Origin of the sequence: Flavobacterium arabinosi, assembly GCF_048158725.1 — a bacterium.
In the GTDB taxonomy this organism is placed as follows: domain Bacteria; phylum Bacteroidota; class Bacteroidia; order Flavobacteriales; family Flavobacteriaceae; genus Flavobacterium; species Flavobacterium arabinosi.
On the sequence record NZ_JBLNKX010000008.1, the window covers coordinates 1 to 57,671 of the forward strand.

53 protein-coding genes and 1 tRNA gene (1 of these 54 running past the window's edge) are annotated in these 57,671 nt (G+C 34.1%); 22 read left to right on the forward strand and 32 right to left on the reverse strand.

The genetic code is table 11. The annotated features are described in order from the left end of the window. The 4 genes from ACM55K_RS14950 to ACM55K_RS14965 all read right to left on the reverse strand — a co-directional run. Positions 1-3,025 (reverse strand): FG-GAP-like repeat-containing protein (locus ACM55K_RS14950; RefSeq protein WP_416851071.1); only part of this gene is annotated, 3,025 nt, incomplete at its 3' end. Next, positions 3,022-3,441, reverse strand: coding sequence for a hypothetical protein (locus ACM55K_RS14955; RefSeq protein WP_416851072.1), 420 nt, complete (start codon positions 3,439-3,441; stop codon positions 3,022-3,024). The genes ACM55K_RS14955 and ACM55K_RS14950, both read right to left, overlap by 4 nt. A 278-nt stretch (positions 3,442-3,719) precedes the next feature. Next, positions 3,720-4,784 carry a helix-turn-helix domain-containing protein gene (locus ACM55K_RS14960; protein WP_416851073.1) on the reverse strand — a complete coding sequence of 355 codons (1,065 nt, stop codon included), beginning with the start codon at positions 4,782-4,784 and terminating at the stop codon, positions 3,720-3,722. A gap of 125 nt (positions 4,785-4,909) precedes the next feature. Next, positions 4,910-5,968, reverse strand: coding sequence for a helix-turn-helix domain-containing protein (locus tag ACM55K_RS14965; protein ID WP_416851074.1), 1,059 nt, complete (start codon positions 5,966-5,968; stop codon positions 4,910-4,912). A gap of 455 nt (positions 5,969-6,423) precedes the next feature. Here ACM55K_RS14965 and ACM55K_RS14970 point away from each other — a divergent pair, with 455 nt between their 5' ends. Both ACM55K_RS14970 and purE read left to right on the forward strand, forming a co-directional pair. Continuing rightward, the gene (locus ACM55K_RS14970; protein ID WP_416851075.1) at positions 6,424-7,590 is read left to right on the forward strand and encodes a 5-(carboxyamino)imidazole ribonucleotide synthase; all 1,167 of its coding nucleotides are present in this window, start codon (positions 6,424-6,426) and stop codon (positions 7,588-7,590) included. A gap of 93 nt (positions 7,591-7,683) precedes the next feature. Next, the gene (gene purE, locus ACM55K_RS14975) at positions 7,684-8,166 is read left to right on the forward strand and encodes a 5-(carboxyamino)imidazole ribonucleotide mutase (RefSeq protein WP_416851076.1); all 483 of its coding nucleotides are present in this window, start codon (positions 7,684-7,686) and stop codon (positions 8,164-8,166) included. 49 nt (positions 8,167-8,215) lie between these two features. Here purE and ACM55K_RS14980 read toward each other — a convergent pair whose 3' ends face one another. Beyond that, complete coding sequence (locus ACM55K_RS14980; RefSeq protein WP_416851077.1) at positions 8,216-8,881, reverse strand: hypothetical protein; 666 nt, start codon at positions 8,879-8,881, stop codon at positions 8,216-8,218. Positions 8,882-9,099: 218 nt separating this feature from the next. Here ACM55K_RS14980 and ACM55K_RS14985 point away from each other — a divergent pair, with 218 nt between their 5' ends. After that, positions 9,100-11,127 carry a M3 family metallopeptidase gene (locus ACM55K_RS14985; RefSeq protein ID WP_416851078.1) on the forward strand — a complete coding sequence of 676 codons (2,028 nt, stop codon included), beginning with the start codon at positions 9,100-9,102 and terminating at the stop codon, positions 11,125-11,127. Positions 11,128-11,265: 138 nt separating this feature from the next. On the opposite strand, the gene ACM55K_RS14990 is transcribed toward ACM55K_RS14985, so the two are convergent. Next, entirely contained in the window at positions 11,266-12,381 is a 1,116-nt protein-coding gene (locus ACM55K_RS14990) for an ATP-binding protein (protein ID WP_416851079.1), read from the reverse strand. Between the two features lie 126 nt (positions 12,382-12,507). Continuing rightward, positions 12,508-13,320, reverse strand: a complete 813-nt coding sequence (locus tag ACM55K_RS14995) for a UbiA prenyltransferase family protein (RefSeq protein ID WP_416851080.1) — start codon at positions 13,318-13,320, stop codon at positions 12,508-12,510. Between the two features lie 136 nt (positions 13,321-13,456). Between ACM55K_RS14995 and gcvP the strand changes: the two genes are divergently transcribed. From gcvP to ACM55K_RS15025, 6 genes are all read left to right on the forward strand, one after another. After that, a complete protein-coding gene (gene gcvP, locus ACM55K_RS15000) occupies positions 13,457-16,306 on the forward strand; it encodes an aminomethyl-transferring glycine dehydrogenase (protein WP_416851081.1) in 2,850 nt (949 codons plus the stop codon). A 290-nt stretch (positions 16,307-16,596) separates the two neighbouring features. Next, entirely contained in the window at positions 16,597-17,655 is a 1,059-nt protein-coding gene (locus ACM55K_RS15005) for a 3-oxoacyl-ACP synthase III family protein (protein WP_416851082.1), read from the forward strand. Positions 17,656-17,890: 235 nt separating this feature from the next. Next, a complete protein-coding gene (locus ACM55K_RS15010) occupies positions 17,891-18,415 on the forward strand; it encodes a methyltransferase domain-containing protein (RefSeq protein WP_416851083.1) in 525 nt (174 codons plus the stop codon). Further along, on the forward strand, positions 18,415-19,263 hold the full coding sequence (locus ACM55K_RS15015; protein WP_416851084.1) for a glycosyltransferase family 2 protein: 849 nt from the start codon (positions 18,415-18,417) through the stop codon (positions 19,261-19,263). The genes ACM55K_RS15010 and ACM55K_RS15015 overlap by 1 nt, the downstream gene beginning before the upstream one ends. A gap of 79 nt (positions 19,264-19,342) precedes the next feature. Continuing rightward, the gene (locus tag ACM55K_RS15020; RefSeq protein WP_416851085.1) at positions 19,343-20,092 is read left to right on the forward strand and encodes an MlaE family ABC transporter permease; all 750 of its coding nucleotides are present in this window, start codon (positions 19,343-19,345) and stop codon (positions 20,090-20,092) included. Further along, positions 20,089-20,850 (forward strand): ABC transporter ATP-binding protein, encoded by a 762-nt coding sequence (locus tag ACM55K_RS15025; protein WP_416851086.1) that lies wholly within the window; start codon positions 20,089-20,091, stop codon positions 20,848-20,850. Before ACM55K_RS15020 ends, ACM55K_RS15025 begins: the two co-directional genes overlap by 4 nt. A gap of 156 nt (positions 20,851-21,006) precedes the next feature. Here ACM55K_RS15025 and ACM55K_RS15030 read toward each other — a convergent pair whose 3' ends face one another. The 3 genes from ACM55K_RS15030 to ACM55K_RS15040 form a co-directional block, all read right to left on the reverse strand. Then, a complete protein-coding gene (locus ACM55K_RS15030; protein WP_416851087.1) occupies positions 21,007-21,690 on the reverse strand; it encodes an outer membrane beta-barrel protein in 684 nt (227 codons plus the stop codon). A 240-nt stretch (positions 21,691-21,930) separates the two neighbouring features. Further along, complete coding sequence (locus ACM55K_RS15035) at positions 21,931-22,533, reverse strand: SprT-like domain-containing protein (RefSeq protein ID WP_416851088.1); 603 nt, start codon at positions 22,531-22,533, stop codon at positions 21,931-21,933. Positions 22,534-22,552: 19 nt separating this feature from the next. Beyond that, the gene (locus tag ACM55K_RS15040) at positions 22,553-23,230 is read right to left on the reverse strand and encodes an SDR family NAD(P)-dependent oxidoreductase (RefSeq protein WP_416851089.1); all 678 of its coding nucleotides are present in this window, start codon (positions 23,228-23,230) and stop codon (positions 22,553-22,555) included. Between the two features lie 132 nt (positions 23,231-23,362). On the opposite strand from ACM55K_RS15040, the gene ACM55K_RS15045 reads away from it, so the two are divergent. Continuing rightward, on the forward strand, positions 23,363-23,932 hold the full coding sequence (locus ACM55K_RS15045) for a GNAT family acetyltransferase (RefSeq protein ID WP_416851090.1): 570 nt from the start codon (positions 23,363-23,365) through the stop codon (positions 23,930-23,932). A 5-nt stretch (positions 23,933-23,937) separates the two neighbouring features. Here ACM55K_RS15045 and ACM55K_RS15050 read toward each other — a convergent pair whose 3' ends face one another. From ACM55K_RS15050 to ACM55K_RS15085, 8 genes are all read right to left on the reverse strand, one after another. Further along, complete coding sequence (locus ACM55K_RS15050) at positions 23,938-24,915, reverse strand: M28 family peptidase (RefSeq protein ID WP_416851091.1); 978 nt, start codon at positions 24,913-24,915, stop codon at positions 23,938-23,940. A gap of 58 nt (positions 24,916-24,973) precedes the next feature. Continuing rightward, a complete protein-coding gene (locus ACM55K_RS15055) occupies positions 24,974-25,615 on the reverse strand; it encodes a LysE family transporter (RefSeq protein ID WP_416851092.1) in 642 nt (213 codons plus the stop codon). 4 nt (positions 25,616-25,619) lie between these two features. Continuing rightward, positions 25,620-26,654, reverse strand: a complete 1,035-nt coding sequence (locus tag ACM55K_RS15060) for an ATP-grasp domain-containing protein (RefSeq protein WP_416851093.1) — start codon at positions 26,652-26,654, stop codon at positions 25,620-25,622. Positions 26,655-26,665: 11 nt separating this feature from the next. Beyond that, entirely contained in the window at positions 26,666-27,376 is a 711-nt protein-coding gene (locus tag ACM55K_RS15065; RefSeq protein ID WP_416851094.1) for an NRDE family protein, read from the reverse strand. After that, positions 27,364-27,852 carry a DinB family protein gene (locus tag ACM55K_RS15070; protein WP_416851095.1) on the reverse strand — a complete coding sequence of 163 codons (489 nt, stop codon included), beginning with the start codon at positions 27,850-27,852 and terminating at the stop codon, positions 27,364-27,366. The genes ACM55K_RS15065 and ACM55K_RS15070 overlap by 13 nt, the downstream gene beginning before the upstream one ends. Position 27,853: 1 nt before the next feature. Then, positions 27,854-28,243: a DoxX family protein gene (locus tag ACM55K_RS15075; protein WP_416851096.1), complete on the reverse strand. Its 390-nt coding sequence runs from the start codon at positions 28,241-28,243 to the stop codon at positions 27,854-27,856. A 91-nt stretch (positions 28,244-28,334) separates the two neighbouring features. Continuing rightward, positions 28,335-28,544 carry a helix-turn-helix domain-containing protein gene (locus tag ACM55K_RS15080; RefSeq protein ID WP_416851208.1) on the reverse strand — a complete coding sequence of 70 codons (210 nt, stop codon included), beginning with the start codon at positions 28,542-28,544 and terminating at the stop codon, positions 28,335-28,337. Positions 28,545-28,618: 74 nt separating this feature from the next. Further along, positions 28,619-29,758: an acyl-CoA dehydrogenase family protein gene (locus ACM55K_RS15085; RefSeq protein WP_416851097.1), complete on the reverse strand. Its 1,140-nt coding sequence runs from the start codon at positions 29,756-29,758 to the stop codon at positions 28,619-28,621. 230 nt (positions 29,759-29,988) lie between these two features. Between ACM55K_RS15085 and ACM55K_RS15090 the strand changes: the two genes are divergently transcribed. From ACM55K_RS15090 to ACM55K_RS15100, 3 genes are all read left to right on the forward strand, one after another. Further along, the gene (locus tag ACM55K_RS15090) at positions 29,989-31,059 is read left to right on the forward strand and encodes an anhydro-N-acetylmuramic acid kinase (RefSeq protein WP_416851098.1); all 1,071 of its coding nucleotides are present in this window, start codon (positions 29,989-29,991) and stop codon (positions 31,057-31,059) included. A gap of 67 nt (positions 31,060-31,126) precedes the next feature. After that, entirely contained in the window at positions 31,127-32,353 is a 1,227-nt protein-coding gene (locus ACM55K_RS15095) for a Glu/Leu/Phe/Val dehydrogenase dimerization domain-containing protein (RefSeq protein ID WP_416851099.1), read from the forward strand. A gap of 193 nt (positions 32,354-32,546) precedes the next feature. Then, the gene (locus ACM55K_RS15100) at positions 32,547-33,446 is read left to right on the forward strand and encodes an energy transducer TonB family protein (RefSeq protein ID WP_416851100.1); all 900 of its coding nucleotides are present in this window, start codon (positions 32,547-32,549) and stop codon (positions 33,444-33,446) included. 120 nt (positions 33,447-33,566) lie between these two features. Here the strand turns inward: ACM55K_RS15100 and ACM55K_RS15105 are convergent, their stop codons facing one another. Continuing rightward, a complete protein-coding gene (locus tag ACM55K_RS15105; RefSeq protein WP_416851101.1) occupies positions 33,567-33,962 on the reverse strand; it encodes an ExbD/TolR family protein in 396 nt (131 codons plus the stop codon). A 1-nt stretch (position 33,963) separates the two neighbouring features. Further along, positions 33,964-34,659, reverse strand: a complete 696-nt coding sequence (locus ACM55K_RS15110) for a MotA/TolQ/ExbB proton channel family protein (protein WP_416846569.1) — start codon at positions 34,657-34,659, stop codon at positions 33,964-33,966. Between the two features lie 129 nt (positions 34,660-34,788). Between ACM55K_RS15110 and ACM55K_RS15115 the strand changes: the two genes are divergently transcribed. The 3 genes from ACM55K_RS15115 (at position 34,789) to ACM55K_RS15125 (ending at position 37,217) form a co-directional block, all read left to right on the forward strand. Then, entirely contained in the window at positions 34,789-36,024 is a 1,236-nt protein-coding gene (locus ACM55K_RS15115) for a bifunctional folylpolyglutamate synthase/dihydrofolate synthase (RefSeq protein WP_416851102.1), read from the forward strand. 117 nt (positions 36,025-36,141) lie between these two features. Continuing rightward, complete coding sequence (locus ACM55K_RS15120; RefSeq protein WP_416851103.1) at positions 36,142-36,936, forward strand: hypothetical protein; 795 nt, start codon at positions 36,142-36,144, stop codon at positions 36,934-36,936. A 206-nt stretch (positions 36,937-37,142) separates the two neighbouring features. Next, positions 37,143-37,217, forward strand: a tRNA-Val gene (locus tag ACM55K_RS15125). A gap of 324 nt (positions 37,218-37,541) precedes the next feature. Here ACM55K_RS15125 and ACM55K_RS15130 read toward each other — a convergent pair. Beyond that, complete coding sequence (locus tag ACM55K_RS15130; RefSeq protein WP_416851104.1) at positions 37,542-37,901, reverse strand: winged helix-turn-helix transcriptional regulator; 360 nt, start codon at positions 37,899-37,901, stop codon at positions 37,542-37,544. Between the two features lie 104 nt (positions 37,902-38,005). On the opposite strand from ACM55K_RS15130, the gene ACM55K_RS15135 reads away from it, so the two are divergent. The 5 genes from ACM55K_RS15135 (at position 38,006) to ACM55K_RS15155 (ending at position 41,788) form a co-directional block, all read left to right on the forward strand. Next, entirely contained in the window at positions 38,006-38,758 is a 753-nt protein-coding gene (locus tag ACM55K_RS15135; RefSeq protein ID WP_416851105.1) for an SDR family NAD(P)-dependent oxidoreductase, read from the forward strand. Between the two features lie 258 nt (positions 38,759-39,016). Next, a complete protein-coding gene (locus ACM55K_RS15140) occupies positions 39,017-39,595 on the forward strand; it encodes a TetR/AcrR family transcriptional regulator (protein WP_416851106.1) in 579 nt (192 codons plus the stop codon). Between the two features lie 186 nt (positions 39,596-39,781). After that, a complete protein-coding gene (locus tag ACM55K_RS15145) occupies positions 39,782-40,780 on the forward strand; it encodes a saccharopine dehydrogenase family protein (RefSeq protein WP_416851107.1) in 999 nt (332 codons plus the stop codon). A 115-nt stretch (positions 40,781-40,895) separates the two neighbouring features. Continuing rightward, positions 40,896-41,444 carry a DNA-3-methyladenine glycosylase I gene (locus ACM55K_RS15150; RefSeq protein WP_416851108.1) on the forward strand — a complete coding sequence of 183 codons (549 nt, stop codon included), beginning with the start codon at positions 40,896-40,898 and terminating at the stop codon, positions 41,442-41,444. A gap of 5 nt (positions 41,445-41,449) precedes the next feature. Continuing rightward, positions 41,450-41,788 carry a nuclear transport factor 2 family protein gene (locus tag ACM55K_RS15155; protein WP_416851109.1) on the forward strand — a complete coding sequence of 113 codons (339 nt, stop codon included), beginning with the start codon at positions 41,450-41,452 and terminating at the stop codon, positions 41,786-41,788. A 266-nt stretch (positions 41,789-42,054) separates the two neighbouring features. On the opposite strand, the gene ACM55K_RS15160 is transcribed toward ACM55K_RS15155, so the two are convergent. From ACM55K_RS15160 to ACM55K_RS15205, 10 genes are all read right to left on the reverse strand, one after another. Beyond that, positions 42,055-43,101 (reverse strand): GntR family transcriptional regulator, encoded by a 1,047-nt coding sequence (locus tag ACM55K_RS15160; RefSeq protein WP_416851110.1) that lies wholly within the window; start codon positions 43,099-43,101, stop codon positions 42,055-42,057. 79 nt (positions 43,102-43,180) lie between these two features. Next, the gene (locus ACM55K_RS15165) at positions 43,181-44,548 is read right to left on the reverse strand and encodes a glycoside hydrolase family 28 protein (RefSeq protein WP_416851111.1); all 1,368 of its coding nucleotides are present in this window, start codon (positions 44,546-44,548) and stop codon (positions 43,181-43,183) included. Positions 44,549-44,621: 73 nt separating this feature from the next. Continuing rightward, entirely contained in the window at positions 44,622-45,608 is a 987-nt protein-coding gene (locus tag ACM55K_RS15170) for a pectinesterase family protein (protein WP_416851112.1), read from the reverse strand. A 65-nt stretch (positions 45,609-45,673) separates the two neighbouring features. Beyond that, positions 45,674-46,420, reverse strand: coding sequence for a rhamnogalacturonan acetylesterase (locus ACM55K_RS15175; protein WP_416851113.1), 747 nt, complete (start codon positions 46,418-46,420; stop codon positions 45,674-45,676). Between the two features lie 39 nt (positions 46,421-46,459). Then, positions 46,460-48,505 carry a pectate lyase gene (gene pelA, locus ACM55K_RS15180; RefSeq protein WP_416851114.1) on the reverse strand — a complete coding sequence of 682 codons (2,046 nt, stop codon included), beginning with the start codon at positions 48,503-48,505 and terminating at the stop codon, positions 46,460-46,462. A gap of 10 nt (positions 48,506-48,515) precedes the next feature. Further along, on the reverse strand, positions 48,516-50,171 hold the full coding sequence (locus ACM55K_RS15185) for a glycoside hydrolase family 43 protein (protein WP_416851115.1): 1,656 nt from the start codon (positions 50,169-50,171) through the stop codon (positions 48,516-48,518). A 55-nt stretch (positions 50,172-50,226) separates the two neighbouring features. Next, positions 50,227-51,462, reverse strand: a complete 1,236-nt coding sequence (locus tag ACM55K_RS15190; RefSeq protein ID WP_416851116.1) for a glycoside hydrolase family 88/105 protein — start codon at positions 51,460-51,462, stop codon at positions 50,227-50,229. A 44-nt stretch (positions 51,463-51,506) separates the two neighbouring features. Then, entirely contained in the window at positions 51,507-52,901 is a 1,395-nt protein-coding gene (locus tag ACM55K_RS15195) for a glycoside hydrolase family 88/105 protein (protein ID WP_416851117.1), read from the reverse strand. Between the two features lie 5 nt (positions 52,902-52,906). Next, positions 52,907-53,872, reverse strand: coding sequence for a DUF4861 family protein (locus ACM55K_RS15200; protein WP_416851118.1), 966 nt, complete (start codon positions 53,870-53,872; stop codon positions 52,907-52,909). Between the two features lie 153 nt (positions 53,873-54,025). Beyond that, on the reverse strand, positions 54,026-55,462 hold the full coding sequence (locus ACM55K_RS15205) for a glycoside hydrolase family 28 protein (protein WP_416851119.1): 1,437 nt from the start codon (positions 55,460-55,462) through the stop codon (positions 54,026-54,028). A 320-nt stretch (positions 55,463-55,782) separates the two neighbouring features. On the opposite strand from ACM55K_RS15205, the gene ACM55K_RS15210 reads away from it, so the two are divergent. Continuing rightward, on the forward strand, positions 55,783-56,811 hold the full coding sequence (locus ACM55K_RS15210; RefSeq protein ID WP_416851120.1) for a LacI family DNA-binding transcriptional regulator: 1,029 nt from the start codon (positions 55,783-55,785) through the stop codon (positions 56,809-56,811). Between the two features lie 67 nt (positions 56,812-56,878). Here ACM55K_RS15210 and ACM55K_RS15215 read toward each other — a convergent pair whose 3' ends face one another. Further along, a protein-coding gene (locus ACM55K_RS15215) for a UxaA family hydrolase (RefSeq protein ID WP_416851121.1) crosses the window boundary here: on the reverse strand, positions 56,879-57,671 show its 3' end. The gene runs 824 nt beyond the window's last position; only the last 793 of its 1,617 coding nucleotides appear in the window; the start codon falls outside the window, past its right edge; it ends in the stop codon at positions 56,879-56,881.

Below are 57,671 nucleotides of genomic sequence, written 5' to 3' on the forward strand. Positions count from 1 at the left end.
AAGTAATCACAGGAAGTTGATTATCCCTTACGATAACGGTTTGGACAACTTCAACTGCTGCATTACTGTTAGCATCTGATACATTCCATTTAATCGTTGTGGTTCCCACCGGATAAACAGCACTCAATGCCAATGCATCGCTTCGAACGCCTTTTGCTGCGCCTACAGTACAATTATCTGTGGTAGATGCCGAAACAGCTACAGTTGCTCCGCAAACATTTAAATCAACATTCACATTTTTATCACCGTTAGAAGTAATTACTGGGATTTGATTATCTGTGACAGTAACAGTGAATGATTGTGCAGCATTTTCACATGGATTGCTAGCACTAATTGTAACTGTAGTTACACCTAAGTTCAATATACTCCCAGAACCTGTTCCTTGTCCATTTCCAGTAGTCGCACCAGAAAACGAATAAGTCACGTTTGGTGCAGGAGCACCCGTAACATTAGCAATATAAACTGCAGTTGCAGAGCAATTATTGCTATCAGTATTTATAACCATGTTAGAAGGTACAGTCAAAGCAGCAGCAACGCAGGTAATCTCAGCCGTTACACTAAAAGTAATTCTGGCATTATCACAATCATTACTGATTACAGTTACAGCAGCGTTATAACTAGTAATATTTAGAGCATTAAAAATTAAATCAAAATTTGCTGAGGAATTTGCTGCTATCGATGTTGGCGCACCAAATATACTAAAGTACTGATTATCATCTCCACTTATTAAAATTTGCGATACATCCAATGCATTAGCACCAGCATTACTTATTGTAAACGTCTTAACATTATTAGCATTCGGGAATACAGTACCGAAATCACTCGAACTCCTATTTGAAATTGGTGTAGCGCCTTCAGTTATTCCAATTTCAGGAGCTCCGTTTGAAACTACAATTGTTGAAGATTGAGCAGAACATCCGAACAAATCAATCACTCTGACACTATAATTACCAGTTGTAGTGGTAGTATAAATTTGCTGAGTAGCATTTGCTATATCTACCCCATCTTTCATCCATCGATAGGTAGATGATTGAGAAGCTGTCAAGTTTGCCGAACCACTGCATAAATAAACATTATTTCCTTCTAGTATATTAACAGTTGGGTTTTCATTAACCGTTACCACCGTAGGAAGTGAAGTTCCAGAACAGCCACCCGCATTTGTAACTTCTACAGTATAAGCACCTGTTTGTGTTGCTGTATAATTCTGACTGGCTGCTCCACTAATGGCAACGCTATTGTTATACCATTGATAAGAATCTCCTGGATTCGCTAAAAGAGGGATAATCTCACCTTGACAAACAGTGGTTTGGCCCGAAACAATAATTGCCGCAGGTTGCACATTTACTATTGCATTGGCCGTAGATTCATTCCCCGCATTATCTTTTACAGTAAGGATCACTGGGTTTTCACCAATATTCAAGCATGTAAAGGAAGTTTTAGAAAGTGTTATAGTATTAATTCCACAAGCATCAGAAGAGCCGTTATCCACTTGAGCTGCAGTAACAGTCACTGTTCCATCTGGAGCCAATGCTACAACCACATTTTGGGCAATTGCAGTTGGTGGTGTATTGTCTGTCTGTGAACTTGTGTTTCTATGAAACAAGATACGATTAGAACTTATTCCAGAAGTAGCGATATCTGGCACAAAATCACCATCTAAATCACCAACAACAATACCCGAAACTTCTGCTTGCGCGCTGGATGTATAATCAACTCTTGAGGCAAAAGTTGGAGCTCCTGGACCTGTAGTAGTATTCCTGTAAACTGAGAACACGTTCATTTGCAAAGATTTAGTCACAACATCAGCATATCCATCACCATCCACATCACCTACTCCAATTCTGTAGTTACCCTCTGGAGATGGTAGGTTGACAGTTGGTGCGAAAACGATATCACCGACAGTCGAAATATTTCTCCATAAGGCAACATTAGTTTGTCCGCTAAAATTACAAGATGTAAAATCTATTTTACCATCTTTATCAAAATCAGCAATCTGAGCTCTATAAGGAAATGTACCAAAACCATCCGCAGGATTAGAATCAGAAGCCCAGTATTCAGGTGCTTCAAAAGATGGGGTCGTACTTCCAACAGAAGTAGTATTTCTAATGGAAACAGCTCTGTTTGCATTACCTTGTGACGCGATAAAATCCGTTTTACCATCTCCATCAATATCTGCTACTTGAATACCGGTACAATTTGTTCCCACATAAGCACAAACTTGGGCAGGCCCGAATGAAATATTACCTGGCCCTGTACTTGTATTAAACGCAACAGTCACATTGGATCCATTTTCGCCAATGATATCAATTTTACCATCGTTGTTAAAATCACCTGCAGCAATTTGATAAGAACTCACACTTGGAATAGTTTGAGCAGGTGCCATCGACACATTACCTATTGTACTTGTGTTCCGATTGACATAGTTGGTAGAAAGTAAATCTTTATAGCCATCACCATCAAAGTCGGCAGCATAAATACTCGAACCTCCTCCCACAGCGATATTCAGAGCAATAAAGCTAAGCATACCTGGTGTAGACTTGTTAATAGCAATTGATAAACCGCCATTAGATGAAACCACTTCAGGTTTTCCATCAAGATCTAAATCCTGTGATAACATGTTATATGCTCCATAACCAACACTTAAATCGTAAGCTCTATTATTATAGGTTTGAATTTCCAACGGAGTTGGACAAAATATACCATTAAAAGAAACGCTAGAATAAGCCGTAAGATAACATTGGTTTGTAACTGATATTGGAGCAGTAGAGACTCCAACAGGTACAATAACTTCCAGCTTTCCAAATGTGGCACTAACAACAGTGGCTCTCGTAGATCCGAAATACACCACATTATTAGTGATCGTATTAGAATCAAAATTTGCACCAAAAATTGTAACTATACTTCCAATAAACCCAGTATTTGGCGAAAAACTATTGATTACAGGTGCGGTACACGATTGCGCATAAGATTGTGTGCTTACTCCCAAGCATACAATGATTAATAAGATTGAAATTATTTTTTTCATGATCCTGTATTATAAATGATCGAAATTTTCATTGTAGAAGCATCTATTCCCTCTGGCACATCAAACCTTAGATTGGCATGATTCTCTGAACTGCAGGACGCGATAAACATATCTCCGATTTTTGTTTTGAAAAGAGCAATTTCCACCTGAGCCTCATTGCCGGCTGCATCTTTCAAAGCAAGCTTAAATCCAACTTTTGGATAAGTCCCTCCTTCGTTAAAGGCGTTCATAATGACTATTGCTTTTGATGTTGGGCTGCACTTTACCACAGCATATGAAACATCAAAATAAAATTTCGCCTCTTCAAGTCGGGTCCAATTTTGGATATACTTTGGTTCTGTTTGATTTGACTGAGCATTGATTGTATTATAAAAAACACAAAAAAAGCTCATAATGAAGAGTAATTTTAATTTCATATTAGTTTATTTAAATTTATTTTGCAACAAAAATAGAAGAAAAAAAAGTGGAGAAATAGCCCATTAGGACATATCGATAGCCTATTAAGACCAGTTGTTATTTTTTAAATATTGAATCTATAAAAATCGATCTATAAATTCACTAAATCAATCAAAAACAGTGATTTATATTTTAATATTTAAAAAAAATGAAAATGAAATAAATTAATAAAATCAGAAAAATAGTCCTAAAAAAAATAAAATAATTTGTTAAAATAGCCAAAATCCATTTATAATGGCTATAAAAAACGTACTTCTGACGGGAGTTTGTCAAAGCGTTTTTTAAAATTGGCTGTAAATTTACTCGCGCTTTCATAACCCGTTGCAAAAGCAATATTTTTTATTTGCATATCGGTATTTGTAACCATTTGCATAGCGAGAAGTAAATTTTTTTCTTTATGGTATTGCAACATAGAAATCCCATGAACAGACTTAAAAGTCAACTTTAGTTTTGTAGGGGACAAGTTCACCTGTTGGGCAATATTATCTACACCTTGAAAAGGTGCCGTTAGATTATCGGTAATTAATTTTTCAGCCTTGGCAATTTTCCTATAATCCGTTGTATTTACAGGTATGTAATTACCAATGCGTAGGTCGACAAATGCATTCTTAAAAAAAGTGGAAACTAAATGAAGTGTTTGAGATTTTAAAATTGATTTACTCAATTGATCTGTTTTAACCGTTTTTAAATTCATCCAAATTTCTTTAGATAATTCACCTGCATTAGGCACAATATCCTGATAAGATATAAAGCCTTTGTCTGAATTTAAAAAACTTTTAATTTGGTTGTCTTCGGGCAAAGTTTCAAACGAAAAATTTTTTTCTGCCCATTTTTTACTGAATCCGTAAAGGTAAAATTCACAAACAGAACCTTTATAAAAATAAGCGCCAACTTCGGTCCCTGGTCTTTTGAAACCCCAATATTTGCTTGAAAAAGGGGTCTTATCAGCAAATGTATTTTGCAATTTCACTTCGCTCTCAAAAACTGTAAATGTAAGTGTGTAATAATCACTAACAAAGTCCTCGTCATAAATTGCTTTTAGCATCACATTTTTCTTAAATGTAATATTTGTTGCAATAATCCAGAAACCCTCTTCAATCTCCCTATAACGCATAACACCTTTAGAAAAAGGATTGTTTCTGTAAACCGCTTGTTCATCCCGAACGTGACGGGAAGAGGGGGAATTGATAATACTTTTTATTAAAATTTCAGGAGAATTAGATAAATAAGGCAACTCAAAGAAACCATCCCTGTAAAAATTTATATTCTCTTTTATGAATTTAATCCACTTTGCTAAACGCATATTTGATAGGTATAAAATTTTAATTAACAGGAATTATTATAAGAATTTATTATGTAAATATAGATTAAATGAAAATACAAAATAGGCTGTTGCAACATATTTTATTCGATAAAAGCATCTACAATTTAATTATTTCTAAAAGCTGATGGCAATTTCCCGAAACGTTCTTTGAATGTTGCCGTAAATTTACTCGCACTTTCATAACCTGTTGCAGTTGCTATATTTTGAATTTGAATATCCGGATTTTGAATCAGTTGCATAGCCAGAAGCATGTTTTTTTCTTTGTGATACTGCAACATAGAAAACCCAAAAACCGTTTTGAAGTTAGATTTTAATTTTGTAGCCGAACTATTTACCTCAGATGCAATACTTTCAATGCCTAAAAACGGAAGATGCAAATTATGCAAAATCATTTTCTCGGCCTTGGCCACATTATAATAATCTAAATTACTTAACGAAACATTATCTAAAATGCGGTTATCTTCAAAAGAATTATTAAAAAATTCAGCAATCAATTTTATAGAATGCTTTTTTAAATCTACAGTATTAAATTTTCCTTCAATTTCGGTTTCTAAATTTTTTGACATTATTTTTGCTAAACCATGTGCTTTTGGAGCGATGTCTAACCAAGTAAAAAAACCTTTTTTAGTATCTAAAAAATTCTTAATAACCTCTTTTTGAGGAAACTTGTTAGAAGAAAGATTTTTATTAGCCCATTCCTTATTAAATGCGACATTAAAAAACTTACCTGTTGTGCCTTTATAAAAATAGGTTGTCACTTCTGTTCCAGGTTTGTAAAAAGTCCAACAAGTACTCAGAAGTATGCTATCACTTAAATTTTTAAAAGCATATTTATATTTAAATACAGAAAAAGATAATATATAATAATCTCTTAATTGATTTTCATCATAAATAGCCTTAGCAATTATATTTTCTTTGATAGTTATATCGGTTTCCAGTAGCCAAAAACCGTCTTCAATTTCACGATAGCGTATTATACCTTTACAAAAATAATTATTTGAAGAAACTGACTGTTGCAAAGATTTATGATTTGTTATCGGTAATTTTATTAAACTATCCAACATAACTCGTGGTGAATTAGACAAATAGGGTAATCCAAAAAAATCATCTTTGAGAAGGAAAAGATATTTTTGAATATGTTTAGTCCAATTATTTGAGGTCATAGATTTAGTTATTAAAAGAAAATCGAATCAAATTCAAAAAATAATTTGTCAAAATAAAAGTTAATCGCATTAAAATCGAAATTTATTTGATAAACTACTAAGACGTAACTTTATTTTCGATTTTCAAGATTGAGGCAGTAACAAGTAATTCCTTGCTGTGTCTTTTTAATTGATTTACTAATTTTTAAATTTGTTTTTAAAACCTAGCTTTAACAAATAAAACATGTAATAAACGACTTATTTTACACAATAAATAGCCAAAATTAGCCTGCTAAACCAAATCAAAATTAATAACCTATAAGGAGGTAAAGATACTTGTTTATCCGTTAGTACATAAAATTCTCATCGAATATGTCATTATTACTTTCAAATTTAAAAAAAATCACTAATCAAATCAACAAACAATAAATTGACATTTGTTAATTATCAATTATCTTTGCATAAACAACAACCTAATGAATTATTTTTCTTCTGATTTTAAACTGGGAATTCTCGGTGGCGGACAACTCGGCAAAATGCTGTTGTTTGACACTCGAAAATTCGACATACAAACTTATGTTCTTGATCCAAGTGATGAAGCACCATGTAAAATAGCTTGTGATAAATTCTTCAAAGGGGATTTAATGAATTTTGAAACCGTTTACAATTTTGGAAAACTGGTTGATGTATTAACCTTTGAAATCGAGTTGGTTAATCTTGAAGCTTTAATAAAACTTGAAGAAGAAGGGGTAAAAGTATATCCCTCTCCCAAAACGTTGAAACTGATTCAAAATAAAGGAATTCAAAAAGATTTTTATACCAACCATGCGATTCCCACCGCAAATTACAAGCGATTTGGTAATCTAAAAAGTGTAGTAGTTGCTATACTGGATTCTAAATTGAAGCTGCCTTTTGTATGGAAATGCACTGAATTCGGTTATGATGGAAACGGGGTAAAAGTCATTCGACAAATTTCAGATTTAGACAATTTAGCCAATGTGGAATGTATTGCCGAAGAAATGGTTCCTTTCAAAAATGAATTGGCGGTTATCGTTTGTCGCAATCCATCGGGTGAAATAAAAACCTATCCTGTGGTAGAAATGGAATTTCATCCAGAAGCAAACCAAGTAGAATACGTGATTTGTCCTGCTCGAATTGATGCTGCAGTTGCTAAAAAAGCAACCGAAATTGCATTAAATGTTTCGGAGAAATTCAATCATGTTGGACTTTTGGCAGTCGAAATGTTTCAAACTGAAGATGATGAAATCCTAGTTAACGAAGTCGCTCCTCGCCCACATAATTCTGGACATTATTCCATTGAAGCCAGTTATACTTCGCAATTTGAAAATCATTTGCGCGCCATTCTTAATTTGCCTTTAGGAAATACAGCTAGTAAAGTGGCCGGTATCATGGTAAATCTATCTGGTGCAGAAGGTTTTTCTGGAGATGTAGTTTACGAAAATATTGAAAAAATATTAAGTTGGGAAGGAGTTACACCTCACATTTATGGCAAGAAAGAAACACGCCCCTTTAGAAAAATGGGACATGTTACTATTGTAAATAAAAATATTGATGAAGCCAGAAAAATTGCTGAAAAAGTAAAAAATACGATTCGGGTAATTAGTACTAAATTGAATAATTAAAAGATTTAATGATTTAAAAATTACGACAGGTCTAATTTAGTTCTGGGTAATTTTTCAATCTTTAAATTTTTCAATCTTTAAATAATAAATAAAATGAAAGTAGCCGTTATAATGGGAAGTATTTCTGACATGCCCGTAATGCAAGAAGCAATAGACATCCTAAAAGCATTTGATATAGAAACAGAAGTTGACATTGTTTCCGCTCACAGAACACCAGAAAAATTATTTGATTTTAGTAAAAATGCACATCATCGTGGGATTACGGTAATTATTGCCGGTGCTGGTGGTGCTGCACATTTACCCGGAATGGTCGCTTCGATGTCACCGCTTCCAGTAATTGGCGTTCCTGTGAAATCCAGTAATTCTATCGATGGTTGGGATAGTATTTTGTCTATTCTTCAAATGCCGGGTGGTGTTCCTGTAGCAACTGTTGCACTAAATGGAGCAAAAAATGCTGGAATTCTTGCCGCTCAAATCATAGGAAGTCACAACAAAAGTGTCCTTGACCGAATAATACTATATAAGACCGGATTGAAAGAAGCGGTAGATATAGCTTCTGAAACGCTACATAAATAATAAAGAAAGCTCCATTACGGAGCTTTCTTTATTTCAAATCGGGAATCATTTATTCTACACTTACTGATTCTTCCAGAACTCCTTCAAATTCCGAAGCAATGATATCTTCTTTGTTCAACCAATATTCTGAAGTAGTTAAAGTATAATTTACGTTATCCGAAGTTGTCAAATCCCACAAAATATCTTCGGCTTCCGGAAAAGGTGCATTTTCATTCATCGCATGATCAAACAATCTTTTGATAAGAGTACTATCAGACAAACCGTTGCTTAACAATTTTAAAACATTTTCTTTCGTTAATTCGTTTGCTCCTTCTGATGTCGTCATACTGCACTCAAGAATTGTGGCTTTTGCATTAGGGAATTTACCGTTATATGCTTTAAAAAGTAATTGGTTCACATGAAACAAAGTCGAATGCAAACCTATTTCAGGATATTCTTCACAGACTTTGTCTAAAAACATATCGTTTGAAATTTGCTGAATTTGACCTTCATTTAAATCTTCTGATAATTTGTATTCCAATACAATTACGGCAGCATCTTTAGGTTCAAAATCAGAAATTGCCATAAATAACAATTCTCTTAAACTGGCTGTATCAGCATCAGAAGCATCCGGATAATCGAATTTTTCAAGCAGTTTGATATAATCTTCATTGGTCCAATATTCCTCGATTTGATCTACAGTATTGACGCTTTTTATTATAATTTGATAGTTCATATTTTATTTATTTTTTTGATTCGTTTCTTCAAAAACCAATCTTTTTTTTTACAATTTAAGGCTTTATTACTGTCAAACGAAATAAATAACATTTAAATAACACAATCCATTCTAGCATTTTAGGATAAATCAATTCCTTTAGCAACCTCATTTTTTTCAATAAACACCTACCTTTGTTATCTTTAAACATCGAATTATTTTTATCAAAAAAAATACAAATGAGCATCCTAACACACCATTTCAATACAAAATATAACACTGCCCCTTTTTCGAAAATAAAGAACGAAGATTTTCTTCCTGCTTTTCAAAAAGGAATCGAATTAGCAAAAGCCGAAATCGATGCTATAGTAAGAAATCCTATAAAACCAACTTTCGAAAACACCATTGAGGCATTAGCATTCAGCGGAGATGTTTTGGATCGAATTTCAAGTATCTTTTTCAACTTAAATTCAGCAGAAACGAATGATGAAATTCAAAAAATTGCTCAGGAAGTTTCCCCTTTATTGTCTGAATTTGAAAATGATGTTCGCCTTAACCCTGATTTATTCGCCCGAGTAAGAACAGTTTACGAGCAAAGAGATAAGCTTAATCTAAATCCGGAACAAACTACGCTTTTAGACAAAAAATACAAAAGCTTCTCCAGAAACGGAGCCAATTTGCCGGAAGACAAAAAGAATCTTTTGCGAGAAATCGACAAAGAATTATCGAAATTGAGTTTGCAGTTTGGCGAAAATGTTTTAGCCGAAACCCAAGCCTATGAATTGCACATTACCAATGAAGCAGATTTAGCTGGTTTGCCGGAAGGAACTATAGAAGCTGCTCGTTCTTTGGCTAAAAGCCAAGAAAAAGAAGGATGGATTTTCACGTTGGATTATCCAAGTTATGTTCCGTTTGTAACCTATGCTGACAATCGCGAATTGCGCAAAAAAATGGCAATCGCTTTTGGTGCCAAAGGTTTCCAAAACAACGAATTTGACAATCAAGAAATTGTGCTTAAAATTGCCAAATTGCGTTTTGACAGAGCACAAGTTTTAGGATACGCCTCGCACGCTCATTTTGTACTTGAAGAAAGAATGGCAGAAAGTCCGGAGAAAGTAAAAACATTTTCGAATGACTTATTGGAAAAAGCAAAACCTGCAGCTTTGAAAGAATTTGCACAGTTAACTGCTTTCGCAAAAGAGCTAGACGGTATTGAACAACTGGAAAAGTGGGATGGCGCTTATTATTCGGAGAAATTGAAGCAGCAGTTATTCAATTTGGATGATGAAATATTAAAACCGTATTTCCAATTAGAAAAAGTCTTAGACGGTGCTTTTGCAGTAGCACAAAAATTATATGGAATCACTTTCGAAGAAATTTTCGAAGTGGATAAATATAATGAGGAAGTAAAAACATACGAAGTAAAAGACGAAGAAGACCAATTAGTTGCCGTATTTTATGCTGATTTCTTTCCAAGAAAAGGCAAACGCAACGGAGCCTGGATGACGTCTTTTAAATCGCAATACATAAAAAAAGGAATCAACGAAAGACCACACATTTCCATTGTGTGTAATTTCACGAAACCTACAGAAACAAAACCATCATTATTAACTTTTAACGAAGTAACGACTTTGTTTCATGAATTTGGCCATGCGTTACATGGCATGTTGGCCAACACCACTTATCCAAGTTTATCCGGAACAAGTGTTTATTGGGATTTTGTAGAATTACCAAGTCAGATTCTCGAAAACTGGTGTTACGAACCGGAAGCATTGGCTTTGTTCGCATACCATTATCAAACTGGCGAAATGATTCCGATGGAATTAGTCCATAAAATTAAAGAAAGCGCGAGTTTTCAAGAAGGAATAGCAACGATGCGCCAATTGAGTTTTGGGTTTTTAGACATGGGATGGCACGCACAAGATCCATCCAATATCAAGGACATTAAAGCTTTTGAAACCGAACAATTTACAGCCACACAATTGTATCCTGATGTAAAAGAAAATGCGATGAGCACTTCTTTTTCCCATATTTTTCAAGGCGGTTATTCTTCTGGATATTACAGCTACAAATGGGCCGAAGTTCTGGATGCTGATGCTTTCGAATATTTCCAAGAAAAAGGGATTTTCAATAAAGAAGTAGCAACCAAATTCAAGGAAAATGTGCTTTCTAAAGGCGGAACGGAACATCCGATGATTTTGTACAAACGCTTTAGAGGACAAGAACCAAAACCAGAAGCGTTGTTAAGAAGAGCGGGATTGGTGTAATTTTTTTGAATAAAAATTAACTATATAATATTTTAGGACCGAAGTTTAAAAGCTTCGGTTTTTTTATTAAAATAAAATCAATAACGACCACCAAACAATTGGCACGCTTTCCACCCAAAAAGAAGTATATCTTTCGAACTACTTTAAAAACTCCCTAAAATTTTCCTTGCTTACTACCAAAAAACTAGGTTGATACGCTTCTTTAAATGATTTAGGCAACTTCGCTTTTTTAGCGGAAGCCCATTTGAATTCAAAAGCACTGACTGTATCAGCATTAGTTTCAATGTAATCTATTTCCTGTTGTTGTGTAGTTCTCCAAAAGTAAGGTTTAGACAAACTTTGAGAATAGGACAGCTGTTTAAATCGCTCTGAAACTAAAAAATTTTCCCACAATGCCCCTTTATCCTGCCTAAAGTCTAATGAATTGAAATTTCCAATCAACATATTCCGAACACCATTGTCGTAGAAATAGATTTTTCTGTTAGCCTTTATTTCATTTCTCAAATTTTTACTAAAACTATTTAATCTAAAAATCACAAAAGCTTTCTCCAACAAATCTATATAATTATTAACCGTATTTTTATCTACACCAACTAATTGTGCTATTTCATTATAACTTACCTCACTACCAACCTGAAAAGCTAATGCTTGTAAAATCTTTTCTAAAACTTCCGATTTCCTGATGCCCGCTAAACTCAAAACGTCTTTATATAAGTAGCTGGAAACAAGGTTTTTTAAAATTTCATATTCATTACCAAAGTTATTGATCACATCCGGATACATTCCGTATAACAATCGCAATTCCAATTGTTGTTGCGCTTTTATGTAACCTACATTCGCTTCAAATTCATTCCACGAAATGGGATACAAACGGTATTCAAATTTGCGTCCCGTTAATGGTTCTTGTGTAACATGATTAATGTCAAAAGCCGATGAACCGCTAACAATTACTTGCACATCTTTGATTTGATCAACGATAATCTTTAGTTTCAAACCAATAGTAGGAATACGCTGCACCTCATCAATAAAAACATATTTATAATTTCCAATAATATTTTTTAAGGTTTCGGTATTTGCATTAGCTAAAGTATCAGCCACAACCGCATCATCACCATCAAGAAATAAAAACGGAATATCCTTTAATAAAGAGTTAATCAATGTAGTTTTACCTACTTGTCGCGGACCAATTAATACAATAATTTTTCCCTTCCCTAAATTCTTCTCTATTATAGACGTTAAATCTCTACTAATCATAACCGTAAATTTTAACCAAATATAGTACAATTATATCGTATTCACCAAATTAATACTATTTTTGGTGAACATATTCACCAAATTTACATTGTTTTTGGTGAACGTATTCACCAATATTAGTGTTTTTTAAAGAATTAAAAACAAAATCCACCAAACAATTGGTACGCTTTCCACCCAAAAAGAAGTATAATATTTCGAGCGTTTTTCATTGGCAAAAAGCAGAAACGCAGCAATCAGAATCACTATTATCAAGTTGACAATTAATTGATTTGCATCAAAATTACTTTTTAGCAATTCCAGAAAATAAAATGGAATTAGAAGTAACAATCCCAACATTTTCGTTCGCTTTACCCCTATTTGTTGCGGTACGGTTTGCAAATGTGGATCATCATTTGCCAAATCAATAATTTCAAAAATAAGCACCAATACAAAAATCAGGATAAATCGCTGTATGCATTTCAGATAGAAATCAAGTGTTATCGAAACATCGGCATTCAAAATAGGCAAAGCCAAAGTCACTCCCACCCAACACAACGCCACAATATAGATTTTTACGCCAGCCCAGTTTCTGGCATTTTTTTTATTTGGAAAAAAAGGAAGCGTGTACAATAAAGTGATACTCAAAAAAGCGATTGCTACGATTTGGGTAATCCGTTGCAACTGAAAAAAATAAAAACCAACCAAAAGAAGCGCTAAAAAACTAAATACGGCGATGATTTTCAACTCCTTGCGCATCTTTAATTTTTTGGCTCTAGCCAAAGCATCATATTTTACGAAATTATATCCTACAATTGTTCCAAAAAAAACAAAATTAGCTATTGGTTCATCCGAAGAAATCTGGAACATGTGTTGCGTCATTCGCACTAAGGCATAACACGACAATCCCACGTGAATACTGCTATTGATATAAAAATTGAATAGTTGTTTAAAAATCTTCATTAGACAAAATTAATCAATTGTGAACAAATACATCATTTAGTTGAAAAATCAATAAAAAAGGAGACCCAAAATACCTTTTAGATTATTAATAATACTTAATTTTGCACCACTAAAAAAACAACACCTACATTTTTATATGAAAACAGATGCTTTTGCTTTAAGACACATTGGTCCAAGAGAAAACGACCTACAACATATGTTGAAAACTATTGGAGCGGAAACGCTTGACCAATTGATTTTCGAGACAATTCCTAGTGATATTCGTCTAAAAGCTGATTTAGATTTAGATCCGGCAATGACCGAATATGAATTTGCAAATCACATTCAAAAATTAGGGAATAAAAATAAAGTTTTTCAATCTTATATTGGTTTGGGTTACAATGCAGCCATTATTCCTGCAGTTATCCAAAGAAATGTTTTTGAAAACCCGGGATGGTATACTGCTTATACGCCTTATCAAGCTGAGATTGCTCAAGGCCGCTTAGAAGCAATTTTGAATTTCCAAACTATGGTTATCGAATTAACCGGAATGGAAATCGCAAACGCTTCTTTATTGGACGAAGGAACTGCTGCTGCAGAAGCAATGGCATTACTTTTTGATGTTCGTTCTCGTGACCAAAAGAAAAATAATATTTGTAAATTCTTCGTTTCCGAAGAAATATTACCTCAAACTTTATCGGTTTTACAAACGCGTTCTACGCCAGTTGGTGTTGAATTAGTGATTGGAAATCATGAAGATTTCGACTTTTCAACGGAATATTTTGGAGCTATACTTCAATATCCCGGGAAATTTGGACAAGTTCATGATTATGCAGATTTTATCGCTAAAGCTGCCACAAACGAAATAAAAGTGGCTGTAGCTGCTGATATTTTGAGTTTGGCAAAATTGACTTCTCCGGGAGAAATGGGTGCTGCAGTTGTCCTTGGAACGACACAACGTTTCGGAATTCCGTTAGGTTATGGTGGCCCACATGCTGCTTATTTTGCTACAAAAGACGAATACAAAAGAAGCATGCCGGGAAGAATCATCGGTGTAACTGTAGATACTAATGGTAATCGTGCGTTGCGTATGGCGTTACAAACGCGTGAGCAACACATTAAACGTGACAAAGCCACTTCAAATATATGTACTGCACAAGTTTTATTATCCGTTATGGCAGGTATGTATGCGGTTTATCACGGACCAAAAGGTCTGCAATATATCGCTAATAAAGTACATGCTTCCGCAGCTACATTGGCAAACGCATTAGAAAAATTAGGTTTACAACAAACCAATACTGCTTTCTTTGACACTATTGTTGTTAAGGCTGACGCCAAAAAAGTGAAAGCAATTGCAGAACAAAACGAAATCAACTTCTACTATATCGACGAAAATACCGTTTCTATTTCTTTGAATGAAACGACAAGTATTGCCGATCTAAATAAAATTATTGCTGTTTTCGCTTCCGCAAAAGAGACTCAGGCAACGACAATTGAAAGTTTATCAGAAACCAATCATTTTCCAGAAAGCGTAAACAGAACATCAACTTTTTTACAACATGATGTTTTCAATAAATACCATTCGGAAACCGCTTTGATGCGTTACATCAAAATGTTGGAACGAAAAGATTTAGCTTTGAATCATTCCATGATTTCATTGGGTTCTTGTACCATGAAACTGAATGCTGCTTCTGAAATGTTGCCTTTAAGCATGCCACAATGGAATAATATTCACCCATTTGCACCATTAGACCAAGCGCAAGGATACCAGGAAATGTTGGCTAAATTAGAGCAACAATTAAATGTTATTACTGGTTTTGCAGGAACAACGCTACAACCTAATTCAGGTGCCCAAGGCGAATATGCCGGATTAATGGTAATTCGTGCGTATCATCAATCAAGAGGAGATCACCATAGAAATATTGCTTTAATCCCATCATCCGCTCACGGAACAAATCCGGCTTCAGCGGCTATGGCAGGAATGAAAGTTATTGTTACCAAAACATTGGAAAACGGAAATATTGACGTAGAAGATTTACGTGAAAAAGCAATTTTACACGCAGCTAATCTTTCTTGTTTGATGGTAACATACCCGTCAACTCACGGTGTTTTTGAAAGTGCTATTAAAGAAATAACACAATTAATACACGATAACGGTGGACAAGTATATATGGATGGCGCCAATATGAATGCCCAAGTAGGATTAACAAATCCTGCAACTATTGGTGCTGACGTTTGTCACTTGAACTTACACAAAACGTTCGCTATTCCTCACGGCGGCGGTGGACCTGGTGTTGGACCAATATGCGTTGCTCCACAATTAGTGCCATTTTTACCATCAAACCCTGTAATTCCTACAGGAGGAGAACATGCAATCACAGCTATTTCTGCAGCTCCTTGGGGTTCCGCTTTAGTTTGTTTGATTTCTTACGGTTACATTTCAATGTTGGGCGCTGAAGGTTTGAAACAATCCACTCAATATGCAATTTTAAATGCAAACTACATTAAAGAGAAATTAAACGGTCATTACGATACGTTATATTCTGGAGAAATGGGTCGTGCAGCTCACGAAATGATTTTGGAATGCCGTCCTTTCAAACAAAAAGGAATTGAAGTGACTGATATTGCAAAACGCTTGATGGATTATGGTTTCCACGCGCCGACTGTTTCTTTCCCAGTTGCCGGAACTTTAATGATTGAACCAACGGAGAGTGAAAACTTAGAAGAATTAGATCGTTTTTGTGACGCGATGATTTCAATCAGAAAAGAAATTGAAGCTTCTACTATTGACGACAAAAACAATGTTTTGAAAAATTCACCACATACATTGGCCATGCTAACTAATGATATTTGGGACTTCCCTTACAGTCGTGAACAAGCAGCTTTCCCATTAGATTATATTGCTGAAAATAAATTCTGGCCAACTGTTCGTCGTGCTGACGATGCTTATGGCGATAGAAATTTAGTTTGTTCTTGTGCGCCAATTGAAGCGTATATGGAAAACTAATTTTAAATTAATTCAATAAAATGTCTCGAGAAATCGGGACATTTTTTTTACAACTATAAATTCATACAAAATTCAGAAAATAGTACAATGCAAATTCTTAAAACATTCATTTTACCAATTGCAACAATTAGCAAAGAAATATCGCATCGATTTTTGCAGTTTGTAAAAAAATAATCAATATTTTTGCCAATAAATTATTATTTCATAATTATATGCATGCATAATAAATATTGTGAGTGTAATAACTTTTTAATCATTAAATTAGCCTGAATTTTTGGAAAAATAACCCGATGAAAATAAAAATAACTGGAATAGGAAGTTATATTCCTGAGAAAAAAGTAAGCAATACAGACTTTGGCGAACATGTTTTTTTAAACGAAGATGGAACCGCCTTTGGTTATCCTAACGAAGTTGTCATAAATAAATTTAAAGGAATAACGGGAATCGAACACAGACGCTATGCCGAAGATCAGCACACCTCGTCTGATTTAGCTTTTTTTGCTTCTCAAAAAGCAATTGAAAATGCTGGTATTGACCCGGAAACTATCGATTATATCATCTTCGCACACAATTTTGGAGATGTAAAATACGGCACAACGCAGTCAGATATGATTCCAAGTCTGGCCACCCGTGTGAAACACAAACTACAAATAAGGAACCCAAAATGTGTTGCCTATGATATCCTTTTTGGATGTCCAGGTTGGATAGAAGGCGTTATGCAGGCCAATGCTTTCATCAAATCAGGTATGGCAAAACGCTGTCTGGTAATAGGCGCTGAAACCCTTTCGAGAGTAGTCGACGCACATGACAGGGATTCGATGATTTATTCTGATGGCGCAGGTGCTTCTATCATTGAAGCTTCTGATGATGAAACAGGAATGTTGGCTTATGAAAGCGCGACTTATGCGAATGACGAAGCTAATTATTTGTTCTTTGGAAAATCATACAATCCTGATTTAGATCCAGACATTCGTTACATAAAAATGTATGGTCGCAAGATTTATGAATTTGCTTTAAGCCAAGTTCCAGCTGCAATGAAAAGTTGTTTGGACCAGAGCGGAATAGCCATTGACGACGTGAAAAAAATCCTTATCCATCAAGCCAATGAAAAAATGGACGAAGCGATAATCCAACGTTTTTACAAATTACATGACAGACCAGTACCAAAAGACATCATGCCTATGAGCATTCATGAACTTGGAAACAGCAGCGTAGCAACCGTTCCTACTCTTTTTGACTTGTTAATTCGCGGAGAAATAGAAAACCAGTCCATCGAAAAAGGCGACGTTCTTATCTTTGCATCCGTTGGAGCGGGAATGAATATCAACGCATTTGTTTACAGATATTAATCATCTCAGGAATTTGGCAATCAGGAGCTAATCCGGCTGTACATTACAATTCCTCACTACAAAACTTGTTTTTCTAAGGTGCAAGAAAGCTTCTTTTAGTCGCTTTTTGTACCTTGAAAAACTACATTTTGAAGCTCCGGGATTTTCATTCCCATCCGGGCTAAAAAACAGTGCCCAAAAACACATTTATTACTATATTTGTGCCTTCGTGCCCTTGCGGCAAAATCAAAAAAACATGTACGAAAAAACGTTTCCCAATAAAAGATTCAAGCATACTTTAGAATTCCTAAAAAAACACATCTCCACGGATGAATCCATATTAGATTTAGGCGTAGAAAACCCCTTTTCTAAAATCATGAAATCGGAAGGATTTGCTGTTAAAAACACAACGGGAGAAGACTTAGACACGGACCAAACCGTACTTTCAACAGAAAAACAGGATGTGGTAACTGCTTTCGAAATCTTTGAACATTTACTCAATCCGTTTACCATTTTAAAAGAAATAAAATCCGACAAGCTTTTTATATCCATCCCGATGCGTTTGTGGTTTTCACCGGCATATAGAAGCAAAACTGATATGTGGGACAGACATTACCATGAATTTGAAGATTGGCAATTGGACTGGCTATTGGAAAAAACAGGTTGGAAAATAATCGACAGAGAAAAATGGACCAATCCAGTGAAAAAATTTGGTCTTCGTCCCTTATTGAGAAAGTTCACCAACAGATATTATATTGTTTACGCTGAAAAAATAAAATAATGAATTATTACATTGTTATTCCGGCTCATAACGAAGAAGCATTTATTGCTTTAACATTGGAATCTTTGATTTCTCAAACCGTTTTACCAAAAAAAGTAGTCGTAGTCAATGACAATTCCACTGATAAAACTGCCGAAATTGTAACAGCTTTCGCCAAAGAAAATCCGTTTATCACTTTGGTAAACAAAACTTCAAGCGCCATACATCTCCCGGGAAGTAAAGTCATTCAGGCTTTTCACAAAGGTTTCGAAACATTGGACGAAGATTACGACGTTATCGTAAAACTGGATGCCGACTTAATTCTGCCCAACAACTATTTTGAAACTATTTTAAATATTTTCGAAAAAGATGCGACAATTGGAATGGCTGGCGGGTTTGCTTACATCGAAAAAAACGGTAAATGGATTCTGGAAAACCTAACGGATAAAGATCATATTCGTGGTGCTTTTAAAGCCTACCGAAAAGCATGTTTTCAACAAATAGGGAATTTAAAACCGGCTATGGGTTGGGATACCGTTGATGAATTACTGTCAAAATTTTATGGTTGGAAAGTAGTTACCGATGCTTCCTTGATCGTAAAACATTTGAAGCCAACAGGAGCTAATTATAACAAAACAGCCCGATACAAACAAGGCGAAGCATTTTACACTTTAGGCTACGGATTTTTAATCACATCGATTGCTTCTGCAAAACTGGCGATGATGAAAAAGAAACCGTTACTCTTTTTAGATTATATCAAAGGTTTTTGGAAAGCCAAAGCTGCTAAAACCCCTTTATTGGTAACTGAAGAACAAGCAAAATTCATTCGCAAGTATCGCTTAAAGAAAATGAAAGAAAAGATTTTATAGCTTCAGCAATTAAAAAATTGTAAACTGGAAAGTATAAACTGCTAACTAATCCTTAATTTAGCCCATAATCGCAAAAAATATGATGCTCATTCGATATATAACGCAGATAGGAAGATACTTCTTAATGCTGAAAGAAATTTTCAATAAACAGACGAAATGGTCCGTGATGAGAAATCTAATTTTCAAGGAAATTGATGATTTAATTATTGGTTCCCTTGGTATAGTGGCTTTCATCTCATTCTTTGTCGGAGGTGTTGTAGCCATTCAAACGGCATTAAATTTGACCAATCCTTTAATTCCAAAATATCTTATTGGTTTTGCTACCAGACAATCCGTAATATTAGAGTTTGCACCGACCTTCATCTCCGTGATTATGGCCGGAAAAATGGGGTCTTTTATTACGTCTAGCATAGGAACCATGAGAGTTACAGAACAGATTGATGCGCTGGAAGTGATGGGAGTCAACTCTTTAAACTATTTGGTTTTTCCAAAAATAATCGCTTTATTATTATACCCATTCCTTATTGGAATCGCAATGTTTCTAGGGGTTTTGGGAGGCTGGATGGCTGGTGTTTATGGCGGTTTTACATCAAGTTCGGAATTTATAAATGGGGCCCAGATGGAATTCATTCCTTTTCATATCGTTTATGCTTTCATTAAAACATTAATATTTGCCATGTTGTTAGCCACAATCCCTTCTTTTCATGGGTATTATATGAAAGGTGGCGCACTTGAAGTGGGTAAAGCCAGTACGGTCGCCTTTGTTTGGACATCGGTTTCGATAATACTATTCAATTATATTTTAACACAACTGTTACTTGGCTCATGATAGAAGTAAAAAACATAGAAAAATCATTTGGCGATATCAAAATTCTTAAAGGAGTTTCGACGGTTTTTGAAACTGGAAAAACAAATTTGATTATTGGACAAAGCGGATCTGGAAAAACGGTTTTGCTAAAAAGTCTTTTAGGAATCCATACACCAGAATCAGGAACAATTTCATTTGATGGCAGGATTTATTCTGAATTAACTCCCGATGACAAACGAGATTTACGAACTGAAATAGGAATGGTTTTCCAAGGAAGTGCTTTATTTGATTCCATGACTGTAGCTGAAAATGTTGGTTTTCCGTTAAAAATGTTCACTAAAGACAATAATTCAAAAATTCAGCAGCGCGTTGACTTTGTACTAAAAAGAGTCAACCTTACTGACGCGCATAATAAATTACCGTCTGAAATTTCAGGAGGAATGCAAAAACGGGTAGCTATTGCCCGCGCTATTGTAAACAATCCCAAATACCTGTTTTGCGATGAACCTAACTCTGGATTAGACCCAAACACAGCTATATTAATCGATAATCTTATTAAAGAAATCACTGAAGAGTACAACATCACAACGGTTATAAACACGCATGATATGAACTCAGTGATGGAAATTGGGGAGAAAATTTTATTTTTAAAAGATGGTTTAAAAGCTTGGGAAGGAACCAAAGAAGAAATTTTCAGAACCGATAACGAAGCTGTTGTAGCCTTTGTTTATTCTTCAAATTTATTCAAAAAAGTGAGAGAAGCCTATTTGAAAGAGTAAAAGCACCCTAAATTAAGCTTTCTTTTTTCCTTAATAACAACAACAACTATATTTGACAAAGGTTTTTATACGCAACTACGTAATAAAAAATGATTTTTTGCTACCAATGCTTTTAGAAGAAGATAAAACGAAACAAATAACTGTAATTTTTATACATCATTTTTTAAAGTTATGTTTTACACCAATATTGATTAAATTATTCATAACATGTTGATCATTATCAAAAATAAGCGCTGGTATTTTTGCTTTTCGTCCTCCAAAATAGGTTTCAAAATCAACATAGATGGCAGTTTTATTGTTTAAAAAATAATTGAAACCCAATCCTGAAATTGAACTTCCATAATTTTTCGGATAGTCGGTTTTTAAATTTTCAGAGTAATTAGTATAACTACTTTTGGTTTCAAAACTGTGCGCATACCCCATTTTCAAACTTCCGCGAAAGTTTTTAAAAATTCTAAACTCCCATTTTATAGCTACAGGAATAGAAATAACGGCTCCCTTAAAAACACCGGAATACGCATCGCTTCCTAAATCAAACCAACTGCCACTATGAGTATTTGGTTTGAAAAATGAAACTCCCGTTTCAAAATATTTAATTTGCCCAGTCAAACTCCAATGTCTCCCCGTATAATATTCTGCCAAAACCCCTCCTTGAAATGATTTATTGGACTCGCCTAGCTTGAAAGAGGTTATTGTATTCAAACCCATTTCTGCGCCAAAATACCAATTCCCTTTTGGACTGACGATTGCGGTTTTTGTAGTTTCTTGTGCGTTTATCAAAAAAGGTATGAAGATAAATACGAAACAAATGATTGCATTTTTCATATTTTTATTATTCAAAATGATGATATTTTAAAGAACATGAGCAGAGTTGCAAATAGGAATAGTAGGTTTTTCATGACTATATTCTTTTATGTGAAGGCGAAACAATACTGTGAATATAAGATAAAATTTACATAAAATCACCTTAAAAAACCTTTTTCACATTTACATGAATAAAAAATAACTAATAATCAGGTTATTATAGAATTATTCTACATTCCAAAAAAATACGAGAAGCGTATTTGAAAGAGTAAAAGGCTAACTTGATTTCAACAACTCCACCTCAGCATTAGGATTAAACAAATAGGTTTTTCCAGAACTCATTTCCAAGCATTCAAAACGCTTCGTTCGGATTGCTATTTTCTTGAAAATTTTTCCGCTTTGGATTCGGAAAACACTGCCATACGGAATTTCGAATACATAGTTTTTATCATTTTGTTGGTCAAATTGTTTCAATGCCAATGCCAAAGTAGCATCAGTATCGCTACTGGCTGTTGGATTTTTGAAATGTCTCGCCAACAAAGGCAACAAGTGATTCGGAAAAATCTCCGGACGAATATAGGGAATCATTAATCGTTGAAAGGAATACTTCCACTCGTTTCCATGGGGTTTAATATGTCGCCCAAATTTTTCAAAGGCAACCAAATGTGAAATTTCATGAATCAGCGTAATCAAAAACTTGTATTTATTCAGGTTTGAATTTACTGTTATTTCATGCTTTCCATTCAAACCTTTTCGATAATCACCATGACGCGTCTGCCTTTCGTTAACAATCTTAAGATGCACTTGATTGGCAACAATAAGTTCGAAAACGGGTTTTACTGCATGTTCTGGAATGTATCTGGCTAAGGTTTCGCTCAAAATAGTTATGAGTTAGGAATTAAGGGTTCGTAGAAGAAACTTGCAACACTTTACCGTTGAAATATTTATTTCCCGTCAACGTAAAATTAAAAATATAATCTGCCATTTCGCTTGCAGAAATAGGCGCTTGATAGCCAGGAAAAGCTTCTGCCAACATTTCAGTTTGAACAGAACCTAATGCCAAAACATTAAAAGCAATGCCCCGCTCTTTATATTCCTCTGCTAACAACTCTGACAGTGTAATAACGGCACCTTTACTTGAACTATATGCTGCAAGTCCGGCAAACTTCAAACTTCCCTGAATTCCGCCCATAGAACTTATCGTTACGACATGGCTTCCTTTTTGTAAATAAGGCAAGCAAATTCGGGTCAAGTTAGCAACCCCAAAAACATTGACTTTATAGATATTTTCAAAATCTTCCTGAGACGTTTCTGAAAAGGGTTTCAACAATAAACTTCCTGCATTGTGAACGACAGCATCAATTTGTTTCCAAGATTTAGAAAGAAAATCTTTAACTTTTTCCAATTCAGACTCATTGGACAAATCAACCGAAAGACATGTGATATTTTCATTCCCTAATAAAGTCTGAGGAATTTTTCTGGAAATAGCCAGAACCTGATGTCCAGCCTTGGCAAATTGCAATGCCAACTCATATCCTATACCTCTGCTCGTTCCTGTAATAATAATATTTTTCATGTAGCAAAAATAAACAAAAACACTAAAAAAAACATCATTTTAGCTGTAGGTATTGTTTCGAATATAAAAATAAGGTTTTCTATAATTTTGCTTAATTTTGCCGAAACAAAATACGATTTGAATTCGCATAAAATGATAGAAAACATACAATTTGAAGTAGCAAAATTGAGTGATATTGATGGAGTATTAGCATTACAGGAATTATATCTTGTCTCTAATTTATCTGAAGAAGAAAAAGAATTTGGTTTTGTTACCACTCCGTTTACAATTCCTCAATTAACAGAAGTAATAACACAAGAGGGATTGTTTTTAGCCAAAGACAACAACAAAACGATTGCCTACATATTTTCTGGAAGCTGGGATTTTTTCAATCAATGGCCTATATTCAATTACATGATTACGCTATTACCTGATCTTAAATTTTTAGATTTTGATGCTACTACAACCAATAGCTTTCAATATGGGCCTATTTGTATCGATAAAAAATACAGAGGAAAAGGATTGATAACGCCTCTTTTTGAATTCATGAGAAAACACGTTGTTAAAAAATATTCATTGGCTTTGACTTTCATTAACAAAACTAATATTCCATCAACAAAAGCGCATACCGAAAAACTAAAATGGACAATTATTGGCGATTTTCAATTCAACAATAATAACTACTTTATTTTGGCTTACGATATGAATCAGCCTGTCTCTTAATATTTCTAATTCATATGAATTTCATGTGTTGGCGTATTAGCCATTTGCGTTACGGCAGGTAATAATTCCTGAATAAACGAAGTCATATGAGGTAAATCCATTACGTTAAATTCATCTGAAACATGATGGTAGAATTCGAAATTTTCAAAATCGAAAGTACTCACAGATTGGCAAGGAACCTTGAAAACATTGTAAAAAGAATAATTATCTGATCTGTAAAACAATTGATATTCGGCTTCTTTAGGTAAAAACCCAATCGTATTTTTTCCTGTATATTCATTGATTTTACCCGCCATATTCGATTTGTCAAAACCTGTAATATATGCTAAATAAGACCTTTTCATTGGCACTCCAATCATCTCAATATTGAATTGCGCGTACAAATTAAAGTTTTGCGCTTTCAGCTTTTTGGCTAAATGTTTAGACCCTAACAATCCTTTTTCCTCTCCTACAAAGAACACAAAAAGAATACTTCTCTTATTGTTTTTAACACTACTGAAATATTTCGCCATTTCAGCAACTGCAGTCGTTCCCGAAGCATCATCATTCGCACCATTATTTATAAAATCTCCATTTATTCCTTTTTTATTAATTCCAATATGATCATAATGTCCGCTAATAATAACGAATTCATTTTTTAGCTCAGGATCATTTCCTTCGACAAAACCTACAATATTAAAAGCGGGTTCTTTAAAATTAGACAACGTATCGCGATAACTAGAAAAATAAGGTTTGACATTATTGTCTTTGAAAAACTGTTCCAAATAATCTGCCGCTTTTACCATTCCCTTTGTCCCGGTTTCTCTGCCTTCCAATTCGTCCGAAGTCAAGAATTTCAATGTTTCTGCAACATCATTTTCTTTGACTATATATTCAGCTTCTAATAGTTTTAATCGAGTATCGCTTGTAGCTTGAGCCGTGATAGAAGAATTTCGTACACATCCGAATAGAACGAACGGCAGCAGTAAAAATGTGTTTTTCATGGTTAATAATTCTTTGGTTAAAAGGAGCAATCTTATTTTAATTGATAGCATCAAAATCTTATTTCTTATAATATTTTTTGTAGACTTTATACATTTGAATCAGAGCTAAAACTACAAAAAATAACGGAATAATTACTGGCACTATATATCTTGAAAAACTAGCCGTGTTTTGGGAAAATAAATTTAAAATAATTACTAAAGCCAGCATTCCAAAAAAAGTCCCAACCAAAGTCCCAAAAACGTAATAATATTTAAGTCTTTTCTCGATAGCAATATAATTTCCATTAATCAAATAGAGATTCCATCCCGTCCAGAATGGCACTTGAAGAAAATTGATACCATTCAAAAACACACCAATTAGAAAAGGCGAATACTTTATAATTTTCTCTAAATCATTATGATTTGCTGCTGTTTGATTCGAATGAGCATAAAAAGAATATCCCAGAAACAGCAAAAAGAAGACCGCAAAAAAATCGATAATTTTCATCAGTTTTTTATTGTTTACCAATTGATTTGCAAAAATCAACGTGAAGTAAATTACAAAAACCTCAACCGAAATAACACCCAACAAATAAAAAATCAAACTATTAATTCCTAATTCAGCATAAATTTCGAACCCAATAATATTTAAATATCCCAGTGGAACTGAGCCGATAAAACTCACCAAGAAACCAACGAGAATATTTTTTATAACTTTCATTTTATTAGAAATTTACTATTCTATTGCTTTGCTCTAAATGCAGACGATATTCTTTCATCCCTTCCTTGTGTGGCAAATACGGATTTCCGGATTTATGATTTTCAACACTTATTTCATACATATACGTAATATGCCGGGCAAGTTCTTTCCACGCAAATAGCAACGAATGTTTTGGATCATAGATATGCGTGGGTTCACTTGCAGCTCCATTCAACTCGACAATAGCACAATTTTTTCCTTGTTCCAAATCTTCGAAAGTAGTGTACATCACATCCAATCTTCCGAAATAAAAACCCGGAATTTGCAAACACATTTCATTGATGGTTTCGTTTAATTTTGGAGTTATCCAATGGCTTCCGTCAATAAATTTTGCACCTCGTGCGTGATTCCCGTACGGTACTAAATTTAGTTTTTCCCCTTTTGGCAAAACCTTCAATAATTTCTTACCGTATTCTTGCTGCAATACTTTAAGTTGCAATTCGTAACGAGGGTTTTTCTTGATTAACTGTTCAATAGTTGCAATTCCATCTCCAGTGATTATTAGAAATTCTTTGGAAACTATTCCTGTTATTTTACCAATTTTCTCGTGTGGATAACGTACATAAAAAATTCCAACTTCATTTTCGAAAGGAATTAAATCTTGCACTACAAAATCAAAATTTGCCTTTTCAGCATATCTTTTTAAGTCGGCAACAGTATCTATTTTTTTGACTCCGGAACCACGCAAACCAATATCAGGTTTTGCAATCAATGGATATTTTATTCCCGAAAATTGGATTATTTTTAGAATTTCTTCCACTGAAGTTCCTTCTTTTATGAGTTCCGTTTTTGGGTAATATTGCTGTGGAATCAAGTCGTAGATCGCTTTTTTGGACTCCATCATAAATCCTCCGTTTTTTATCGTTGGATTAGCCGCGTTAAAGAAAAAAATCGATTTTGCTTTAAGTGAATAAAATGCCCAAAGAAAATAAATTGGAATATAAACAATCTGAAACGGCCAATATTCCCAATGCGTAATCTTATGAAAAAGTAATTTCAATTGAGAAAATTTTAAATAGTGATAAATGAAGTCTTGTACTCTTTTTGTGCAATCAAATCGCAATGCAATATAGCAACTTTATTTTTTTCGATTACAGATTGGGTAATACTCAAGGTTTTCATTTCGTCATTTCGATTGATAACCAATCCGTTTTCCTGATTTTTCTCTTCGGTATAGCGATGAAAATGAAGCATCTCTGTTTCTGATATTTCTGGATTTACATCCAAAAAAGTATAAAACCAATTGGTACGTTTCTCCCTAATTGCCGCTGGATATAACGTTGACGACGACCAAATGTGATTTTTATGACTATCTAAAAGAGTCGTTTCTTTCTGATTTCCATTCCATCGCAATTGAAACAGCTCCTTATTTTGAAATAAAACCAATGTAAAAGGTTCTATGTTTTCCAAATCAATTTCGTCCCAAAAATCCTTCGGCGATACGCTGCTAATAATATCAAGCACAATTAGACCGCGACTTTTCCTGTAAGGAAGCACTACTTTGTGTTTTTCGTCAGCACCATTTAATAAAACCAAAACAGTTCCATTTGCATCGACAACAAACCAAGTTCCACCAGCTTTTGGGTCTTTTGGAAAAATGACATTCTTACCGTTTATGGTATAATCTCTGGGCGGTATTGCCGATGGTCTAATTATTTTTTCATCTCGATTTGAGGTAATGATAATTGTGTCATTGACATGAATAAAACTTACTGTGCACATTGATTCCTGTATTCAATTGTAGAACGGGCAACTCCAAAATTCTCATCGACCGTGATATTTTCACATTTTAAAATAGCCACTTTTATCAGCGCCTGATGATGAATACAATGCTCTAAATTATAGAGCAATTCTCTATAATAATTACTTTGAATTCGGATTTCCTCACCGTCAATCATTTGTTGCAAATCGATATTTTTATTCTCTTTTTCAAGATTATTTTTTATTTCTAAAATATGATGAATCGCATAATTCACATCCGTTTGAATCAAAATATTGCGCGCCCTTTTATCATAATTCACAATCCCTAAATCGTATTGATTTTCAAGACACTGAAACATTTCGATAATATGCCTCGTATGTTCTCCTATACTGGCATTACTCAATTCAGTACATGGATTTGAGTAATCTTTATTCGATAATTGATTGAGCAAATCAATCAATTCGTTTAGACTATTAGTAATAGAAGGTATCAGCATATTATAGTTTTAATTTTAATAAATTTGGCAGTTTATCTCTATTTAAAAAAATTAAAGTAAGACAACTAAATAAGGTTATGTTAGCCAACGCAAATAGCGTTCCACCATCACCCTCAACTTCAATTCCCAGAACAAACAGATGTGAAATAATAGCTCCGACCATTATACTAGAACCTAGCAATGCTCCATATATTGTAGTTCTAGGCATTAAAATTAGAACTACAGTAATCAATTCTAAGATACCAGTACCAATTCTTCCATAAGGTTCCACTCCCAAAGCAGTAAAAATATAAATACTTTCCTCGGCACCAGTAAATTTAAAATATAGGGTTTGTGATAAAATTACTGCCACTGCAATCCTTAAAATCCAAGATAAAATAGTTGTTTTCATCACATTCTTATATTTATTTCTTAAACAAAGATATTTAGAATCAAAAAAGCCATTTGTCAGCTAGTTTACAATACGTACGAAATAATTGAAACTACAGTTTTGAAATATCCGAGATAACGATTTCTTTTCGGTTATAAATCAGTGTTCCGTTGGTTTCCATTTCATTGAGCAATTGAGTTGCAGTCTGTCTTGAAGTACAAATAATCTGCGCAATATCATTTTGTGTCAGATAATTTTCAATCACCACTTTATTATCTACTCTTTTACCTTCTTTTTCAGCCCAATCTTCCAGTAAATATATTAAAAAATCGTTTTAAAAAATAAAACCCTTTCCAATCGAAATTGAAAAGGGTATAAATAACTATAAAATTTTATTTATGAAACTAATGTTCTTGAAATCACAATACGTTGAATTTCAGAAGTTCCCTCATATATTTGAGTGATTTTAGCATCACGCATCATTCGTTCCACATGATACTCAGCAACATAGCCATTTCCACCATGTATTTGAACGGCTTCAATAGTAGTATCCATAGCGGTTTGAGAAGCAAATAACTTCGCCATTGCTCCAGATTGTGAGATATCCATCCCCAAGTCTTTTTCAGAAGCTGCTTTAAAACACAACATTCTGGCAGCCATAATTTGAGTTGCCATATCGGCTAATTTAAAAGCAATCGCTTGGTGTTTGAAAATCTCTTTCCCAAAAGCTTTACGTTCTTGAGAATATTTTAAGGCCAATTCATAAGCACCGGTGGCAATTCCTAAAGCTTGGGAAGCAATTCCTATCCTTCCGCCGTTTAGTACGCTCATCGCAAAATTAAACCCAAATCCATCTGCTCCAATTCGGTTTTCCTTTGGCACTTTAACATCATTAAACATTAAAGAATGCGTATCAGAACCACGAATTCCCATTTTTTTCTCTTTTGGACCAATATCAAAACCCGCCCAACCTTTTTCAACTATAAATGCATTAATCCCTTTATGTCCTTTTTCAACATCAGTTTGAGCAATTACAATATAGGTTGATGCCGAAGATCCATTAGTAATCCAATTCTTGGTTCCATTCATTAAGTAATAATCGCCTTTATCGATTGCAGTTGTTTTTTGCGAAGTCGCATCAGAACCCGCTTCCGGCTCAGACAAACAAAAAGCGCCAATTACGTCTCCTTTGGCAAGAGGAACCAAGTATTTCATTTTTTGTTCTTCATTGCAGTACTTTTCTAAACCTGCACAAACCAAAGAGTTATTTACAGACATTACAACTGCTGTAGATGCATCTATTTTAGCAATTTCAGTAATGGCCAAAACATAAGAAACGCTGTCCAATCCGGACCCACCATATTTAGGATCCACCATCATTCCTAAAAAACCAAGCTCAGCCATTTTTTTCACCTGCTCCGTTGGAAATTTAGAGAATTCGTCTCTTTCAATAACACCTGGCAATAATTCGTTTTGAGCAAAATCTTTAGCTGCTTGCTGAATCATTAACTGCTCTTCGGTAAGATTAAAGTTCATAACTATATTTTGTTTTTTATTAAAATTTCAACTCTACAAATAAAAGTAAAATTACTCAATTACAATCCTTAAATTTACAGCTTTAGAAAGTTTTTTATGTTTTCTGCTTTTTGCCGTAAATTTGACTATTGTTCCTATTTAAACTAATTAAATTACTTTTTATTTAAAAAAAGCATTCAAAGATACTTTAATATTATGAAATTATCAATTTTGATTTAGAAATTCATTCAATGAAAGAAGATTACTATAACGTTATCGGAGTAATGTCAGGAACTTCGCTTGATGGTGTTGATTTAACACATATTCAATTTAAAGTACAGAACAATAAATGGGCTTTTGAAATACTTGAAAGCGAAACTATAGCCTATAGTGCAAGTTGGATACAAAGTCTAAAATCTGCTGTGGATTATTCTAAAGAGCAGCTCGAAAAATTAAATCAGGATTACACCCAACTTCTCGCTTCCATTATTGCAGCTTTTATCGAAAAACATAAAATCGAAAACCTGGACGCCGTTTGTTCTCATGGCCATACTATTTTACATCAACCACAGAATGGTTTTACGCTTCAAATTGGTAATTTACCTGAAATCGCTACTTTAATTCACCAAACGGTAGTCTGCGACTTTAGAGTACAAGATGTCCAACTTGGCGGTCAAGGTGCGCCTTTGGTTCCTGTTGGCGATCGAATATTATTTTCTGAATACGATTATTGCATGAATTTAGGTGGTTTTTCGAATGTGTCATTTGAACAAGACCAGCAACGAATTGCCTTTGATATTTCACCAGTAAATACCGTTTTGAATTTTTACGCCAATCAATTGGGATTCGATTATGATGATAAAGGTACCATTTCAAGAACTGGAAAAACTGAAACTAATTTGCTACAGCAGTTAAATGCTTTGGATTTTTACCAAAAAAAACATCCTAAATCATTGGGTTTTGAATTTGTAAAAGAAACCGTTTTACCTTTAATCGAAAGTTTTGAAATTGCTATTGAAGATAAATTACATACGTTCACTGAACATGTAGCGTTACAAATTGCCTTGGCTTTGCCAAATAAAAACGGAAGTCTTTATATAACTGGCGGTGGTGCCTATAATGATTTTCTTATCGAACGTATTCAGTCCTATTTACCTGAAATGAAAATCATAATTCCGTCAGCTAAAATTCTCGAATTCAAAGAAGCGTTGATTTTTGCGTTGCTTGGCGTATTAAAATTGCGAGGGGAAATCAATGTTTTGAGCAGTGTTACGGGTGCCAAAATGGATCATAGCTCTGGAAATGTTTATTACTCAAAATAATATCAAAAATACATAATTCGCATTATTCTATTTTTTATATTTGTAAAAATTAAACATATCGCAATAAATGAAAGATTTATTAAAGAAATTCGAAAATAAAGAACCTGAGATAGTTTTCCATTGGAAAGATGCTGAAACCGAAGCCGAAGGTTGGACTGTGATTAATTCTCTTCGTGGTGGCGCTGCTGGCGGTGGAACTCGTATGAGAAAAGGGTTGGATATGAATGAAGTTTTATCTTTGGCAAAAACAATGGAAGTGAAATTTTCAGTTTCAGGACCTGCTATTGGCGGAGCTAAATCTGGAATTAATTTTGACCCAAATGATCCCAGAAAAAAAGGCGTTTTACAACGTTGGTACAAAGCGGTTTCTCCTCTATTGAAAAGCTATTACGGAACCGGAGGTGATTTGAATGTGGATGAAATTCACGAGGTAATTCCCATGACGGAAGAATGTGGCGTTTGGCATCCGCAGGAAGGCGTTTTTAACGGGCATTTTAAACCTACCGAAGCGGATAAAATCAACAGAATTGGTCAATTGCGCCAAGGTGTGGTTAAAGTAATTGAGAATCCAAAATTCTCACCAGACGTTTCTCGAAAATATACCATTGCAGATATGATAACCGGTTTTGGCGTTGCTGAAGCAGTTCGTAATTATTATACTATTTATGGCGGAGATGTAAAAGGCAAGAAAGCCATTGTCCAAGGTTTTGGAAATGTAGGTTCGGCCGCAGCATTTTATTTGGCAGAAATGGGAGCAAAAATCATCGGTATCATTGATAGAGATGGCGGACTGATAAACGAAGAAGGTTTTACTTTCGAAGAAATAAAAGCGTTATTTCTTGCTAAAGACGGAAACAAACTGGTTGCCGAAAACATGATTCCTTTTGAAGAAATCAACCAAAAAATCTGGACAATAGGCGCTGAAATATTCACTCCTTGTGCAGCGTCCAGATTAGTTGCTCAATCTCAAATTGACAGCTTGATTGCTAATGGTCTTGAAGTAATTTCATGTGGTGCGAATGTTCCTTTTGCCGACAAAGAAATATTTTTCGGTCCAATCATGGAAGATGTAGATCATAAAGTGAGTTTAATTCCTGACTTTATTTCTAATTGTGGAATGGCTCGCGTTTTTGCTTATTTCATGGAAAAGAAAGTGCAAATGACGGATGAAGCTATCTTTCAAGACACATCGGAAACCATTAAAAAGGCAATTGAAAAAGCACATGATTTGAATCCAAGCAAAACAAATATTAGTGCAACAGCCTTTGAAATTGCATTGAAACAGCTTACTTAAAAAAAAGCATTCATCAAACATATTGAAACTGGGATTAAGTAGATTATTCAAAATCTATTTAATCCCTTTTTCTTATTTTCAATTTTAAATAAAGCAAACTTATTTATATTCCTTCAGTAGCTTTTTACTCTTGACAATTTTTAGTACTTTTCAACGTTTTTTAGTAATACACTTTTTTAAATTTAAAATACAAATGAGTTCCACCATTTCATCAGACCAAAAGAAATCTTTAGCCATATCCATTCTTTTGTATGCGACAATGTTGTTAATTTTATTTTTCATCCGCTTTTGGCCACCAGCAAACCTGGCGGAACTTGCAGGCGGCGGAGGTGGCGGAGGCGTTACCGTGAATTTCGGAGACAGCGATTTGGGTTCTGGTGCGAATTATAAAAGTGAAGTGCTGCAAGTAAAAAACCAAACAAGACAAACGCCAACAAAATCAACTCCTGACGAAGCTATTTTATCGCAGGAAAACAGTACCGAAGAAAGTGTTGTCATTCCCCAAAAAGAAAAAACTACAAAACCTATTGCTGTTGTAAAAGAGAAACCAAAACCAGTGGTTGTAAAACCTAAAGTTTCTAACAATACAAATGACGCGTTATCCAGCATTCTGAAAGGTTCCAATAAAGGCGGTGATGGCGATGACAAAGCAGCCGGAAATAAAGGAAAATCAAACGGAAGTTTAAGTTCTAATGGCTATTATGGAACGGGTGGTTCTGGAGGAGGAACAGGCGGTGGAAATGGTACTGGAACCGGAATAGGAACTGGCAGCGGATACGGCTCCGGTAGCGGTGGAGGAAACGGAAGTGGCTCTGGTGGCGGTAGCGGCTACTCCCTAGGAAACAGAAAAGCAGTTTCGAAACCGGCTCCTAAATACACCTGTAACGAAGAAGGAAAAGTTGTCGTTGAAGTATCAGTAGACAGAAATGGACGAACTATAAATGCAATTGCCGGTGTAAAAGGAACAACGAATACAGCAAGATGCTTGTTAGACCAAGCAAGAATAGCAGCGATGAACACTAAATGGGATGCCAGCAGCGATGCCCCGGAAAAACAAGTCGGAAAAATCGTTTACAATTTCAATTTGAATTAAAATAAATACAATCCTAATAAATAAAAAATGCCTCGATAAAAGTCGAGGCATTTTTTTATATAGTTCATTTCAAGTTTAAATCAATCCGAACAAGTAAAACTCATATTTAAAATCATTTTCTTACTTTGCACTGGTAGCGATCACAAACTTCAGATTGTTTTTTACTCCTATTTGCAAAACATCAACTAAATCCTGAACTTGCAAATTAAATGGAATTCTCACCACAACGGTTTGATCCTTTTCACTATTCATTTTAGACATTAAAGTCGTTTCTAACTCCTCAAATGTTACAGCTTGTTTGTCGATATAGAATTTCTTATCTTCTGTGACTGACAAACTGATGTATTGCTTGTTGGTTTTCTCGTTAGCCTTAGCTTTTGGCAATGTCATTTTTATAACATTTGGATTCGCCAAAGTAGATATAATCAGAAAAAACAACAACAAGAAAAACATAATATCACTTAATGACGAAGTAGCCACTTCGGCATGAAATCTTCTTTTTCGTTTTATAGACATGTTACGATCTTTGAATAATATTTACGAATTCCAGTATCTGTTTTTGAATTTTTAAAGCAAAATTATCAATTTTTCCGTTTAATAAATGGTACGCACTATAGGCAATAATACCAACCAATAACCCAGAACCACTACTGATCATTTTCTCGTATAAACCTCCAGAAATATTACCAATGCTTATATTCTCAGTAACTGAAATACTGTAAAATATTTTAATTACTCCAGAAATAGTTCCAATAAATCCTAATGTAGGTGCAATCCCCGCAATAAGTCCCAATTGACCCAAATGTTTTTCCATTTCTCCAATTTCAATGTCTGCAGCGCGATCCATATTAGATTCAATCTCCGTAATAGGCCTGCCAATAACAAGAATTCCTTCTTTAATAATGTTACCGGAAGACGTGTTGCTTCTTTCGGCTATGGATCGTGCCAATTCCAGATTCCCGGAATTTAGATTGTCTCTGACATCTGACATCAATCGATGATCCATTTTAGATGCTTTATGAATGTACATCGTACGTTCTATAATTAAATAAAAAGTATAGAATAATAGAATTGAAATTGGGATTAAGAAGAACCCTCCTTTTAAAATAAATTCCAAAACAGAGATTTCAGTATTTGGAGCAATTTTCTCGATTACTACGTTTGACGCAGCATTAGCAATAGTGTCGGCCTGTAATTGTATAAAACTAAACATATATTATTATTGATTTTTACTCATTAATTCTAAAAATTATTTCAATTTTGCAATAAAGATACTTTTCGATGTACTATTAAACTAAAAAAATCGAAAAATATTTTAAACAACTACTATTTTATTCAAAAAATGAACTATCAGGAAACTATAAATTGGCTATTTAACCAACTACCGATATACCAACTACAGGGCGCTTCGGCCTATAAAAAAGATTTAACCAACACCCATTTACTAATAGATCATCTTGACAATCCTCAAGAAAAAATAAAATGCATTCATATTGCAGGAACCAACGGAAAAGGTTCTACTTCGCACATGCTGGCTTCGATACTTCAGGAAGCGGGCTATAAAGTGGGATTGTATACCTCGCCTCATTTAAAAGATTTCAGGGAGCGCATCAAAATTAACAGAATGGAAATTTCTGAAGCATTTGTTACTGATTTTACAAATAAGCATAAAGCGTTTTTTGAAGCAAACGACATGAGTTTTTTCGAAATGACCGTTGGATTGGCTTTTGATTATTTTGCAAAAGAAAAAGTGGACATCGCCATTATAGAAGTTGGAATGGGCGGAAGATTAGACGCCACCAATGTCATTACGCCGCTCGTATCCGTGATTACGAATATTGGATTGGACCACACCCAATTTCTTGGCAACACACTTGAAGCTGTTGCTTTTGAAAAAGCGGGAATTATAAAGCCAAATATTCCCGTGGTTATTGGAGAATATACTCCTGAAACCAAACCTGTTTTTTTGGCGAAAGCCAAAGAATGCAACTCCACAATCTACTTTGCTTCTGAATTGATTTCAGAAACCTATTCTTCTGATTTAATTGGCGATTATCAAGTGCATAATAAGAAAACTGCCCTACAAACAATTGCTGTTTTAAATGAGCAAAAAGAATTCAAAGTCTTCCAGGAAGATATCAAATCTGGTTTATTGCTGGTTGTAAAAAACACAGGACTTCAAGGAAGATGGCAACAACTAGGCGAATCCCCAAAAGTTATTTGCGACACCGCACACAACAAAAACGGACTGGAAATTGTCATGAACCAAATTCAAAAAGAAGCTTTTGAGGCTTTACATATTGTTTTAGGAGTCGTAAATGACAAAGATTTGGACGAAGTTTTACCTTTATTTCCAAAGAATGCTACTTATTATTTCTGCAAACCAAACATTCCACGTGGTTTAGACGCTGCCATTTTACAAGAAAAAGCAAAAAAATACCATCTTAACGGAAACACATACCGCTCTGTAACAGACGCTTATGTGAACTCTAAGAATAATGCCACAAAAAATGATTTTATCTTTATTGGCGGTAGTACCTTTGTAGTAGCTGAATTGCCTTTAAATAAAGGGGTTTAACTTTGGGCAATAATTACCTTCAAAAATAAATTATTTATTTTTGCAACTAATTGACTCATAATTAGTTAAATTTATGTGACTAATCTTATTTATTACTCACTTAATTCTTAAACTATTATGAAAAAGAAAGACAATTTAGCATTGATATTGTTAATTTTAACATTCATGTTAAGCATTGGTATGTTTGCTCAAGAAGACCCAAAACCTGTATTTATTACAGTGACGACATTACACAGGAATCTGGATACGGATAGGAAAGACTGGAAACAAACCGAACAAGAGTACTTTGATAAAGTTACCAGCAAGAACGATTTAATAATGGGATCCGAAATTCTTAATCATTATTATACAGAAAACAGTTCTGAGGTTTTACTGGTTTCCGTCTTTAAAACTTGGCAAGATATCGAAAAAGCAAATGATGTTTCCGATGAATTAATTAAAAAAGGTTGGCCAGACGAAAAAATCAGAAAGGATTTTTTTGATAAATACAACACTTATTATTCTAAAATGCATTCCGATGAAATTTATTCTTCCATTGCAGGCTCTAAAGAATTCAAACCGACTTCAAAAGAGCCTATGGTTGTCTATATACGAAAATCACAAATGTCCTTGAACGGACAGGGAAAAGGCATGAAGGAATATAACGAAAAAGTAACCATGAATAACCCTTATATCAAAGGATATTACCCGAATCGTCATGCTTGGGGTGCTGACAGCAGGGATTTTCTCGAAGCTTATTATTATGATTCCTTATCCGATTTAGAAAAATCCAGTGATAAACAAGATGAATTAATAAAAACTGTTTGGCCCAAAGAAGATGACAGAAAAGTGTTTTTTGATGGATTGAACAAGGCATTTACAGGAATTCATGGTGATTTCATTTACCATAACGAACCCACGCTATCCAAATAAATTATAAATTTTCAAATAAACTCCGTTTACAGATTGAAAGACGGAGTTTATTTGAAAATTCCATCAAACCTAATAAACTAAACACCAATTAAATATAAACTCTTTCGAAAAAATATTAAAATTTGTGCAGAAATATTTTGGATAAGCAAAAAACAAGCTTATATTTGCACTCGCAATAAGGCAATAAAAATTACTAAATTGTACTAGGGCGATTAGCTCAGCTGGTTCAGAGCACCTCGTTTACACCGAGGGGGTCGGGGGTTCGAACCCCTCATCGCCCACAAAAAATCACAAACCTTCAAAATCATTGATTTTGGAGGTTTTTTTTTGGTTATATTTTTTTATCATTATTCCCCAAAATTAGTCTGTGTCTTTATTTACAGCGTTTATTTGATTCGAATCCCTTACATTTCTGGTATAAATAAGGCTAATGATAATCCACCAGTCATTTATTGTTTAAAACCTATGAAATGTTGATATTACGTATTGGCTTTTGTTGAAAACTAGTTATAAAATGGCCTTTTCAAAATGATTTTTTTTTGAGAAATACCTAAGCACTGATTTTTCTTTTACTTAAAGCAATACTAAAAAGGTGTGCTTGAAAACTATCGGTTTATAATTTTATGGCGGTGTTTTGTTCCCCAATCTGCAAGCTCTTTAATAATCGGCTCCAAAGTATGCCCATAGTCGGTGAGCTCGTACGATACTGTAATTGGTTTAGTTGTGTTAACTGTTCTGGTAAGGAGTCCATTAATTTCCAGATCCTGTAATTCTTTGGACAACATTTTTGCTCCCAGACCGTTAATCTGTCGCTGTAAATCTGTAAAATTCTTTTTACCATAGAGCAAAACACTTATTACTTTGATTTTCCATTTGCCACTTATAAGATCGAGTGTATCCTGTATTGCAAAAAGTATTTTGGAACAATCTGCCTGTTCTAGAGCTGTTGATTTATCTTTTTCCATTGTTATTATATTAGGATACCTACTTTACTAGAGGAAACCCATATCGAAAGTAAAGTTACTATATTATACCTTTGAAAAATAATAATTACTTAAAATAAAGTAAAATGAAACTTAAAGATAAAATAGCTATCGTAACCGGAGCTTCTAAAGGTATAGGTGCAGGAATAGCCAAAGCACTTGGTAAAGCAGGGGCTACGGTTATAGTTAATTATGCGTCAAGCGAGAGTGATGCTGACGAAGTCGTAAACGAAATTCAAATTTCGGGAGGCAAAGCAATTGCCATTCAGGCTGACATGAGTAAGTCGGTTGATGTTAAACAAATGTTTGATAAAATAAAAATGGAATTTGGAACTATTGATATTCTGGTAAACAATGCAGGGGTTGCAGTATTCGAAATGATTGATGATTTGACCGAGGAAGCTTTCCACAAGCAGTTTAATTTAAATGTATTGGGATACCTTTTGGCTGCTCAAGGGGCTGTAAAGCTTATGGGCGACAATGGTGGAAGTATTATAAATATTAGCTCTATCCTTAGTTCTGATCCGTATATGGCATCAAGTGTTTATTCAGCTACTAAAGGTGCTGTGGACACCTTTACTTTGGCTCTAGCAAGGGAACTCGGGCAACGTAAAATAAGGGTAAACTCAATAATGCCTGGTCATACAAATACTCCTGGAACTGCAGGAAATTTTGAAGGCGAATTAGGTGAAAAGCTGATTGCAGGAACACCGCTTGGCAGATTCGGAGAGCCAGAAGACATCGCCCCGCTTGCTGTATTCCTGGCTTCTGATGATGCACATTGGATAACTGGTGAATCAATAAGGGCATCAGGTGGCGTTAGAGGTGTTGGCTATTAAGCTTCTTAAAAATTCAATAACGAAATGATCGGTATGGCAGTGAAAAATCCATTCCGATTTTTTTCTTGCATTGCACTGACGCTTATAAAGTCTTCATATGAGGTCTTAATTCCACCCAAGTTTGAATATTCACTAACAGACATGGAGAAAACCTTACTGCCTGCTTAAGCACATTAATTTCAATGTGATAATTTTTAAAAGTACATTTTATGTGCTTTTAAAACGATTGTTTCAATATTTTTCTATCTTTGCCCAGATATGCCAAAAAATGTAAAATTTGATGAACAATTAGCGATTTCAAAAGCTATGGATGTCTTTTGGAAAAAAGGATATAGCGGTGCGTCTATGCGCGACCTTACCGAAGCAATGGGAATCAATAGCAGTAGTCTGTACAATACAATTGGTGATAAACATCAATTATTTGTCAAGTGCATTAAAAATTACACGGAGTCAAGAAGGGATGCTGCTGAAAAACAATTTCAAAATATTTCAAGTCCAATACATGCTATTGAGCAGTTTATCAATGGAGCTGTGCACAGTATTACTAATGAACCTAACAGCTGCCTGGCTATAAAAACTACTTTTGAAATGGCCATTGATGATTCAGAAATTCAAAAAATACTGAGAAGTGATAATAGCTTTACTTATAATTTAATATTAGATTTAGTTGAAAAAGCTATTGCTATAAAAGAAATTAGAATTACTGATGATGGTGAAATGCTCACGAATTACATCATAAATAACTTTACTGGATGGCACGAATCATTTATTATCTATCAGGACAAATTAAGAATATCCAAAATGGCACAATTCCTAATACAAATACTTAAACAATAATTTTTTTATTTACATTTAAAACAAACGTTTCAAATAAATGATACATTTACTCAAACCATAGAAATAGTACATTTCAAAAAGGCGATTTTAGCTCAATTCACGATTGCGGTAGCCTTTGGAGCAAACTAGTATGTAAGGGCGGAACGAGTCCGACCAGTAAAAAAATTATAAATACCCATTACTAAAATGAATACTAAAAAAAACAAATTGCTTATTTACGGAGCTACAGGCTATACAGGAAAAATAATTGCAGCACGAGCCAAAGAGTTAAATCTTGATTTTGAAATAGCCGCACGTGAAGAAGGCAAAACGAGTGCTTTGGCAAAAGAATTAAATGTGCCTTTTCATGTTTTCAATGTAGAGGATGATAAAGGTTGGCAGAAGGCTCTGGCTGACAAATGCGTTTTGATCAATGCGGCGGGTCCATTTCAATTTACGGCAAAACAGGCTATGAATGCCTGCTTGAGAGCAGGTGTACATTATTTGGATATCAGTGCTGAATTAGAAACGTATCAATTAGCAGAATCTTTGGACAAAGAAGCAAAATCTGCGGGAATACAGCTGATATCAGGTGCAGGGCTTTTTGTGAGTTATGATGCTCTTGCAGTTCACTTATCCAAATTAGTTGCAGAACCACAGGAATTAAAAGTTGGTTTCAGGCATTATGGTGGCTTTTCAAAGGGTTCTATACTGAGCAGTAAGAATATTGCCGATTTAGGTATTTTGGTGAGAAAAAACGGGGAAATAATTGAAAATCCAAATCCACAATCCAAAGTTTTTTCTTTCGGTAATGAAGCTATTGAATGTCTTCCAACTCCTTTAGGAGGTATTGTTCTGACTTATAAATCAATAAGAATACCCAATATAGAAGAGTACTTCTCATTAAAATTGCCTACTATTGATATGCCGGAATTGACAGCGCAAAATCTTCCAGATGGTCCATCAGAAGAAGAGCGTGCTTCAGGAAGAAATGGGCTTTCGGCAGAAATGAGAGGTAAAAATGGAAAAGTGGTAAAAGCGTACATAGATGCTCCATCAGGTTATGCATTAACTCCTCTTTCTGTTGTTGCAGTTGCCAACCGTATCTTCAATAATGATTTTAAAATTGGTTATCAATCACCAGGATCCGCTTATGGTGAAGAGATTTTGAATGATATTCCAGATCTCTATCTATATGATTTATAAGAAATAATATAGTTGTATTTATCACCAAAATGGTAACAATTCAAGCTATTTTGGCGAATTACATTTTAGAAATTTTAACCACTTTTACTAATAGTATAAATTGAAAATATAAAACATGAGTTACTGTAATTACATACCGATGATGAAAGAGCCGAGCCGAACTCTTCATAAAAACTATCACGATTATCACTACGGTTTCCCTATTCACGACGACGATGAATTGTTCGGGCGTTTGATTATGGAAATCAATCAGGCAGGATTGAGTTGGGAAACCATTTTGAAAAAGGAAGAAAGTTTCCGTAAAGCCTATGATAATTTCAATATTAAAAAAATAGCGAATTATACCGAAACAGATTGTGAGCGATTACTAAACGATGCTGGAATTATCCGCAATAAGCTCAAAGTAAATGCCGCCATTGAAAATGCCAAAACCATACTTCAATTGCAGGATGAGTTTGGTAGTTTTGAAAAATGGCTCGAACATCATCATCCCAAAACTCAAGAAGAATGGGTAAAATTATTCAAAAAAATATTCAGGTTCACTGGCGGTGAAATTGTAAATGAGTTTCTAATGAGTATTGGTTATCTTAAAGGGGCACATTCGGAAGATTGTAGCGTGTACCAACAAATTTTAAAAATAAAACCCATGTGGCTACAAAAGTAATAACAATGGACATACACACTTTTATCAATAATTGGATTGAAACCAGTAATACTTTCGACACCAATAAATACTTGGATTTCTATTTGCCGGATGCCGTTTTAGACGATACATCTGTTGGAAGAAAATTTATAGGTCATAAGGAAATTAAAGATTATTTCGACAGTTACTTCATAGGTTACAATACGAATACCGAAATAGTGCAATTGGAAATTTTAGATGAGTATCACGCACATTCAGAAGTTGAGTTTGAAGGCGATTTTCCGGAAGGAAAAATTGGAGGGACTTTTGAATTTACCTTTAAAAATGGTAAAATTTCATACTTAAAAGCTGATTTAATTCACTAAAAATAAAAGGAAAATGATCCAAAATAATTTTGACAAAATCATTCAGCTTCTATTTGTGCTTTCATTTTTTTACAGGAAAATCTAAGTTTTTACGAATTTATAGCAGTGGCTTGTGTAGTAATTGCTTCTGCAGGATCAACTCTGACAGCAAAACGATAAATTGTTTTATTGCTGCTTTTTATATTAAGTTTTTGGAGATTTTAATTATTTCTTTCAATATCAGCTGCTTTTTTTTTCAGGACTAGAGACTTTATGGAATTTATCGTTTAAATTGAATCCCTAAATATAAAATTAAACGGATTTTTTACTTTCCCTATTTCTTTATTTAAAATCATCCTTGCTGCAGTTTCCCCCATCATTTTAAAATCTGTTGAAATTACCGTTATTCCTAACAACTCTTTTAAAGGAGTATCATTATAAGAAATAACACCTATGTCTTTCCCTAATTGAAATTCATAATCTCTAATTTGTTTTATTAAACTAACCAAGTCAGATTCTTCAATTGTTATAAACAAATCTCCTTTTATCAAAAGCATATCGTCGCATATCTCATTCAGGATTTCAAAAGCGATATTATATTCGACACAAAATTTCTTAAATCCATCTAAAATTCTCCTTGGATATGGATAAACAGCCTTCTCTGGATAAATCAATATTAATTTATCATACTTAGCTATTTTAAAAAGACCTTCATTTAAAGCATTATAAATATCATTTTCAAAATCTTGGTAAATCTCAACGATTCCATCGGCTATTAAAGGATTTTTTTCATCTAAAATAATAAGCTTTTCCTGTGGTATTTCTTTTATAATTTTGAATGCTTTATCAGTAAGACTCACATGCTTTAAATCTTTTGTTTTAAAATGTGGCATGATAACATACTTGTCATATGCAAACTTATTTTTATCTAATAAATTTAAAAATAAGGTTTCGTCAAAATGATATACATGAAGATCTACTTGTGAATTTCCTCCTATATTATCAATAAAAGAATTAAAAACACTCATCTTATACGAACTTAATTTATTAATCAGAAACAAAATATTTATTTTAGAGACTAATTTTGTTCTGGTAACATAATAGCCTTTGCCCATGATTGGGGAAATTACATTTCTCTCTTTTAAAATATTATAGGCTTTCTCTACAGTATCCCTTGATAGATTAAATTCCTCGCTAAGCATATTAATTGATGGAATTTTCTGATCCATTAAAAGTCTTCCAATGGATACATTATAAATAACAGAATCTACTATTTGCTTGTATTTAGGCATCCTAGAAGTTTCATCAATTTCAATATATTTAAATGTTTCCATTAGAATAGTTTTTTGGGGTAAAAGAGCAAAAAATCAATAACTGAATATTGGTAGAAATGGTTGTTTATTGAGTAACCGTTTAGTGTTTTATTGAATTACTGGCAGCCGTTGGAACAGTCGCTTTTTGACCTATTATAACATCATTCATGGTTACATTTTCGGAGTTCAGGATTGTCAGTCCGTTTTTTGCCGATTTAATTTCTATAGTATCCAAATATACGTTCCGCACTTTCTTTTGCGGATAGCCCTGAATAATAATCGCCGTTTCTCTTGCTTTTGTACAGCTAATATTGGACAAGAAAATATCGGACACATCCGATGGAAAACCACCACTGCCCTCGCCCATATAATTAGCCGTGATGTAAATACAATCTTCAACCTCATCCAATTGGATGTTTCTGGCATAAATATTTTTAATAAATCCGCCTCTATCCGCATTCGTTTTTAAATAGATTCCCCTTTTTAAAAACCCACTTGTCTTACAGTTATCAATAAAAATGTTTTTGACACCAGCCGACATTTCACTGCCAATAACAACTCCGTGCAATCCTTTGAAATTACAATTGCGAATCACGATATTTTCACTTGGGGTTGCACTGTTGGCTCTGCCTTCATCGTCTCTACCCGCTTTTATTGCTATATTATCATCTGCATTATCAAAGTCAATATTCTCTATCAAAACATCTTTGGCATATTCTGGATCTATTCCGTCATTGTTGGCATTAAATGCTTTGTATTTCAAACCTCTGACGGTAATGCTTTCTGATTTTAATAAATGAAGACACCAGAATGGCGAATCTTCAATTTTTATATTTTCTACTAAAATATTTTTACAATTAAAAAACTGAATCAGTTGTGGTCTTAAAAAATGTCCAGGACCAAATTTTCTATCCTTCAAAGGCATATTGCTATGATTCATTTCTCGACTTAATTTTTTATCCTCTCCTTCTTTTGCTTTGTAACTATTCCAAACTTTACTTCCTTCTCCATCAATAATTCCTTCTCCAGTTATGGCGATGTTAGTGCAACCATAAGCATAAATAAGTGGGCTGTAATTATAAATCATAGTTCCTTCCCAACTTGTCAGCACCATTGGTAAATAATGTTTAGGATTCTCACTAAAACGAATTTTGGCTCCTTTTTCAATTAATAGCTTTACATTACTTACAAAGTGGATGGGACCGTTTAGCGTGTAAACTCCTTTAGAAACAACGATTGTTCCTCCATTATTTTTTTTACAAAGTGCCATGGCTTTATCAAATGCAGGTTTGGCATCACTAATGGAATCTCCTTTTGCCCCTAGTCGTGTTACTTCAATTTTAAAGGAAGGAATTTGAGGTAATTGAATACGCTTGACAATAGAATCAACTGTATCAGATGGAAAATTACTGTTTTGAGCAAAACAGTTTAAAGAAATCAGCAAGAAAATAAGGAATTTATATTTCATGATTTTTAATTTTAAAGTTGATTATAAAAACAACTTTGTTTGAGGAATTATTTTGGCTTTAAATTCGATTCTATTATTTTGTTAGAAAAATCCAATCCTTAAATATTTTTTCAATTGTATAATCTGATTGAAATTGTTGGGCTGTTAATGCGTGTGACCAAGGTACTCTGGATTGCAAATCAGCTCCCACACCTGTACATTTATATTCTGCATAAAACGTAGTGCCTTCAGCTTCTGGCCTACCCCAATTATGCCACCCAGCAGGTTTGATGTGATTGCCAATTTTACATTTAATAAAAACCGTTCGGGCATAATTTTCCCATGGTCTTCCTAAATAAAAAGAGTTATTTGAAGCGTTACTTGTTAATTTACAATTCCGAAACACAAACCCATACGAATTACCCTTAGGTGTATTTGCCGCCGTAATATAAGACCCTCCTGTTTTTGCAAAAATCTCACAATTGTCAAATACAGCTGTGGATGCTCCAAAAATGAAGTCTGTGGTCCCTTCTATATAGCAATTTTTATAATATTGCCTGCTTCTGTTACCATGAGAATAAAGCGTATCTTGAAATCCAAGGAATTTGCAGTTATTAAAAATCACTTTATCGCCGTCAATTCTGACGGCAACGGCCTGGCCTACCGGACCGGAAGAGTTTTCAAATGTGATATTTTCAGCTTTAAAATTATCTCCATTAATAGCAAAACTATAAGATCCCGAAGTTCCTATGTTTTGTCCTTTTTCATTTTTTTTGGAAGCATAATCGTCATAGGTAAGAATCGTTTTATTTTTATTCTCCCCTATTAAAGTGATATTAATTTTATTTTGAGCCAGGATTAATTTCTCTTTATAAATCCCATTTTTAATAAAAATTACAGTCTCTTTCTCTTGTAGAAAAGGCACTGCATTTATGGCATCTTGAACCGTTACAAAATCTCCGCTTCCTTTAGAATCTACAATTATATCATATGATTTAGTTGCAGTTTTACTGGAAACCCCGGCAGAACAGTTAAGAAAGAGCAGCGAAATAATACCAATATATGCGTTTATCATTTTCATTTTTAACAAAGTATTAGACCTCAATCGCTTTAAGAATAGTATAAAATTATACTTTTGAATACTGATTATTTTTTAATTGCTTTTTTTAATTTTGCAACTAAAGGACTGTCCATTAATCTAATTTGATTGACAACCAACTGTGCAACTTCATTGGCTCCTTTTACACAAAGATGGGTATTGTCTTCCTTTCCTTCCGGGTAATAAGGAATCTCTCCCGCTTTATAATGCAAATGCAATTTTTTGGATTTTTCAGGTCCATAAGACATTTCCAATAATTCCGTATAATATTCTAAATCGATAAATGGCACGTTGTATTCCTGGGCTACTAAACGAGTTTCTAAAGGATATTCGCCATGCGTTGCGATCAAGACTCCATTTTCATTAAAATTCCTTCTCACTATGGAAGAGAACAAAATGGGAATAGCACCTTTTTCTCTACTTTCATTTACAAAACGGATTAAGTTATGGCGATAACTTGTATGTGGATTGGTATATCGAGTTGAATCGGCAAATTTTTCATCATTATGTCCAAATTGAATAAAAACATAATCGCCAGGTTTTAAAGCTTTATAAACGGAATCCCAACGTTTTTCATTTATAAAACTACGACTGCTTCTGCCATTTACTGCTCTGTTATCCACCTTTACATCATCATTGAAAAAGGAAGACAGCATTTGTCCCCAACCTCTTTCTGGATTTACTTCCGGCTTAATTTTATTAGCCATCGTAGAATCTCCTATGCCATAAATAGTCGTTTTTTGAGCCAAACAGTTTAGCGAAATTAGCAGCAATAACAGGATTCGGTATTTCATGATTTTGTTTTTAAAGTTTAAAATTGCTTGTTTGTTGCTTTATTTTAATTTCAAATTCCATTCTTTTATTATGTTGGAAAAATCCAATCCCATAATATTTTCGACAGTGTATTTATCTGCTTGCGCCTTTTTTAATTGATGCGACCATAAAACTCTTTTTTCAGGACGATACCCTTCTCCGGAACAATTATATTCCGCATAAAAAGCCGTTTTTACAACTTCAGGCTTGGACCAATCATTCCACCCTTCAGGCTTGATGTGTTTTCCCATTTCACAATTAATAAAAACCGTTTTTGCATAAATGCGCCAAGGACGTCCCAGATAAACTTCGGTTGCCTTTGCATCAGCAGTCAGTTTACAATTTTTAAATACAAAACCATATTTAACTCCTTCTGGAGTAGATGCAGCCGTTATGTAAGAATCTTTTAAACTATGAAGGGTGCAGTTTTCAAATAACATGGTGGCTTGACCAAAGATAAAATCGACAGTTCCCTCAATATAACAATCCTTCAAATACTGTTTGTTGTTAGTGCCACTGGCATACAAAGTATCCTGATTACCCAGAATAATACAATTCGAAATCAAAACTCTATTAGCATTTAGCGCCAAAGCCACCGCTTGCCCTACTTGTCCGGATGAATTTTTTATGGTTAAATTTTGAGCCACAAAATCAGCCCCTTCCACTAAGACCGTGTAGGTATAAAAAGTACTGTTCCTGCCTAAATTAATCTTGCTAAAATAATCCCCATACGTAATAATAGTTTTCTCTTTACTTTCTCCAATTAATGAAATATTGGGATTCCATTCGTGAATTTTTACTTTCTCGTTATAGATTCCATTTTTCACAGTAATGGTAACCCGTCTATAAGGGAATGCGGGTGAATTATTTATCGCTTCTTGGATACTTGTATAATCGCCACTTCCGTCTTGAGCAACAATAACATTAAAGTCGTCTTTAACAACAATTTTATTCTGTTTTATAACTGTTTTAGTATCTGCGATAAAATGCTTTTCTTTCCACTTTTCATATTTTGCCAGTACCTCTTTTGGCTCATTTGTGTACCAGGAATATCCATTTCTGCGTTCCTCACCAATTTCAGCTAACGACCCTTTTTTTATACCATCCCGATCACAGAAAAAAGGAGTATTGCTATCCAGTTCCATAAAACGAGCCCATATATCTGGAGCATTCGCATCTGAAACCATTTTCTTGTCGTTTATTTTACCTTTTTCATCATAAAAACGTTCTTCTCTTAGCCCTTTTATTTTTGCTTTATCAAACCATGCTACAGCAAAATGTACTGCATTTATTATTTCTTTTGATGGATTTTCAATTGACATTAATAGTAATACAATTTGTGCTGATTCTTTTCCGCTTAAAGAGGGTAATTCATAAGCACGCGCTTTTGCCGGAGCCAGAGTATATTCATCGTGTTGCGCACACCAGCCTGTTAAAACCCCATTCTGTTTGTATTGTGTTTTTATAATACAATCTATTCCTTTATCGAATGCTACTTTGGCTCTTTTAACCGTTTCTTCAGATGGTTTTATCGAAAAATAATCTGTTTTATCAACAATTTCTTTTAATACATTCAGGATATTCACCATGGAATCATCATTATACGTAATGTGCGTATAATATCCTTTTTTTAACGGGTAAAACTGAGGCCATCCCCCATTTTCATATTGCGCTTCTAATAAGTAATCAAGTCCCGAAAGGAAAGCCTTTTTATAGCTTTCATCTGGAACCTGTCTATAGATTTTAGATAAAAACAACATTTCTTGTGTTGTTGCTTTATTGTCGGTTGTTATTTCCTTTGTGTCGGGTTTAAGGGCAATTAATTTTTGCTTTTCTACCTCGCTTAAATGAATTTGCATCGTAATGTTTTTGGGCCAACCTCCAATATTACGTTGGTACAACAATACATTTTCGGCTACATCTTTTGCATTTTGGGTTGCAAACCAAGTATTATCAGGATTGTTAATTACACTACTCCATTTTATATTAAATAGTTGTTGTGAATAAGCATTTGTAATTACTATAATTGTAAAAATAAACGTTTTGATAATTTTTAACTTTCCCATAATCTAGTTTTTACTTTGTTATTCTGAACCAGTCAATACGAACACTTCCTGCGTCATTTATTGTTCCGTTTCGAAGTGCTAAAAAACCTAATTTTGCACCAATCCATTTACCTTCTTTTGCAATAAAATCGGTTCCTATGGCTGTGTATTTTTCACCATCTTCACTATAAAAGAAATTGCAAATACCACCCGCTTTTACTTTTACTTGAAGGTAAAACAGGTTGCTTTTTAATTTAATAGCTTCACTTTCTGTCTCGATTGCTTTTTTATCTGCATTTTTACAGATTACTTGTGACATAGAGAGTTGTCCTGCTGATTGTTTTACTTTCAAATAACTGTAGTCAAGCCCCATTATCAACAAACCAGTTTGCTCATCATCAAAACGGGCATTGAAAGTCATTTTTGTCGTCGCTGTAAATTCTTCGGCAGGAAATTTTTGTAATAATAAATTCCCTACATCAAATAAATTAGTTGCTTCTTTTGGCATTGGACGACAATACATGGTATAATATCCCATCTCTGAAGGAAGCCCCCAATACACCTGTTGATTTGCATGCCATTGCCATTGCAAACCTAACTTAGAAGTATTAAATTCGTCTGAATCATTTGGAGTTAAAATAGGATACGTTTTTCCTACATTGGGCTTTTTATACGTTAATACCGGCTCGCCAATACCATCTCCATCTTTATCATCCCCTATTACCGGCCAATTATTGACCCATTTCATAGGCTGCAAATGGACAATTCTTCCGTATGCACCCTTGTCTTGAAAATGAAAAAACCAATCTTCCCCAGTTTTAGTTTGTACCCAAGCGCCTTGATGTGGACCATTAACATTTGTTTTTCCCTGATCCATAACCTTTCTCTTTTCGTATGGTCCCCAAATATTTTTCGATCTCAATACCGTTTGCCATCCGGTAGGTACACCTCCTGCAGGCGCAAAAACATAATAATAGCCATTATGCTTGTATAATTTTGGCCCTTCAATTGTTGTTTCACCATCATGTCCGTCAATAATTATAACGTCATCATCATTTGCAACAGTTCCCTCAGCATTTAAACTACAAATTGCCAAAAGGCTTTTAATTCCTGCTCGGCTTCCCGCAAAAGCAAAAGCAAGATATACTTTACCGTCATTATCCCATAAAGGTGAAGGATCAATTAAACCCTTGCCTTCTTTTACCAAAATTGGTTTGGACCAAACGCCTTTCGGGTCTTTTGTCTTGATCATGTAAATTCCATAATCTGGATCTGGATAATAAATATATAATTCCCCATTATGGTATCTTATACATGGTGCCCATACCCCATTCCCATGCTGTGGTTTGTCAAAGACATCAAAAGGAGGCTGTTTTGGAAGTGCATAATTGACCAATTCCCAATTTACCATATCTTTAGAATGTAGAATAGGCAAGCCAGGAACACAATTGAAAGAAGAGGATGTCATGTAATAATCATCTCCAACCCTAACAACATCCGGATCAGAATAATCAGCATGCAAAATTGGATTTTTATAAGTTCCATCTCCATTATCAGCTACCCATACTAATGAATTACTGTTAATTATTTTTGCTTGTCCAAAAATCAGTTGATTAGGAAACAGTAAAATACAAGTAATAATCAGTATAAATCTCATAGGTAAAGAAATTAGGATTAACTGTTTCATTGTTTTAAAATGAAACAGTTTTAGTATGCTTTAAACTTAATTGGGTAAGTCTATTTTATTTATTCAACTCTAATGCAGCCAATATAAATGGACCTGTAGCTTTAGGATCATTATCCTTTTTTCTTTCGTTTACATAATATTCATAAGATCCATCTCTGTAAGGACTTCCGCCAAGACCAGCAACGGCACAAGCTTGTGTTATAGTAATTTCTCCATTGGAATCCACTTTTATCAATTGTCTGGTCAAACCATCAAAAGCTTTAGTGGCAACTGTTTTAAATTTTTTTGGCAAATATCCTTTGTTTACCCCTTTTGCCAAAGCATAAGCAAACATGGAAGTTCCTGATGATTCCAAATAGTTTCCTGCTTTGTCTCCCTTATCAGTCACTTGATACCATAAACCTGATTTATCTTGAAATTTTACCAAAGCATTCGCAACATTATTCAAATAACCAACTAATTCTTTTTGTTTTGGATGATCCTTTGGGAAGTAATCCAAAGCATCTACTAAAGCCATTGCGTACCAACCGATTGATCTTGACCAAAAATTAGGTGAATTTCCTGTTTCTTTGTTTGCCCAAGGCATTTGCTTACTCTCGTCCCAAGCATGGTACAACAATCCTGTTTTTTTATCAGTAGCGTGCAATTGAATAAGTTCAAATTGTTTTGCAATATCATCCAGTTTTGCTCCTTTTTCAAAAGTAACAGTATATTCTGCATAGAATGGTTCACCCATATACAAACCATCTAACCACATTTGGTTTGGATATATTTTTTTATGCCAAAATCCTCCACTGGCAGTTCTAGGTTGCTCTGCTAGTTGCTTTCTTAAAGTCTGCATTGCAACTAAGTAACGGTTGTCTTTAGTGGTAGTGTACAAATTAAATAACAATCGTCCTGCAACAATCATATCAATATTGTAAGCTTCCATTTTATAAGTATTAATCGTTCCGTTTTTATCGACCAAGACATCTACGTAGCTTTTGATATAGTCGTAATATTTACTATTACCCTTTTCTTTATACAGTTGTTCAAATGAGGTGAGTACTAAACCATGTACATAATCCCAATGCGGTGCTTTAGCATCATCAATCATGTAAGATTGCTGATGGCGTTTCATAATAGTAAGAGCCATACGCTCTGACCATTTTAAATTAGCTGAAATAAGCATTTCTTTCTTAGTATCAACTGATTTAGTATCTGTTTGAGAAATGGTTTTACAGCTCACAAATAACACTGTAAGAATTATGCTCAACGCAGTAAAACAATTAGTTTTAAGACTATTTTTCATTTAAAATATGTTTTTATTATTAGTATTATTTTCAAAAATAACTTTTATTTATCCAGTTCAATTGCAGCTAAAAGAAAAGAGCCTAGACCATGAGAATTGTCCACTTTGATCTTCTCGCTGATGTAATATTCATAAGAACCGTCTCTATAAGGTTTTCCTCCAAGTCCTGCACTTGCACACACTTGAGTAATATGTATTTCCCCATCAGCATCAACTTTTATAAGTTTTTTTGTCAAACCATTAAAAGCTTTATTGGCTACGCCTTTAAATTTTGAAGGTAAATATCCTTTGTTTACCCCTTTTGCAAAAGCATAAGTAAGCATAGATGAACCTGACGCTTCTAAATAATTCCCTTTTTTAGTTGCCAAATTTGGAACCTGATACCACAATCCTGACTTATCCTGAAACTTGCTTGCTGCTACAGCAAATTCATTTAAATACCTTACTAATTCTTTTTGCTTCGGATGCTCTTTTGGAAAATAATCCAACACATCAACTAATGCCATTGCATACCAACCGAGCGCTCTTAACCAAATATGAGGTGCCGTTCCTGTTTCCTTATTTGCCCAAGGCATTTGCTTACTTTCATCCCAAGCATGAAAAAATAAGCCTGTTTTTTTATCAAATGCATGGTCGTGCAGCAATTCAAACTGATGCGCAACATCATTCAATTTCTCCCCATTTTCAAACGCAACAGTATATCTTGCATAAAATGGCTCTCCCATATACAAGCCGTCTAACCACATTTGGTTTGGATAGATTTTTTTATGCCAAAAACCACCGGATGCTGTTCTAGGATGATCATCAAATTGTCTTCTCAATGTTTTTAATGCCGTTAAATACCTTTGGTCTTTTGTTTTATCATACAGATTAAAAAGTATTTTACCTGCATTAATAAAATCAATATTATGATCTTTGGGATTAAAATCTTGAAAAGATCCGTTACTATCAATCAATTCATCGGCATATTCTTTGATATAATCGAAATATTTTTGATTTTTAGTTGTAGTGTATAATTTCTCATAACCCGTCAAAATCATGCCAATTTTATAATCCCATTTTGGCTTTTCATGATTATCAATCTGCCAAGCTTTTGGATGGCGTTTCATGATTGACAATGCCATTCGCTCTGACCATTTTAGTGTAACCGGAATAGCCATTTCTTTTTTTGGCGCAAGAGTTTTAATTTGCTCTTGTGTACTAGTTTTACAACTTACAAAGACCAATCCTACTAGTAAGATACACGATAAAAATCTGTTTCTAAAAAACAATGATGAATCATCCCGAAACTGGAAGGAAGTTTCAGGTCTCAGTTTGCTGTTTCCAATTAAAATTGGTCGTTGTAAACTAGGATAATTAATTAAAAACAGATTTTTATCGGATATCCAATTTAGCAATTGTCTCACATAAAAACCTATTTTATTAGTATCGCTTTCCATTTAAATTAAATTTTATTCTTATCATTCAATTCTTTTAGTTTTTGATCTAAATAAGACAAAAAGGCTTCTTTGGTTTTGATTCCATTTGGTTCTTGCTCCCAAGCCCCTAAGAAATAAAACGAAGTCGGTTTTGTTGTAGGTTTAAAAACTAAAAGATAATCAAATTCAGCATCAACTAAATTTTCAATTGTATTGGTTTGATAAAAAATAGCCATTCCTAAATTATCAGGCACTAAAGATTGGGTACCATAAGTAGCCAAATAAGCCCATTTTTTATTTTTACTTACTTTTTTAAGTAATTCGGTATTTTTTTGTTTTACGATTCCCGTACAAATTCCAGCTATTTCTTTTGATGCATGAATGGTATGTTTGGTATAACGCTGGTCAGGATTAATGGTTAATTCAGATGTGAAATCAATTTTATCCGAAGCTGTTTTCCAACCATAATACTGCACCTTTACATTGGAACTATTTGGTTTATTTTCTACTTTTGCAATTGTGGAATCTACTGCATAAAAGTGTAATCTTTCCTTGTTAAGATACCGATCGATAGAACCAACTCCGATTCCTTTTCCTGCTTTTAGAATATCAGCACCCCAATCGCTCATTTCATGATAGGAATCAAAATTATCCTGTCCCACTTTTGGCAAAACTATTGCTTCGGTTTTTTTTCCAAAAATATCAATTGCATTTCTCCAATCGAGATACAAGCGATACCCTATTTTATTACTTTCCCAACCAGCTCCTTCATATCGAATATCGAAAGAATGATCCGTATGTTCTGGAGCAACCTTTAACCTCTGAACATTTTTAAAAGTACCCCCAATGTATTTACGTCCTTCCCATTTACCGCCCTCTTTTACAGAGATTTCGGCATAGGTCTTAGCTTTTGCTGATAATTGTTTTTCTTGTGCTTTACAAGAAAACAGAGATACCAATAATGATGCGGCAATACTTTTTATTATTTTCATTTTTATGTTGTATTAGAATTATTCGTTTATTGTAATAAAAAATTAAATTTCTTCATTATTTAAAAAAGGAGCTTGACAAACCAATCAAGCCCCTAATAAAAAACAAAAAAATCAAACCAAAAATCATTTTATTATGTTAGTTGTGGATCTATTTTATTTTGGGCTCTCTACAAGCGTCCCATTAACATAAGTATCGATTAATTGGAGCCCTTCTACATTTTCAATAGAATAAGCCTTACCAACCTTCTCAATCTTTACGTTTTTAAATACCACATTTTTAATAGGAGCTTCTTTAAAGCCTTTCGCCAAAATACCATACTTCCCACCGTCTTTTACCTTTATGTTTTCAAGAAAGACATTTTGTACTCGAGGAATAAAATTTCCCGACTGACTTCCATATACATTATAAAACATATCTATTATCAACACTGACTCTTTCACTTGGCCAATGTCTAAATTTCTCACGTACACGTTTTCAATCAAACCCCCTCTTTTAGAATTTGATTTTAGTCTAATAGCTCTATCTAAATTAGGGCTATCCATAACACAATTTTCTACAAAGACATTTTTTACACCCGCAGATATTTCACTACCCATAACAACGCCTCCATGACCATCAATCATTTTGCAATTTTGAACAATTATATTTTCACTTGGTATCGCAACTCGCCTTCCATCTGCATCTCTTCCAGACTTAATAGCAATACAATCATCCCCTGTATTGAACGTACAATTTTTTATAATGACGTTTTTTGAATATTCCGGATCACATCCATCATTATTAGGTCCATGACTTTGAACCGTAACCCCATCCACTGTAACGTTTGTAGACTTCATAGGATGGATTACCCAAAATGGCGCATTAATAATTTTCACGTCCTTTAAAAGCATATTGGTACATTCAAAAAACTCTATAAAATTTGGTCTCAGATAATGTCCTTCTCCAAAAACCCGCTCCGAAACAGGAACTCCTTCTTCAGCCATAGCTACCAATCTTACTCTGTTAGCAGGGTCTCCTTGACTTGGCATTCCTTCTTTCCAGCCATATCTTTTACTTCCGCACCACCACAACCATTTTTCGTTGTTTGCCTGACCATTCAGTATTCCTTTCCCGGTTACAGCCACATTATTTTTCTTGTAGGCATATATCAAAGGCGAATAATTCATCAATTCTGTTCCTTCCCATGAAGTATGAACAATCGGATAATCAGCGGTATTAGTACTAAATAAAATTTCAGCACCTTCTTCTAAATGAAGATTTACATTATTTTCTAAATGTATAGGACCCGTTAAATACTTACCAGAAGGAACCAAAACTTTCCCTCCTCCATTTTCAGTACAAATTTGAATTGCTTTTTTAAATGCTTGCGTATTATCAAAAACACCGCCCGCTTGCGCTCCAAAATCAGTGATTACATATGCTTTATTACGAAAAGAAGGCTCCTTTACACCATCAATTATATGCTGCATGGTTTTCCATGGATTATCACCTACAATGGATTGTTGTTGCTTTACCCCACAGGAAAGAAAAAACATTGAAAACAAAACAAGAACGAAGTTGTTTCTTGTAAAAAAAAGATTTCTTACCATTTGATTTTATTAAATTTTTAAATTAACCGTATTCTTTTATTGAAAAAAATCATGTCGTGCAATCGATTACACAAACGTAAATATTAATTTCCAATTAACCAAAATAAAATCGATTAAAATATTATTCTTATAAAAAAAAACACTTATTAATACACTTATTATAAAAATCCTGCTTTAAAACCACATTATTACTATTAGTTCTTTATTAAAATAGCTACAAATACGAGTAATTGTTAAAACTTTATGCAATCGATAACATTAAACAAAAACAGACATAAAAAAACATTAATTTTGCTAATCTTAACAAACATTAATTCATTGTGAATAAAAAAACAACAATTTACGACATTGCAAAAAAACTAGATACAACTGCCGCTACGGTATCTCGGGCTTTAAATAATAATCCTAAAATAAGTGCCAGCACTCGTAAACTAGTTTTAGAAACAGCGGCTCAAATGAATTATAAACAAAATAAGCTTGCCTTAGCCCTACAAAGCGGCAAAAGCGGGAATATAGGGGTCATTGTACCACGTATCGACAGTAATTTTTTTGCTTCTGTTATTAGAGGAATTGAAGATGAATTACAACCTGAAGGATATCATGTTATTATATGCCAGACACACGAAAATGAGAAAAGGGAAATCGAAAATATAAATACGCTATTAAATGCACAAGTGGATGGTATTTTAATGTCTGCTTCGAATGTTTCTAAAGAAAACAATTCCATTATCAAAAGAGTTATTGAAAAAAATGTACCATTGATCTTTTTTGACAGAAAGAAAAATATTGATGGCGTCAGTTCTGTTACAATAAACGATTTTGAAGGAGGATATTTAGCCACCAAACACCTTATAGGAGAGGGCTGTACTAAAATTGCCCATTTAACAGGTGATCAATCTTTAGAGATCTATGAAAATAGGAATAACGGATATAAAAAAGCGCTACAAGATAGTGGTATCGAATACAACGAAGATTATATAATTCAAACGAAAAGTAGTGTAGAAGCAGGAAGACAGGCTGTAGAAAAATTATTAAAGTTAAAAAATCCGCCAAATGCCATATTCTCCTCCAGTGATTTTGCAGCTTTGGGAGCCATCCAAGAACTAAAAGAACAAGGTATAAGAATCCCAGAGGACTTTTGTGTGTTTGGTTTCGGTAACGAACCTTTTACAAAATTCATGGAACTTTCTATATCCTCAGTCGATCAATCGCCTATGGAAATGGGTAAGATGGCAGCACAAGTATTCTTGGAACAAGTAAACAGTACCGAAAAGTTTAAAATAGAGAAAAAGGTAGTGTTAAACCCTGAATTACATATTAGAAAATCATCATTGAGACACGCTCTTTAATAACATAAAAAAAGTGTGAAGCTATAAACTTCACACTTTTTTTTATCTTAAAAAATTGATTCCTCTTTTACAAAGAAACACCTCTTTTCCAAGGAATAAAATCATTCTGATTTAAAATAGCTGCTTTGGTTTTAATAGTACCGCTGGCAACATTTATAATGAATTCCAGCATTTCATCTGCCATTTCATTAATTGATTTTTCACCTGTGATAATTCCACCAGTGTCAATATCGATAATATCAGACATTTTTTGTGCTAATTGAGTGTTAGAAGATATTTTTACAACTGGCGCAATTGGATTTCCTGTCGGAGTTCCTAAACCTGTTGTAAACAATACCATATTCGCTCCGGAACCTACCATTGCCGTTGTACATTCTACGTCATTTCCAGGGGTACATAATAATGTAAAACCTGGTTCATTGATATATTCTCCATAATCGTAAACACCTACAATTGGTGAAGTTCCTCCTTTTTTAGCAGCACCTGCCGATTTCATGGCATCCGTAATCAAACCGTCTTTAATGTTACCTGGCGATGGATTCATATCAAATCCAGAACCTGCATCAACTACGGTTTTTTCATACCATTGCATTAATTCTAAGAAACGTTTTCCGTCTTTGTCATCCACACAACGGTTTACCAATTCTTGTTCTACACCACATAATTCCGGAAATTCAGAAAGAATTGTTGTTCCTCCTAAAGCAACCAAGTTATCAGATAAAACACCTAATGTTGGATTAGCAGAAATTCCAGAGAATCCATCAGAACCACCACACTCTAAACCAATTCTTAATTTTGATAATGGAGTAGGAGTTCTTTTAATTTTATTCGCTTCTTTGATAGCCGCGAAAGAGTCTTTG

Bases quoted from the DNA above. Each gene is read 5' to 3' on its own strand.
- ACM55K_RS14955 (WP_416851072.1), bottom strand. From the start codon at position 3,441: ATGAAATTAAAATTACTCTTCATTATGAGCTTTTTTTGTGTTTTTTAT.
- ACM55K_RS14960 (WP_416851073.1), bottom strand. From the start codon at position 4,784: ATGCGTTTAGCAAAGTGGATTAAATTCATAAAAGAGAATATAAATTTT.
- ACM55K_RS14965 (WP_416851074.1), bottom strand. From the start codon at position 5,968: ATGACCTCAAATAATTGGACTAAACATATTCAAAAATATCTTTTCCTT.
- ACM55K_RS14970 (WP_416851075.1), top strand. From the start codon at position 6,424: ATGAATTATTTTTCTTCTGATTTTAAACTGGGAATTCTCGGTGGCGGA.
- purE (WP_416851076.1), top strand. From the start codon at position 7,684: ATGAAAGTAGCCGTTATAATGGGAAGTATTTCTGACATGCCCGTAATG.
- ACM55K_RS14980 (WP_416851077.1), bottom strand. From the start codon at position 8,881: ATGAACTATCAAATTATAATAAAAAGCGTCAATACTGTAGATCAAATC.
- ACM55K_RS14985 (WP_416851078.1), top strand. From the start codon at position 9,100: ATGAGCATCCTAACACACCATTTCAATACAAAATATAACACTGCCCCT.
- ACM55K_RS14990 (WP_416851079.1), bottom strand. From the start codon at position 12,381: ATGATTAGTAGAGATTTAACGTCTATAATAGAGAAGAATTTAGGGAAG.
- ACM55K_RS14995 (WP_416851080.1), bottom strand. From the start codon at position 13,320: ATGAAGATTTTTAAACAACTATTCAATTTTTATATCAATAGCAGTATT.
- gcvP (WP_416851081.1), top strand. From the start codon at position 13,457: ATGAAAACAGATGCTTTTGCTTTAAGACACATTGGTCCAAGAGAAAAC.
- ACM55K_RS15005 (WP_416851082.1), top strand. From the start codon at position 16,597: ATGAAAATAAAAATAACTGGAATAGGAAGTTATATTCCTGAGAAAAAA.
- ACM55K_RS15010 (WP_416851083.1), top strand. From the start codon at position 17,891: ATGTACGAAAAAACGTTTCCCAATAAAAGATTCAAGCATACTTTAGAA.
- ACM55K_RS15015 (WP_416851084.1), top strand. From the start codon at position 18,415: ATGAATTATTACATTGTTATTCCGGCTCATAACGAAGAAGCATTTATT.
- ACM55K_RS15020 (WP_416851085.1), top strand. From the start codon at position 19,343: ATGATGCTCATTCGATATATAACGCAGATAGGAAGATACTTCTTAATG.
- ACM55K_RS15025 (WP_416851086.1), top strand. From the start codon at position 20,089: ATGATAGAAGTAAAAAACATAGAAAAATCATTTGGCGATATCAAAATT.
- ACM55K_RS15040 (WP_416851089.1), bottom strand. From the start codon at position 23,230: ATGAAAAATATTATTATTACAGGAACGAGCAGAGGTATAGGATATGAG.
- ACM55K_RS15045 (WP_416851090.1), top strand. From the start codon at position 23,363: ATGATAGAAAACATACAATTTGAAGTAGCAAAATTGAGTGATATTGAT.
- ACM55K_RS15050 (WP_416851091.1), bottom strand. From the start codon at position 24,915: ATGAAAAACACATTTTTACTGCTGCCGTTCGTTCTATTCGGATGTGTA.
- ACM55K_RS15055 (WP_416851092.1), bottom strand. From the start codon at position 25,615: ATGAAAGTTATAAAAAATATTCTCGTTGGTTTCTTGGTGAGTTTTATC.
- ACM55K_RS15065 (WP_416851094.1), bottom strand. From the start codon at position 27,376: ATGTGCACAGTAAGTTTTATTCATGTCAATGACACAATTATCATTACC.
- ACM55K_RS15070 (WP_416851095.1), bottom strand. From the start codon at position 27,852: ATGCTGATACCTTCTATTACTAATAGTCTAAACGAATTGATTGATTTG.
- ACM55K_RS15075 (WP_416851096.1), bottom strand. From the start codon at position 28,243: ATGAAAACAACTATTTTATCTTGGATTTTAAGGATTGCAGTGGCAGTA.
- ACM55K_RS15085 (WP_416851097.1), bottom strand. From the start codon at position 29,758: ATGAACTTTAATCTTACCGAAGAGCAGTTAATGATTCAGCAAGCAGCT.
- ACM55K_RS15090 (WP_416851098.1), top strand. From the start codon at position 29,989: ATGAAAGAAGATTACTATAACGTTATCGGAGTAATGTCAGGAACTTCG.
- ACM55K_RS15095 (WP_416851099.1), top strand. From the start codon at position 31,127: ATGAAAGATTTATTAAAGAAATTCGAAAATAAAGAACCTGAGATAGTT.
- ACM55K_RS15100 (WP_416851100.1), top strand. From the start codon at position 32,547: ATGAGTTCCACCATTTCATCAGACCAAAAGAAATCTTTAGCCATATCC.
- ACM55K_RS15105 (WP_416851101.1), bottom strand. From the start codon at position 33,962: ATGTCTATAAAACGAAAAAGAAGATTTCATGCCGAAGTGGCTACTTCG.
- ACM55K_RS15110 (WP_416846569.1), bottom strand. From the start codon at position 34,659: ATGTTTAGTTTTATACAATTACAGGCCGACACTATTGCTAATGCTGCG.
- ACM55K_RS15115 (WP_416851102.1), top strand. From the start codon at position 34,789: ATGAACTATCAGGAAACTATAAATTGGCTATTTAACCAACTACCGATA.
- ACM55K_RS15120 (WP_416851103.1), top strand. From the start codon at position 36,142: ATGAAAAAGAAAGACAATTTAGCATTGATATTGTTAATTTTAACATTC.
- ACM55K_RS15130 (WP_416851104.1), bottom strand. From the start codon at position 37,901: ATGGAAAAAGATAAATCAACAGCTCTAGAACAGGCAGATTGTTCCAAA.
- ACM55K_RS15135 (WP_416851105.1), top strand. From the start codon at position 38,006: ATGAAACTTAAAGATAAAATAGCTATCGTAACCGGAGCTTCTAAAGGT.
- ACM55K_RS15140 (WP_416851106.1), top strand. From the start codon at position 39,017: ATGCCAAAAAATGTAAAATTTGATGAACAATTAGCGATTTCAAAAGCT.
- ACM55K_RS15145 (WP_416851107.1), top strand. From the start codon at position 39,782: ATGAATACTAAAAAAAACAAATTGCTTATTTACGGAGCTACAGGCTAT.
- ACM55K_RS15150 (WP_416851108.1), top strand. From the start codon at position 40,896: ATGAGTTACTGTAATTACATACCGATGATGAAAGAGCCGAGCCGAACT.
- ACM55K_RS15155 (WP_416851109.1), top strand. From the start codon at position 41,450: ATGGACATACACACTTTTATCAATAATTGGATTGAAACCAGTAATACT.
- ACM55K_RS15160 (WP_416851110.1), bottom strand. From the start codon at position 43,101: ATGGAAACATTTAAATATATTGAAATTGATGAAACTTCTAGGATGCCT.
- ACM55K_RS15165 (WP_416851111.1), bottom strand. From the start codon at position 44,548: ATGAAATATAAATTCCTTATTTTCTTGCTGATTTCTTTAAACTGTTTT.
- ACM55K_RS15170 (WP_416851112.1), bottom strand. From the start codon at position 45,608: ATGAAAATGATAAACGCATATATTGGTATTATTTCGCTGCTCTTTCTT.
- ACM55K_RS15175 (WP_416851113.1), bottom strand. From the start codon at position 46,420: ATGAAATACCGAATCCTGTTATTGCTGCTAATTTCGCTAAACTGTTTG.
- pelA (WP_416851114.1), bottom strand. From the start codon at position 48,505: ATGGGAAAGTTAAAAATTATCAAAACGTTTATTTTTACAATTATAGTA.
- ACM55K_RS15185 (WP_416851115.1), bottom strand. From the start codon at position 50,171: ATGAAACAGTTAATCCTAATTTCTTTACCTATGAGATTTATACTGATT.
- ACM55K_RS15190 (WP_416851116.1), bottom strand. From the start codon at position 51,462: ATGAAAAATAGTCTTAAAACTAATTGTTTTACTGCGTTGAGCATAATT.
- ACM55K_RS15195 (WP_416851117.1), bottom strand. From the start codon at position 52,901: ATGGAAAGCGATACTAATAAAATAGGTTTTTATGTGAGACAATTGCTA.
- ACM55K_RS15200 (WP_416851118.1), bottom strand. From the start codon at position 53,872: ATGAAAATAATAAAAAGTATTGCCGCATCATTATTGGTATCTCTGTTT.
- ACM55K_RS15205 (WP_416851119.1), bottom strand. From the start codon at position 55,462: ATGGTAAGAAATCTTTTTTTTACAAGAAACAACTTCGTTCTTGTTTTG.